The 57,671-nt window shown below is 53.0% G+C and carries 50 protein-coding genes, 1 tRNA gene and 1 riboswitch (1 of these 52 running past the window's edge); of the genes, 18 read left to right on the forward strand and 33 right to left on the reverse strand.

Annotated features, from left to right (window positions below):
* Positions 1-152: 152 nt before the first annotated feature.
* The 11 genes from ACFPPD_RS11700 to ACFPPD_RS11750 all read right to left on the reverse strand — a co-directional run bounded on the left by ACFPPD_RS11700 (position 153) and on the right by ACFPPD_RS11750 (position 15,712).
* Positions 153-881, reverse strand: coding sequence for a hypothetical protein (locus ACFPPD_RS11700; protein WP_209750177.1), 729 nt, complete (start codon positions 879-881; stop codon positions 153-155).
* Positions 882-1,629: 748 nt separating this feature from the next.
* Positions 1,630-4,659, reverse strand: a complete 3,030-nt coding sequence (locus ACFPPD_RS11705; RefSeq protein WP_209750176.1) for an efflux RND transporter permease subunit — start codon at positions 4,657-4,659, stop codon at positions 1,630-1,632.
* A 716-nt stretch (positions 4,660-5,375) separates the two neighbouring features.
* Positions 5,376-6,665: an adenylosuccinate synthase gene (locus ACFPPD_RS11710; protein ID WP_209750175.1), complete on the reverse strand. Its 1,290-nt coding sequence runs from the start codon at positions 6,663-6,665 to the stop codon at positions 5,376-5,378.
* Between the two features lie 178 nt (positions 6,666-6,843).
* Positions 6,844-8,220, reverse strand: coding sequence for a replicative DNA helicase (gene dnaB, locus ACFPPD_RS11715; protein WP_209750174.1), 1,377 nt, complete (start codon positions 8,218-8,220; stop codon positions 6,844-6,846).
* A gap of 4 nt (positions 8,221-8,224) precedes the next feature.
* The gene (gene rplI / locus ACFPPD_RS11720; RefSeq protein WP_209750173.1) at positions 8,225-8,671 is read right to left on the reverse strand and encodes a 50S ribosomal protein L9; all 447 of its coding nucleotides are present in this window, start codon (positions 8,669-8,671) and stop codon (positions 8,225-8,227) included.
* The gene (locus tag ACFPPD_RS11725; RefSeq protein WP_209750172.1) at positions 8,668-10,629 is read right to left on the reverse strand and encodes a DHH family phosphoesterase; all 1,962 of its coding nucleotides are present in this window, start codon (positions 10,627-10,629) and stop codon (positions 8,668-8,670) included. Before ACFPPD_RS11725 ends, rplI begins: the two co-directional genes overlap by 4 nt.
* Positions 10,630-10,695: 66 nt before the next feature.
* Entirely contained in the window at positions 10,696-11,616 is a 921-nt protein-coding gene (locus ACFPPD_RS11730; protein WP_209750171.1) for a DUF2232 domain-containing protein, read from the reverse strand.
* Between the two features lie 5 nt (positions 11,617-11,621).
* The gene (locus ACFPPD_RS11735; protein ID WP_209750170.1) at positions 11,622-11,924 is read right to left on the reverse strand and encodes a MazG-like family protein; all 303 of its coding nucleotides are present in this window, start codon (positions 11,922-11,924) and stop codon (positions 11,622-11,624) included.
* A gap of 171 nt (positions 11,925-12,095) precedes the next feature.
* Positions 12,096-14,072: an amidohydrolase family protein gene (locus tag ACFPPD_RS11740; protein WP_209750169.1), complete on the reverse strand. Its 1,977-nt coding sequence runs from the start codon at positions 14,070-14,072 to the stop codon at positions 12,096-12,098.
* A 27-nt stretch (positions 14,073-14,099) separates the two neighbouring features.
* On the reverse strand, positions 14,100-14,540 hold the full coding sequence (locus ACFPPD_RS11745; RefSeq protein WP_209750168.1) for a CBS domain-containing protein: 441 nt from the start codon (positions 14,538-14,540) through the stop codon (positions 14,100-14,102).
* 122 nt (positions 14,541-14,662) lie between these two features.
* Positions 14,663-15,712 carry an LCP family protein gene (locus ACFPPD_RS11750; protein WP_209750167.1) on the reverse strand — a complete coding sequence of 350 codons (1,050 nt, stop codon included), beginning with the start codon at positions 15,710-15,712 and terminating at the stop codon, positions 14,663-14,665.
* 305 nt (positions 15,713-16,017) lie between these two features.
* Here ACFPPD_RS11750 and ACFPPD_RS11755 point away from each other — a divergent pair, with 305 nt between their 5' ends.
* From ACFPPD_RS11755 to ACFPPD_RS11765, 3 genes are all read left to right on the forward strand, one after another.
* The gene (locus tag ACFPPD_RS11755) at positions 16,018-16,938 is read left to right on the forward strand and encodes an ABC transporter ATP-binding protein (RefSeq protein WP_209750166.1); all 921 of its coding nucleotides are present in this window, start codon (positions 16,018-16,020) and stop codon (positions 16,936-16,938) included.
* Positions 16,931-17,887, forward strand: a complete 957-nt coding sequence (locus ACFPPD_RS11760; RefSeq protein WP_209750165.1) for an ABC transporter permease — start codon at positions 16,931-16,933, stop codon at positions 17,885-17,887. Before ACFPPD_RS11755 ends, ACFPPD_RS11760 begins: the two co-directional genes overlap by 8 nt.
* 133 nt (positions 17,888-18,020) lie before the next feature.
* A complete protein-coding gene (locus ACFPPD_RS11765; RefSeq protein ID WP_209750164.1) occupies positions 18,021-18,380 on the forward strand; it encodes a hypothetical protein in 360 nt (119 codons plus the stop codon).
* 303 nt (positions 18,381-18,683) lie between these two features.
* Here the strand turns inward: ACFPPD_RS11765 and rpsR are convergent, their stop codons facing one another.
* The 3 genes from rpsR to rpsF form a co-directional block, all read right to left on the reverse strand.
* Positions 18,684-19,004 carry a 30S ribosomal protein S18 gene (gene rpsR, locus ACFPPD_RS11770; protein ID WP_209750163.1) on the reverse strand — a complete coding sequence of 107 codons (321 nt, stop codon included), beginning with the start codon at positions 19,002-19,004 and terminating at the stop codon, positions 18,684-18,686.
* A gap of 20 nt (positions 19,005-19,024) precedes the next feature.
* A complete protein-coding gene (gene ssb / locus ACFPPD_RS11775) occupies positions 19,025-19,531 on the reverse strand; it encodes a single-stranded DNA-binding protein (protein WP_209750162.1) in 507 nt (168 codons plus the stop codon).
* 67 nt (positions 19,532-19,598) lie between these two features.
* Entirely contained in the window at positions 19,599-19,886 is a 288-nt protein-coding gene (rpsF, locus tag ACFPPD_RS11780; protein ID WP_209750161.1) for a 30S ribosomal protein S6, read from the reverse strand.
* Between the two features lie 176 nt (positions 19,887-20,062).
* On the opposite strand from rpsF, the gene ACFPPD_RS11785 reads away from it, so the two are divergent.
* Complete coding sequence (locus ACFPPD_RS11785) at positions 20,063-20,251, forward strand: YjzC family protein (protein WP_209750160.1); 189 nt, start codon at positions 20,063-20,065, stop codon at positions 20,249-20,251.
* Between the two features lie 382 nt (positions 20,252-20,633).
* Here the strand turns inward: ACFPPD_RS11785 and ACFPPD_RS11790 are convergent.
* From ACFPPD_RS11790 to ACFPPD_RS11805, 4 genes are all read right to left on the reverse strand, one after another.
* Positions 20,634-20,724: transfer RNA gene (locus tag ACFPPD_RS11790), tRNA-Ser, on the reverse strand.
* 59 nt (positions 20,725-20,783) lie between these two features.
* Complete coding sequence (locus tag ACFPPD_RS11795) at positions 20,784-21,023, reverse strand: DUF951 domain-containing protein (protein WP_209750159.1); 240 nt, start codon at positions 21,021-21,023, stop codon at positions 20,784-20,786.
* A 31-nt stretch (positions 21,024-21,054) separates the two neighbouring features.
* On the reverse strand, positions 21,055-21,942 hold the full coding sequence (locus ACFPPD_RS11800) for a mechanosensitive ion channel family protein (protein WP_209750158.1): 888 nt from the start codon (positions 21,940-21,942) through the stop codon (positions 21,055-21,057).
* 27 nt (positions 21,943-21,969) lie between these two features.
* Complete coding sequence (locus tag ACFPPD_RS11805) at positions 21,970-22,221, reverse strand: putative Se/S carrier protein (RefSeq protein WP_209750157.1); 252 nt, start codon at positions 22,219-22,221, stop codon at positions 21,970-21,972.
* A 130-nt stretch (positions 22,222-22,351) separates the two neighbouring features.
* On the opposite strand from ACFPPD_RS11805, the gene yyaC reads away from it, so the two are divergent.
* A complete protein-coding gene (yyaC, locus tag ACFPPD_RS11810; protein ID WP_209750156.1) occupies positions 22,352-22,975 on the forward strand; it encodes a spore protease YyaC in 624 nt (207 codons plus the stop codon).
* On the opposite strand, the gene ACFPPD_RS11815 is transcribed toward yyaC, so the two are convergent.
* From ACFPPD_RS11815 to ACFPPD_RS11875, 13 genes are all read right to left on the reverse strand, one after another.
* The gene (locus ACFPPD_RS11815) at positions 22,950-23,441 is read right to left on the reverse strand and encodes a DUF4446 family protein (protein WP_209750155.1); all 492 of its coding nucleotides are present in this window, start codon (positions 23,439-23,441) and stop codon (positions 22,950-22,952) included. The two genes, yyaC and ACFPPD_RS11815, sit on opposite strands and share 26 nt — an antisense overlap.
* A gap of 336 nt (positions 23,442-23,777) precedes the next feature.
* The gene (locus ACFPPD_RS11820) at positions 23,778-24,959 is read right to left on the reverse strand and encodes an aminotransferase class V-fold PLP-dependent enzyme (protein WP_209750154.1); all 1,182 of its coding nucleotides are present in this window, start codon (positions 24,957-24,959) and stop codon (positions 23,778-23,780) included.
* A 92-nt stretch (positions 24,960-25,051) separates the two neighbouring features.
* Positions 25,052-25,900: a ParB/RepB/Spo0J family partition protein gene (locus tag ACFPPD_RS11825; protein ID WP_209750153.1), complete on the reverse strand. Its 849-nt coding sequence runs from the start codon at positions 25,898-25,900 to the stop codon at positions 25,052-25,054.
* Positions 25,881-26,654 carry a ParA family protein gene (locus ACFPPD_RS11830; RefSeq protein ID WP_209750152.1) on the reverse strand — a complete coding sequence of 258 codons (774 nt, stop codon included), beginning with the start codon at positions 26,652-26,654 and terminating at the stop codon, positions 25,881-25,883. Before ACFPPD_RS11830 ends, ACFPPD_RS11825 begins: the two co-directional genes overlap by 20 nt.
* Before the next feature lie 69 nt (positions 26,655-26,723).
* A complete protein-coding gene (noc, locus tag ACFPPD_RS11835) occupies positions 26,724-27,539 on the reverse strand; it encodes a nucleoid occlusion protein (RefSeq protein ID WP_209750151.1) in 816 nt (271 codons plus the stop codon).
* Between the two features lie 435 nt (positions 27,540-27,974).
* Positions 27,975-28,730: a 16S rRNA (guanine(527)-N(7))-methyltransferase RsmG gene (rsmG, locus tag ACFPPD_RS11840; RefSeq protein WP_209750150.1), complete on the reverse strand. Its 756-nt coding sequence runs from the start codon at positions 28,728-28,730 to the stop codon at positions 27,975-27,977.
* Positions 28,727-30,628, reverse strand: coding sequence for a tRNA uridine-5-carboxymethylaminomethyl(34) synthesis enzyme MnmG (gene mnmG, locus ACFPPD_RS11845; protein ID WP_209750149.1), 1,902 nt, complete (start codon positions 30,626-30,628; stop codon positions 28,727-28,729). The genes rsmG and mnmG overlap by 4 nt, the downstream gene beginning before the upstream one ends.
* 13 nt (positions 30,629-30,641) lie before the next feature.
* The gene (mnmE, locus tag ACFPPD_RS11850; RefSeq protein ID WP_209750148.1) at positions 30,642-32,030 is read right to left on the reverse strand and encodes a tRNA uridine-5-carboxymethylaminomethyl(34) synthesis GTPase MnmE; all 1,389 of its coding nucleotides are present in this window, start codon (positions 32,028-32,030) and stop codon (positions 30,642-30,644) included.
* 174 nt (positions 32,031-32,204) lie between these two features.
* Positions 32,205-32,822 (reverse strand): RNA-binding cell elongation regulator Jag/EloR, encoded by a 618-nt coding sequence (jag, locus tag ACFPPD_RS11855; protein ID WP_209750147.1) that lies wholly within the window; start codon positions 32,820-32,822, stop codon positions 32,205-32,207.
* Positions 32,822-33,628 carry a YidC/Oxa1 family membrane protein insertase gene (locus ACFPPD_RS11860; protein ID WP_209750178.1) on the reverse strand — a complete coding sequence of 269 codons (807 nt, stop codon included), beginning with the start codon at positions 33,626-33,628 and terminating at the stop codon, positions 32,822-32,824. The genes jag and ACFPPD_RS11860 overlap by 1 nt, the downstream gene beginning before the upstream one ends.
* A 161-nt stretch (positions 33,629-33,789) precedes the next feature.
* On the reverse strand, positions 33,790-34,212 hold the full coding sequence (gene rnpA, locus ACFPPD_RS11865) for a ribonuclease P protein component (protein ID WP_209750146.1): 423 nt from the start codon (positions 34,210-34,212) through the stop codon (positions 33,790-33,792).
* A gap of 73 nt (positions 34,213-34,285) precedes the next feature.
* Positions 34,286-34,420: a 50S ribosomal protein L34 gene (rpmH, locus tag ACFPPD_RS11870; RefSeq protein ID WP_120978004.1), complete on the reverse strand. Its 135-nt coding sequence runs from the start codon at positions 34,418-34,420 to the stop codon at positions 34,286-34,288.
* A 77-nt stretch (positions 34,421-34,497) separates the two neighbouring features.
* Positions 34,498-35,898 (reverse strand): DUF4832 domain-containing protein, encoded by a 1,401-nt coding sequence (locus ACFPPD_RS11875; protein ID WP_209750145.1) that lies wholly within the window; start codon positions 35,896-35,898, stop codon positions 34,498-34,500.
* Between the two features lie 285 nt (positions 35,899-36,183).
* On the opposite strand from ACFPPD_RS11875, the gene ACFPPD_RS11880 reads away from it, so the two are divergent.
* From ACFPPD_RS11880 to ACFPPD_RS11910, 7 genes are read left to right on the forward strand one after another with little or no spacing between them, the layout of a single operon-like run.
* The gene (locus tag ACFPPD_RS11880; RefSeq protein WP_209750144.1) at positions 36,184-38,382 is read left to right on the forward strand and encodes an NAD-dependent epimerase/dehydratase family protein; all 2,199 of its coding nucleotides are present in this window, start codon (positions 36,184-36,186) and stop codon (positions 38,380-38,382) included.
* Entirely contained in the window at positions 38,372-39,298 is a 927-nt protein-coding gene (locus ACFPPD_RS11885) for a tetratricopeptide repeat protein (RefSeq protein ID WP_209750143.1), read from the forward strand. Before ACFPPD_RS11880 ends, ACFPPD_RS11885 begins: the two co-directional genes overlap by 11 nt.
* Complete coding sequence (locus ACFPPD_RS11890; protein WP_209750142.1) at positions 39,270-41,105, forward strand: DUF2194 domain-containing protein; 1,836 nt, start codon at positions 39,270-39,272, stop codon at positions 41,103-41,105. Before ACFPPD_RS11885 ends, ACFPPD_RS11890 begins: the two co-directional genes overlap by 29 nt.
* Before the next feature lie 21 nt (positions 41,106-41,126).
* Positions 41,127-42,554, forward strand: a complete 1,428-nt coding sequence (gene pelF / locus ACFPPD_RS11895; protein ID WP_378082328.1) for a GT4 family glycosyltransferase PelF — start codon at positions 41,127-41,129, stop codon at positions 42,552-42,554.
* A complete protein-coding gene (gene pelG, locus ACFPPD_RS11900) occupies positions 42,530-45,622 on the forward strand; it encodes an exopolysaccharide Pel transporter PelG (RefSeq protein ID WP_209750140.1) in 3,093 nt (1,030 codons plus the stop codon). Before pelF ends, pelG begins: the two co-directional genes overlap by 25 nt.
* A gap of 2 nt (positions 45,623-45,624) precedes the next feature.
* On the forward strand, positions 45,625-46,338 hold the full coding sequence (locus ACFPPD_RS11905; protein ID WP_209750139.1) for a polyphosphate polymerase domain-containing protein: 714 nt from the start codon (positions 45,625-45,627) through the stop codon (positions 46,336-46,338).
* A 17-nt stretch (positions 46,339-46,355) separates the two neighbouring features.
* Positions 46,356-47,036, forward strand: a complete 681-nt coding sequence (locus tag ACFPPD_RS11910; RefSeq protein ID WP_209750138.1) for a DUF4956 domain-containing protein — start codon at positions 46,356-46,358, stop codon at positions 47,034-47,036.
* Positions 47,037-47,099: 63 nt separating this feature from the next.
* Here the strand turns inward: ACFPPD_RS11910 and ACFPPD_RS11915 are convergent, their stop codons facing one another.
* Both ACFPPD_RS11915 and ACFPPD_RS11920 read right to left on the reverse strand, forming a co-directional pair.
* Positions 47,100-49,730 carry a DUF1565 domain-containing protein gene (locus ACFPPD_RS11915; protein WP_209750137.1) on the reverse strand — a complete coding sequence of 877 codons (2,631 nt, stop codon included), beginning with the start codon at positions 49,728-49,730 and terminating at the stop codon, positions 47,100-47,102.
* A gap of 76 nt (positions 49,731-49,806) precedes the next feature.
* Positions 49,807-49,897, reverse strand: a riboswitch (cyclic di-GMP riboswitch).
* Between the two features lie 99 nt (positions 49,898-49,996).
* Positions 49,997-50,332 carry a copper amine oxidase N-terminal domain-containing protein gene (locus ACFPPD_RS11920; RefSeq protein WP_209750136.1) on the reverse strand — a complete coding sequence of 112 codons (336 nt, stop codon included), beginning with the start codon at positions 50,330-50,332 and terminating at the stop codon, positions 49,997-49,999.
* Between the two features lie 1,151 nt (positions 50,333-51,483).
* On the opposite strand from ACFPPD_RS11920, the gene dnaA reads away from it, so the two are divergent.
* The 6 genes from dnaA to gyrB form a co-directional block, all read left to right on the forward strand.
* On the forward strand, positions 51,484-52,836 hold the full coding sequence (dnaA, locus tag ACFPPD_RS11925; protein WP_209750135.1) for a chromosomal replication initiator protein DnaA: 1,353 nt from the start codon (positions 51,484-51,486) through the stop codon (positions 52,834-52,836).
* 190 nt (positions 52,837-53,026) lie between these two features.
* Complete coding sequence (dnaN, locus tag ACFPPD_RS11930; protein ID WP_209750134.1) at positions 53,027-54,166, forward strand: DNA polymerase III subunit beta; 1,140 nt, start codon at positions 53,027-53,029, stop codon at positions 54,164-54,166.
* An 11-nt stretch (positions 54,167-54,177) separates the two neighbouring features.
* A complete protein-coding gene (yaaA, locus tag ACFPPD_RS11935) occupies positions 54,178-54,393 on the forward strand; it encodes a S4 domain-containing protein YaaA (RefSeq protein ID WP_209750133.1) in 216 nt (71 codons plus the stop codon).
* Between the two features lie 116 nt (positions 54,394-54,509).
* On the forward strand, positions 54,510-55,628 hold the full coding sequence (gene recF / locus ACFPPD_RS11940; protein ID WP_209750132.1) for a DNA replication/repair protein RecF: 1,119 nt from the start codon (positions 54,510-54,512) through the stop codon (positions 55,626-55,628).
* Positions 55,629-55,644: 16 nt separating this feature from the next.
* A complete protein-coding gene (gene remB / locus ACFPPD_RS11945) occupies positions 55,645-55,890 on the forward strand; it encodes an extracellular matrix regulator RemB (RefSeq protein WP_209750131.1) in 246 nt (81 codons plus the stop codon).
* Between the two features lie 65 nt (positions 55,891-55,955).
* Positions 55,956-57,671, forward strand: partial view of a DNA topoisomerase (ATP-hydrolyzing) subunit B gene (gyrB, locus tag ACFPPD_RS11950; RefSeq protein ID WP_209750130.1) — the 5' portion only. 195 nt of this gene lie beyond the right edge of the window; 1,716 of the gene's 1,911 nt are visible here — the first part of the coding sequence; the start codon lies at positions 55,956-55,958; its stop codon lies off the right edge, out of view.

Genomic DNA, 57,671 nt, shown 5'->3' on the forward strand with positions numbered 1-57,671 from the left:
TCTCCACCAGCTGCCCGTCAGCTACGAGGCGACTTGGCTCTTACCTCGACCGGACTTTCACCGGCTAGTTGTGCCTAACTTGGCTAGGCGCGCAATCGTTGGAAAGAACCGCCGGACTGGCCGTCCCGCGGCCCTATTGGATGAAAACGTTCTCATTGTTCTTCGTTCCCGCTTGTATCCGGTTTCTCCGGGCCTTGGAGGATGCCCATCATCTGAACGAATTCGTCGTTCGTCAGCGCCGATTTCAGCATCTCCTGAACGGCTTTCATCTGCTCCGGCGTCTGCCCGCCCTTCAGCGCGTCGGACAGCTGCTGCAGCTGGGACGGATTGAGCTTCGAGACGACGAGCGCGTATAACGATTGCCTTTGCTCATCGGTCAATTGCGTTCCCGTGCCGGCCGATTCTCCCGCGCTTCCCATGACGGGAACGGTGCCGTCCTCCCCGGGGACGGCATCCGGATCCGCGGAGGCGTCCGCGGGATTCGACGGTTCGTCCGAAGGCTGATCGGACGCGGGCGTATCGTCGTCTCCGTCTTCTCCTCCGACGCTTTCCGACGGATGCGACGATGGAGATGGAGACGCCTCACTCGACGGCTTAGGGGAGGACGAAGGCGTTGACGATGCCTCGTCCGTCTTCTCGTCTTTGCCATCTTTATCGTCTTTGTCGATTTCCGCCGTCTTGGATGGACTTCCGCCCGCTCCCCATAACGTTCCCCAGATACCCGATAGAGCGATAGGTTTGATTTCTACCGGCAAATTAAGTTGTTTCACAATCGTTTCCATATAGCTGTTCACGATATATCCCGTCGTCCATATGCATAAGAAGCTGAGCAGCAAAGCCGTCGCTCCCATCCGGATCACCCAGCTTACCCACTTGAACATGATCGTACCTCCCGCTGCGCGCGCGTTTTCATAGTTTTTAGTATGGGCAAACCTCCCTTATATCATTCCTATCACGTCGAATTGACTCGATGAGGATGAAGCAATTTTACTGTCTGGGGTAGTTTGACTCACTCGCGGACTTAACGGTCTAGGAGGACGTTATTTCGCATGATTCGGCGATTTCGAGGGACTTAGCGGTCTGGGAGGACGTCATTTCACATGATTCGGTTTGTGCGCATTCGCCTCATTTAGCCGTGCGTGGCACCGTTATTTCACGCAATCAGCACTTTCGCCTCATTTAGCGGTGCATGGCACCGTTATTTCACGCAATCAGCACTTTCGCCTCATTTAGCCGTGCATGGCACCGTTATTTCACGCAATCAGCACTTTCGCCTCATTTAGCGGTGCATGGCACCGTTATTTCACGCAATCAGCACTTTCGCCTCATTTAGCGGTGCGTGGCACCGTTATTTCCCGCAATCAGCACTTTCGCCTCATTTTGCCGTGCGTGGCACCGTTATTTCACGTAATCAGCACTTTCGCCTCATTTAGCTGTGCGTTGCACCGTTATTTCGTGTATTGCGCATATGCAAAAAGCCCCTCCCGCGATCCTGTCGGATGCGATGAGGGACTTTCGGGTCGAAATTCGATGGTGAGCCGTTGCCCCGCCGCTTGCATATCTTCTATCGCTACTACGCCTATGCCGCGATTACACCTTGTTCACGCACTTTGGCTCATACGCCGCCGCTTAAGCCGCCGCTTCCGCGTGCACCGCCTGCTGCGCCTTGCGTTGCTTGCGGGAACGCTTGAAGTAGAGCAATTCGTACATGACCGGCACGACGACGAGCGTCAGCAGCGTGGAGCTCGTTAAGCCGCCGATGACGACGACCGCCAAGCCGCTGGAGATGATGCTACCGCCGCCGAAGCCGATCGAGAGAGGAAGGAGAGCGCAGATCGTCGCGATCGCGGTCATCAGAATCGGACGCAGCCTCGTACCGCCTGCTTCGATAAGCGCTTCCCGGATCGACTGGCCGTGCTCGATCTGCTGCTGGACTCGCTCGATCAAGACGATCGCGTTCGTTACGACGATGCCGATCAGCATAAGAAACCCGATCATGCTCGACACGGACAACGGATCGCCGGATACTATCGTACCGGTCAAGCCGCCGATCAAGGCGAACGGCAGCGAGAACAAGACGGCGAGAGGCGCCCGGCCTTCCCGGAACGCGATGACCATGACGATGTACACCATGCCGACGGCGACGAGCATCGCCATGAGCATATCGCTCATCATTTGGCTGACGTCTTCCTCGCTTCCGCCGAACTTATAGGAGACGCCCGCCGGCAACGTCAGCGCGTCCAACGCTTTCGTCAGCTCTTCGTTTACTTTGCTGGCGTTCTTATCCGTGATTTGTCCCGTTACAGTCGCGAACTCCGCGCCGTTCTTGAACTGAAGCGTGCTCGGAAGCTTCGTCATTCGCACGTCCGCGATGTCTTTCACTTGAATGCTCTCGCCCGAAGGCGCGTTTAGCTTCAATTGACCGATCTGCTCGACGGATGCGAGCGACGCTCCGGTCAAGGACAAGTACAAATCGCTGGCACCCGCGCCGTCGCCGATCCGCCCCGCGTTCGTCTCCGACAAGAAAGGCCGGAGCAGCTGGGCCGCTTGCAACGCGGACAGTCCGACTTGGGAGGCGTCCTTCTGGCGAACGGAGATTTGGATGCCGTTCGTGCCGTCCTCCAAGTTGTTGCTAATATGATCGACGCCCTTCAAACCGGCGATCGTCCCGGTGATCTTCTCCGTAGCCGCCCGAATATCGGCCGCCGAAGAACCGGTAACCGTTACTTCGATAGAGCCGCCGCCGCTCATGTCGTCCTTCTCCAAGCTGAATTCGGACCCTTCCGGCACTTTCGCCTGCGGAGCGATTTCGTCCGTGAACCGATCCAAGTCCGCGGAAGCACGCAAGCCGATGAACCATTCCGCGCCGTTCTCCGCAACTTCGCCGCTAATGCCCCCGCCGACAATGATGCTCGTATTCTCTACGTCCGGGTGTTTGCGAATGATCGCGTCCAGGCGGTCCGATTCCTTCTTCACCGCATCGAGCGACGTCCCTTTCGGCATGGTCAGGCTTGCAAAAATGTACTTATAGTCGGATTGAGGAAGTAACACAACGCCGACTTTGCCGGCGAAGATCGGAACCAAGCTGCCCGCGAACAGCAACAAAGCGACGACGATAACGATCGTCTTATGTCCGAGCGACCAACGCAGCGCTCGCTTGTAGCCCCGGCTCATCGCGGAAGGCTTTGATTCCTTCGGCTTCGCGTTTTTCATCAGCGCCCAAGCCATGAGAGGAACGACCGTCAGCGACACGAGAAGAGAGGAGACGAGCGCGAAACCGACCGTCAAAGCGAAAGGGCGGAAGAAGCCGCCGATGATCCCTTGCAACAATCCGAGAGGCGCGAACACGGCTACCGTCGTTACCGTCGAAGACGTAATCGCCCGCGCCACTTCCATCGTGCCCGAGAGAATGAGTTCCTTGCCGATTTTCTCCCCTCTCATTCTGCGTACGATGTTCTCGATGACGACGATGCTATCGTCGACGACGCGTCCCGTCGCCACCGCCAATCCTCCGAGCGTCATGATGTTAAGCGTGACGTCCGTGAAGGTTTTTAAGCAGATCATCGCGATGAGCATCGACAGCGGAATGGAAACGATCGCGATCAACGTCGCGCGAAGGTTTCGCAAGAAGAAAAGAATCAGAACCGAAGCGAACAGCGCTCCGAGCAAGCCCTCTCGCGCGAGGGAATTCACCGACTCTTTCACGTCCGTCGCCCGATTGTACATGACGAGCGCTTTCGCCACGCCGTCCTTCTCCGCGTCTTCGTACACTTTCAACACTTGGTCCGATACTTCGACCGTATTGGCGTTGCTTGATTTCAAGATGTTCAGCGAAATGCTAGGTTGGCCGTTCGTTAAGCTGATGACGTTAAGCGCCTTGCCCTTCTCGATCTGCGCGATATCCGTCAGCTTGACTCCCGGCGCGACCTCCCAGTCCTTCAATTGTTCCAACGTCGTCAGATCTCCTTGCACGAACACCGGCAGCTTACTTTGACCGATTATCGTTTCGCCGAGCGGCATGCTCAGATTGTTCGATTGCAGAAGGTTTGTCACTTGTTCGAAGGAAATGCCCTTGGCCGTCATCTTCGCGGCGTCAAGCCTGAGATAGACGCCGTCGTCTTTGAGACCGACCGTTTTTACTTCGGTTACGCCTTCGATCGCTTGTAGCTTCGGAACGAGCTTTGCCTTGACGGTCTCGGAGAATTGCTCGCTTGTCGCCCCGCCGAGCGCGCTCACGGACGTGTACATGATCGGCTGATTCGTCGACGAGAAATAGGCCGCCGTCGGCTTCTCCGCTCCGATCGGCAACTGCACGTCGCCGATCGCTTGCTGCACTAGCTCTTGCTTTTTCTTCATATCGTCGCTGAAATTAAATTCCAACTGCACCATCGACATGCTGTTCGCCGATTGAGAGGTTACGCTCTTCACGCCCTCAACGTTACGGAGCGCCTTCTCGAGCGGCAGCGTAATTTGGTTCAGCACCTCGTTCGGTGCCGCGCCCGGATAAACCGTTTGAACGAAAATGCCTGGAATCGCGATCTCCGGATTCTGCTCCTGCTTGAACTTGGTCGCCGAATAGACGCCGCCTACGGCCACCAGCAAGACGAGCAGCACGACGGCCACCGGATTCCTCAGCGAGAATTGGGTAAAAAACTTCATTCGGATCTCTCCACTCCATTGGATTTTCTTTGGTCTCTCCGCCTCATCGCTTACGATTCGAAACGGAGTCTCTGAAGAAGATTGTAAGTTAATCCCTTCGGTGCCAACATGGTCTCTGGTACGTTCTTGCTCCTAGACTTTAGGCGGAGACGGATCAAGCCTTTGGTTCGGTGCCGGAGGAGGCCGGGCACGCAAGGGTGTGGCGAGTGTCGACGGCGAGTTAATGCGTGCGGAGCAGTAACTCTGTACGAAAAGCCGCCCTTTACGGCGAGTTAATGCGTGCGGAGCAGTAATTCCATGCGAAAAGCCCCGCTTCACGGCGAGTTAATGCGTGCGGAGCAGTAATTCCATGCGAAAAGCCCCGCTTCACGGCGAGTTAATGCGTGCGGTGCAGTAACTCCGTGCGAAGAGTCGCCCATGACGGCAAGTTAATGCGTGCGGAGCAGTAACTCTATGCGAATAGCCGCCCTTCACGGCGAGTTAATGCGCGCGGAGCAGTAACTCTATGCGAAAAGCCCACTTCACGGCGAGTATGCGTGCGGAGCAGTAACTCTATGCGAAAAGCTCCACTTCACGGCGAGTTAATCGTGCGAAGCAGTAACTCCGTATGAAGAGTCGCCCATCCGCATAACAATTCCCCTCGACTCCGCCCAAACGCAAAAAAAAGCCGTCCGGCGGGTATCCCCCGCCAAACGGCTTCCGTCACGCTTATGATTTTATGCTTCGTAGATCGGAGCGACTTGGTTCGTCTGCTCGCGGTTGCGGCCGACCGAGAAGATCGCGATCGGAATGCCCGTCAGCTCGGTAATCCGTCTCACGAAGTTCTGCGTCGTCTCCGGCAGATCGCTCAGCTTCTTCGCGCCGGAAATATCCTCGCTCCAGCCCGGGAGCTCCTCGTACACCGCTTCGCAATCTTCCAGCAGCTTCAGGTTCGCCGGATAATGCGACACGATCTCGCCGTTCAGCTTATACGCCGTGCAGATCTTGACCGTTTCCAGTCCGGTCAGCACGTCCAGCGAGTTCAGCGACAGACCCGTAATGCCGCTGACGCGGCGGGCATGGCGCACGACGACCGTATCGAACCAGCCGACGCGGCGCGGACGACCGGTAACCGTGCCGTACTCGTGGCCTTTGTCGCGGATCCATTGGCCAAGCTCGTTGTTGAGCTCCGTCGGGAACGGACCGTCTCCGACGCGGGTCGTATAAGCTTTCGCTACGCCGATGACTTGCTTGATTTTCGAAGGGCCGACGCCGGAGCCGATGCACACGCCGCCCGCGGACGGGTTCGAGCTCGTCACGTACGGATACGTGCCTTGGTCGATGTCCAGCATGACGCCTTGCGCGCCTTCGAACAATACTTTCTTGCCGTCGTCGATCGCGTCGTTCAAGATGACGGACGTATCCGTTACGAAAGGACGCAGCAATTCGGCCAGCGCCAAGTAATCTTTTATGATGCCGTCGGCGTCCAGCGGCTCGCCGCCGTACATTTGGATGATAACTTGGTTCTTATCGGCGATGATGGCGCGGGCTTTCTCTTCGAACGCTTCGGCGACCATCAGGTCGGCGATGCGAATGCCGCTGCGCGCGGCTTTATCCATATAGCATGGGCCGATGCCCTTGCGGGTCGTTCCGATTTTGTTGTCGGCCTTGCGGTCTTCCTCGAGCGCGTCGAGGACGAGATGGTAAGGCATGATGACGTGGGCGCGATCGCTGATCTTCAGGTTGTCCGTCGAAAAACCGTTATCGCGAATATATTGGATTTCTTCCACCAGCGCGCCGGGATTGATGACCATCCCGTTGCCGATGACGCAAAGTTTATCGTGGTTAAAGATACCGGAAGGAACCATCGTCAGCTTGTATTTTTTGTTCTCGATGAGGATCGTATGGCCGGCATTATTCCCGCCTTGATAACGGGCGACGACGTCGGCTTTCTCCGCCAAGTAGTCGGTAATCTTTCCTTTGCCTTCGTCTCCCCATTGCGTACCTACAACAACGACTGTTGACAATGCAATCCCTCCACCCGGGGTGGTTCTCACGCCGGCATGATAATGCCGCCCGAGAATCGCAAGGGGCGATCAGGCAGCATGATTAGTTTAGCAACTGCGTCCGGGGAAGTCAACGTAAAAACGAACAATTGAGCAACCGCCCATATTAATGTTCGGAATTTAACCACACATACTTCATTTATGCGCTGCCTGCATAGGCTTCGCTATGCGAACGGTCCAGGCTGACGAATTTATTGTAGTTCTTCAGGAAGACGAGCTCCACCGTGCCGACGGGACCGTTCCGCTGCTTGGCGATGATGATCTCGATGATGTTCTTCTTCTCCGATTCCTTGTCATAGTAATCGTCCCGGTACAAAAACGCGACGATATCGGCATCTTGCTCGATCGAACCGGATTCCCGAAGGTCGGACATCATCGGACGCTTGTCTTGCCGTTGCTCGACGCCCCGGGACAACTGGGACAGCGCGATGACCGGTACTTCCAGCTCCCGCGCGATCATCTTCAGCGTACGGGATATTTCGGAGACTTCCTGCTGGCGGTTCTCGCCGGCTTTGCCCCGCCCTTGAATGAGCTGCAGGTAATCGATCAGAATCATGCCGAGCCCTTTTTCTTTCTTGAGACGCCGGCACTTGGCGCGAATATCCGATACGGTAATGCCGGGCGTATCGTCGATGAAGATCTGCGCTTCGGAGAGCGCGCCGATGGCCATCGACAGCTTCTCCCAATCGTCGCCTTCGAGATGCCCGGTTCTCATCCGCTGGGCATCGACGTTCGACTCCGCGCAGACGATCCGCTGGACGAGCTGGGCGGCCGACATCTCGAGACTGAAGATGGCGACCGTCTCTGACGCGCGCACGGCGACGTTCTGGGCGACGTTCAGCGCGAACGCCGTTTTCCCTACGGATGGACGCGCGGCGACGATGATCAGGTCGTTTCGCTGGAAGCCCGCCGTCATCTTGTCCAGATCGACGAAGCCGGATGGGATGCCCGTTACGCCGCCTTTCTGGTTGTACAGAAATTCGACGCGTTCGAACACTTCCATTAGAACGTCCCGAATGCTGATGAATCCCGTTGCCGCGCGTCGACTGGAGATTTCCATGATGCGCACTTCGGCGTCGTTCAGGAGCGCTCCCACGTCTTCCTCGGACGCGTACCCGTTGGAGACGATCTGCGTCGCCGTGCGGATCAGCCGTCTGAGAATCGACTTCTCCTCGACGATCTGGGCATAGTATTCCACGTTAGCGGCCGTAGGAACCGCGTTCGCGAGCTTGGTGAGATACATGATCCCGCCAACCTCTTCCATCTGGCCGAGATCTTGCAGATGCGCGGTCAGCGTGATAAGGTCGATCGGCTTATTCTGGTCGTTAAGGACGATCATGCCTTCGAATATCCGTTGGTGGGAGACGCTGTAGAAATCCTCCGCTTTGAGTCGCTCCATGGAAGCGATCAGAGCCTCGGCCTCCAACAGGATGGCGCCGAGGACGGCTTGTTCCGCTTCCAGATTCTGCGGAGGAATTCGGTCGTAGAACATTTGCTGATCCCCGGTTCCGCTCATCGAATCATTCCTCCACGATTTTCACGTTTAGCGTGCCCTTCACGTCCGGATACAATTTCACGGTCACCTTCGTCACGCCGAGCGTGCGGATCGGATCGTCCAGTTCGATCTTGCGTTTGTCGACGGCGATCTTGTGGGAAGCTTCCAAGCCTTCGGCGATCTGCTTGCTCGTGATAGCGCCGAACAGACGGCCGCCTTCGCCGGCTTTCGCTTTGATCGTGACCGTCATCTCGGACAGCTTCGCCGCGAGCGCTTGCGCGTCTTCTTTCTCTTTATCCTTCTTCTTCTGAGCCGAGGCCACTTGCTGCGTCAGCGTTTTCTTCGCGCCCTCGGTCGCGAGCTGCACGACCCCTTTAGGAAGCAAGAAATTGCGCGCGTACCCTTCCGATACTTCCTTGATCTCGCCTTTTTTCCCCTGACCCTTAACATCCTGCAAGAAGATTACTTTCATTCGAATAAACCCTCTTCCTTATCGATTTCGTTCAAGACTTGCTTGAGTTTGAGCGCGACTTCTCCCACGGATCCCTGAAGCTGGGCCGCCGCGTTCGTGAAATGCCCGCCGCCGCCGAGCCGCTCCATGACGATCTGGACGTTGATGTGGCCGAGCGAGCGGGCGCTCACTCCGACGTTGCCGTCGGGGCGCATGCCGATGACGAACGACGCCTTGATGCCCGTCATGTTCAGCAGCGTGTCGGCCGATTGGGCGATGAGCAGCTGCGGCACTTGCTTACCCGCGTCCGCCACCGCGATGGCGATGCAGTCCCGGTACGTCTCCGCGTTGCGAATGATTTCCGCCTTGCGGATGTATTCCTCCAGGTCCTCTTTCAGCATCCGCTGAATGAGTACCGAGTCGGCGCCGTTGCGCCGGAGGAACGATGCCGCCTCGAACGTACGGGAGCCGGTACGGAAAGCGAAGCTCTTCGTGTCGACGGTAATGCCCGCGAGAAGCGCAGTCGCTTCCCGTACGTCCAGCACGACGCGTTCGTGAATGTACTGCAGCAGCTCCGTAACGAGCTCGCAGGTCGACGAAGCGTAAGGCTCCATGTAGACGAGCACCGCGTCGTCGATGAACTCCTCGCTGCGACGGTGATGGTCGACGATGACGATTCTCTCCGTCGCCTGCAGCAAGCGCGGCTCCGCGACCATCGTGGCGCGATGCGTATCGACGACGATCGCGAGCGACCGCTTCGTCATCAGACCGAACGCGTGCTCCGGAGAGATGAATTTCTTCGTCAGCTTCTCGTCTTCCTTGAGCATATCCATCATCCGCTGGATGGCGGGATTGATGCCTTCCAGCACAATGTACGCGTCTTTGCCGTACAGCTGCGCCGCCTTCAGCACGCCGATCGAAGCGCCGATCGCGTCCATGTCCGGCATTTTGTGACCCATAATGATGACGTTGTCGCTTTCCTTGATGAGATCCCTGAGCGCATGGGAGATAACCCTCGCGCGAACCCGCGTGCGCTTCTCGACCGCGTTGCTCTTGCCGCCGTAGAAGCTTTGACGCTGGCCGACCTTCACGACCGCCTGGTCCCCTCCGCGCCCGAGCGCGATGTCGAGGCTGCCTTGCACGAGATGGCCGAGCTCGATGGCGTTATCCGAACCGGACGCGAAACCGATGCTCAGCGTCATCGGAAGCTTCTGCTCGATCGTGATCTCGCGAACGTCGTCGAGCAACTCGAACCGCGACTGCTCCAAGCTCTTCAGCGCGATTTGGTTCGTAATGACCATATACCGGTCGGAGCTAAGCCTGCGCAGGAACAGGCCGTATTTCTGAGACCACTCGTTGATCTCCCCGGTCACCTTGGACAACATCAACGCCCGTTGTTGTTCATCCATTCCTTGGGCGACCTCTTCGAGATTGTCCATCATGACGATGCCGAGCGCGAGCTTTTCTTCGTCGTATTTCTTCTTCAGCGTCCAACGGTCGGTAATATCCCGGATATACAGGAACCGTTCGTTCGGACGAAGCAGCAGCTCGTAGACGCGCCCGCCGATCGACGCCTCCGAGGTCTCCCTGTCTTTGAACGTATGCGAAAGAGCCGGGAAATACGTGCCGAGAGGTTCCCCCACGATCGTCGTCTTGCCGACGACGGTGGCCACGAACGCGTTATGCCACTGGATTTCCTTCTCTTCGTTAAAAAGAATGATACCGAACGGAAGCTGGCCGATCACTTCGTTGCCGACGTTCTTGATCCGATGCGTCAGCGTCAGCACGTATTCATTCAAGTCCTTGCGGAAGGCCTTCTCCGCGAGAATGCCGTAAACGGCCACGACGCCTCCGAGCATCAAGCCTAACAAGCCCAGCAGCCACTGGTAAGAAGCCAAGGCCACGGTCAATATGAAGATGAGCACCAGTGCCCAGACGATATGCATGCCGTGCCAACGCTGCACGAGAAACTTGGGCATATCCGCGATTCGCTCCCGTCTTATGGTGGTGTGCAAGCCGCGTTCCCGCGGCCTGCGGACCGGGCCTTATTGTTTAACGAACACTTTGCGCAGCGGGAACGCCGTATCGAGCAGCCCGATCAACAGATAGGCCTGCGGGAAGAACAAAACCGGTACGCATAGCAAGAATGGCACTGCTTTCGACCATTTTTTCGCATCCGCCAAAAAGTAAAGGAATCCGAACGCGATCAACGTGAAGACGCAACCGAGAATCGGTTCAAGGTTCTTTGCCACGATCGCCCAGTAACCGTTGGCATCATTCGATATCGAGTGTACGGCTATAAAAGCGATTAAGTAATAGAGCACGAAACTCCTCGGCACTCTCCAAGTCATCGCTTTCGGCAGCGCGGGCGCTTCGATTCCCGACGCTTGGAGCGATACGCGCGACAGGGCATGCGTGATGATCGTGAACAGAATCGAGCTGAGAAGCAGAATCATCGGAAGCAGATTCATGATCTCCGAGCTCAAGTCCCGGGCGAGGCTCTCCGCTCCTCCCAGCTTGAATAGGTCTCCCCCGCCGGCTCTTTCCAGCTCCTTCAGGTTATCCGACAGCATGGAGGCGAGCTCCGCCTTCAAGTCGATGTCGAACATGACGGAGAATAAGGCCAGTTCCAGCAGAAGCTGGGCCAGCACGATGACGAAGCCGACGAGAACGGCCGTCTTCGCCGAACTTCCTTTCTTATAGATATGCCCCATCGCGACGGAAGGGACAAGAAAGAAAAATCCGAGCGTCGCGACGATCGGCCCGTTGCCTCCCGCCAGCAGGAACGCCGCCGCCCCGATCGCCAATACGTGCACGGCGAACGATTTGACGCTTAACATGCGGTAAAGAACGACGAAAGGCGTCATCATCAGAAAAATCGTTACGAAGTTCAAAGGCGTCGCCAGCGTGATCAAGAGCAGCCATGCGGCCGCGCTCCACGCGAGCGATTTCCAAGTTGCGTTCAATCCATTCACCTCTTGCGGATATGTTCGGACAGCTCGGACAGATCGCGGTATTGATCTTCCAGTTGATGTCCCTCTTGTTTGAGCTTGGCTAGCTTGTCCGCAACGGCGATGTCCAGGTCCCGGTACGAAATACCGAGCCGACGGCCCAAAATGTAGGCGCTCGCGATTAATCCGGCCAGACCGTCCACGACGCGGGAAGTGCTTCCTTCCCAGATCGCCCGGAACAGCCGCGACGTTTGATCGAGCACTTCGGTTTTCAGCCACTCGATCGTTCTCGTTCTCGTGGCCACGTCCAGATCGCGTTCCATCGCGATTCCTCCTACGCTTCGACTATGCCAAGGTGCAGAAGCCCGGAAAGCTGCAACCTTCATTATAGCATATTATCCGGCGCGGAAGTGAGCAGCTAGAGCCGGGGCCGTCGCTGCGCATGCGCAAAAAGGGCACCCCGCCGCGTACGGCGAGATGCCCTCTTCGTTGTTCTATCGGGTCAGCGTGAGCTGGCTTCCGTCCTTGCCCAGCTTCCAGCCTTGCGCCGCCAACGCGGCTACGGACACGTAGTTGCGCTCTCCGACGGAGAGCAGCTCCGCCGTCCTGCCGTCTTCCCAAGTCAGCTTATAGCCCCGCTCGAGAATCAGTTCGCCGGTCTTGGGTTTCGAAACTTCCATCGGCGTCGCGCCGTCCATGTTGACCGCGGTCGCCGCATGCTTCCGCTTGTCCCAAGAGACGAGATAACCGTGCGCCTTGAGCGCCTCCAGATCGACGTAGTTGCCGTCTCGGTATTCGAGGAGCGCCGTCGACGCGCCATCCCACTTCAACGAAGACGCGCTTTCCTTCACGCGAAGGAATTCGCTCTTGATCGGTTGGCCGACGCGGACGTCCTTGTGAAGCCCCTTGCCGTCCAGCGCCGTCTGCCCGCCCACGAGCACGTACTTGATGCCCGCGGACAACAATTCCGGCTTCGCGACCGTCGACTTGTCGCTGATCGTCTTGTAATCGAACACGACGATGTCCGCGTCCATGCCTTTGGCGATCCGCCCTTTCTTCTTCAAAGCCGGGGCTTGCTTCTCCAGCCGCTGCGCGGGCATCAGGGACATTTTCGCGATCGCGTCCGATAACGAGATGACCTGCTGCTCTCTTGCGTATAGCCCGACCGTCCTCGCGAACGTGCCCGAAGCGCGCGGATGGTTGTTATAGCCCGGCTCCAGAATGGCGTCGCTGCCGATCATGACGTAAGGCGCCTTGAGCGAGTCGATCACGTCCTGCTTCGGAATGGCGTAGGCGACCGCCAGCTTGCCTTCCTTCTGGTACTTGCGGAACGTGTCGGCGGTCAGCCGCTCATCCGTGCCGGCGATCTGCAAGTCCTTGTACGTGATGCGGAAGCGAGACTGCCAGCCCTCGTCGAACCGGGCGGAGTTCAAATACGTTCCCCAGTAATCGTAAGGATAGATGCAAGCGGTAATGTCGAGCCCTTCCGCTCTCGCGTCCTCGACCATCTTCAGAGACTGCCTCATCGAGAACGTGCCGCCCGTGCTGTTGATGTGATCGATATGTACGGCCGCCCCGGATGCCCGGGCGTAGCCGATTAATTCCTTCAACGCGTCGATGTTCGTGCCCGGCTCTTCCATATCCGAATATCTGGCGTGGAAATAAACCGGAACGTTGTACTTGTACGCGAGCTTCATCATCGGAAGAATTTCCTTATCGTTAACGCCCGGCACGTATTCCAAGCTAAAGGAAATGCCGAGAACGCCGTCGTTCAACGCCTTCTCCGCTTGGTCTACGAGCTTCTTCACTTGTTCCGGCTTGGCCGTGTCGTAACGGCTTAGCTTGAATGGATTGCGGGCATGCGTGTAGAAGAACGAAGCTCCGAAATGGACCGGCGTCCGGTTGCGTTCGTAATACGGATACCACTTCTCCGGAGACGTCGTTCCCCCGTGCATGGCGATGTTCGTCGTCACGCCGTCGGCGATCTTGTTCCATACGCCGAGCGGATTCGGATCGTAACTCAGATTGTCGATGAAGCCCGGCGCCACGACGAGCCCCTTGGCGTCGATCGTCCGCTTGCCCTTCAGCGGCTTGTCCGTCACGAGCACGATCGTGCCTCCTTGAATGGCCACGTTCAGCCCTTCCCGGTCGAGCTTCGTCTCGGGATTGATAACCCTGCCGTTCGAGATGACGACGTCGTAAGTCTTGTTCAGCTCGGACGCCGTCGGCTGATCGATCGGCGCCTCTTCGGGCTCGGGCGAGGCACTCGGGGCCGGCGCTGCCGATTTCCCTTCCGTCGGGAGCGCCGTTCCCGGCAATTCGCCCGCGCTCGCGGCCGAACTCGGCGCCGCGTCTTTCTGGTCTCCCCTAAGCGTCGTTGCCGCCCATACCGTTCCCGCGACGACGAGCGCCGCGAGTAGCGCGATGAAAGGGAGAGTGCTGCGTCTCGGTTTGTTCTGGCTGTGGGTCATCTGTCCTCCAAGTTGTCCGGTATCGTCCTACGCTTCCCGCTTGACCGCCCTGTCGTTCGATTGAATCGGAAGAAGCAGCTTCTCGCAATAATCGATAATGTCGCTGCGCCGTACGATGCCGATAAAAATATTCATGTCGTCCACGACCGGAACGAAATTCTGCGTCTTGGCCAGCGAGATTAGATCTTCCATGTTGGCGTCGATGCGTACGGCCAGGTTATTCATTCTTAACGGAACTTCGTCGAGGGATACCCGGTGCAGCTGATCGAATCCGTGCTCCGGATTGTTCTTCAGGAACCAGAGCAGATCCCCTTCGGTGACCGTCGCCTTGTATTCGCCCGCTTCGCCGATGACCGGCACCGCGGTGTACCGGTGACGTTCCATTTTCTCCAGCGTCTGGCGTAACGTCGCGCCTACGCTGACGGTGACGACCTCTTGCTTAGGCAATAAAAAGAAAGCGATATTCATACGTTCCTCCTTCGCAGACTTTGTCTTTACGTCTTGTCGAAAGACCCGAAGCCATCTGCCGCGGCTTCCTTATTATAGCATTAAGGACGGATGTTCTCCATCCGCCCCGTCTATTTCCATCGTTATGCCGGTTGCTTGCTCGCGGACGCGCCGCTCTCGCCCGTCGGCTGTCCCGCTTGTTCGTCCTTCTCGCCGGGCACGATCAGCTGGTCTTCCGGAGTATTCGGATTCGTCCATAACGCGATCGTCGCGCGAACCGCATCGAGATCTTGCTCGTCCGCGGCGAAATACCACAGATTGTCCGTGCCCATCCGTTTGCCTTCGCCTTTCAACGTATAGCTCTTGATTTCATGGCCCGTCTGCAGGAACTGCTTCGCCAGCGAATTCATCGCCGACGGAGGCAGGTCGGTGCTGAAATTATCGCCGACGATATCGAGCACCTCGGGGATTTTATCCCACTGCTGCAGCGAAGACGCCTTATGCATGAGCGCCTCGATGAACGCGCGGTTGCGTTCCGTCCGCGCCATGTCGCCGCCCGCGTCTTCGCGGTATCTGACGTAATTGAGCGCTTCTACGCCCGTGTAGCTCGGTTTGTTCGCTTCGACCGTGAATTTCTCGTGATCCGCGCCCTTGTTGACGATGTCTTTGCCGATCGGGAGCGAGATGCCTCCGAGCGTGTCGACGACTTTCACGAAGCCTTGGAAGTTGATCGTCGCGTAATGGTCGACTTTCGCGTCGAGCAGCTTCTCCACGCTGTTCACGGCCATTTCCGCGCCGCCGAAGGCGTACGCGTGCGTGATTTTGTCCTGTGTGTCCTTGCCGACGATCTCCGCGTACGTGTCGCGCGGAATCGAGACCATCAATACTTTGCCGTCGTTCGGACGAACGACCGTATAGATGATCGTATCCGAACGTCCGCGTTCCTTCGCGCGGGCGTCCACCCCGAGCAGCAGCATGCTGAACGGCTCGCTGACTTGCGGTTCTTCGACGACCGGACGGCCCTCCAGCGGCTGATAGGAATCTTGGAAGCTCGCCTCCACTTTATCCGACAGAAACAGATCGTACCCTAGCGCCGATAGCGCGCCTCTGTTTGCATAAATAAGACCTGCGGCAACGACAAGCGTCATGAACGACGCGATCAACGTGATTTTAAAACGACGATAATTACGCATGATATCTTCTCCTTCTCCATTTCCCTTATATTATTTTCTCTCTCTATTTTGCGTTTGGGCACTCTCGGTAAGAGCTCACAGACCCCTATTATACGATTGACGGAACGAAGAAGTTACAGTTTTCGAGATGGCAAATAGAATACATTCCTTCCGATCCAACATCCGGCACCGCTCCCTGCCCCGACTTTTCGCGGACCGAACTAGACCAAAGTCCGGGTACCAAACTCATCCTTAGGCCGTGATTTCATACGTCTTCCATCCGGTATACTTCAATCATTCGATCCGTTCAGGAGGTATTCAGCACCATGTCACAACCCGTATTGCAGCTTCGCAACGTCACGAAGACGATCGGCAAGCGCAACATCGTCAACGACCTTTCTTTCGAAATACCCGCAGGCGAAGTATTCGGCTTCTTAGGCCCGAACGGCGCCGGCAAAACGACGACGATCCGCATGATCGTCGGCCTCATCTCCATGACGAAAGGCGAGGCCATCATCAAGGGCGTCTCCGTCCGGCAGAACTTCGAGCTGGCGATGACCCATATCGGAGCCATCGTCGAGAATCCGGAAATGTACAAGTTCCTTACCGGCTATCAGAACCTCGTTCATTTCGCGCGCCGGCATTCCGGCGTCACGAAAGAGCGCATCGACGAAGTCGTAACCCTGCTAGGCCTTCAGAACCGGATTCACGAGAAGGTCAAGCGCTATTCCCTCGGCATGCGGCAACGGCTCGGCGTCGCCCAAGCCATTCTTCACCGGCCTTCGTTGCTCATTCTGGACGAACCGACCAACGGTCTCGATCCGGCGGGCATTCGCGAACTCCGCGATTACCTCCGCAAGCTGACGAAGGAAGAAGGCATCTCCGTCATCGTCTCCTCGCACTTGCTGTCGGAGATGGAGCTGATGTGCGACCGCGTCGCCATCATTCAAGGCGGCAAGCTCGTCGACATTCGCTCGCTTCAAGAACACAAGGATACCGCGCAGACGAAAATCATGATCGAAGTCGGAGACCTGCACGCCGCCCACCGGCTGCTCTCGGACTCTTTCGACGAATCGCTGCTGTCCATTGACGGCAACCAACTCGAGGTCCTTTCGGACAAGACGGCCATCCCGGATATCGCGAGGCTGCTCGTCAAGTCCGGTCTCGACGTCTACGGCATCCATGCCGCGCAGAAATCGCTCGAAGAGCAGTTCCTCGAAATTACCGGAGGTGAGATGGTTGTCTAGCTTAACGCAACTCATTCGCAATGAAAACATGAAAATCTACCGCCGTCCAAGAACGTGGATCATGGTCGGCATCCTCGTTCTCGCCATCGGTCTGCTCAGCTGGATCATGAAATGGGACTCCAGCAAAGATGACCAAAGCAATTGGCAGAACAGTCTCACTCAGCAGAACGCGCAAATGCAGATGGACCTGACCCAATTGAAGGATACGAACGACAATCAGCGGGAATGGCTAACCGAACAGATAAAGCTCAACCAGTACTATCTTGATCACGATATCAATCCGAACGATCTTTCTTTATGGAATTACGTCAACAACTCGGCTGAACTGATCATCCTGATCACGATCTTGACGGTCATCATCGCCGCCGACATGATCGCAGCCGAATTCTCGTGGGGAACGATCAAGTTATTGCTAGTCGGTCCCTCCTCGCGAACGAAGATCATGCTCGCCAAGTACGTGTCGACCATGATCTTCGCTATTCTGCTTCTGGTTCTGTCATTCGCGGTGGCGTTCCTCTTCGGATCGATACTCGAAGGCTTTAGCGGACTTTCCCTTCCGCACTTGACGATCGGAGATAACGGGCTCGTTCATGAAGGCTCCATGATCGTGAATTCCTTGCAGCAGTATGGTTACAACATCGTCTCGCTGCTCCTGTACGTAACGATGGCGTTCATGATCTCCGCCGCGTTCCGGAGCTCGTCGATGGCAATCGCCTTCTCGCTTCTCTTCATGCTCGTCGGCAACACGTTGTCGGAGATTCTGCGCGAATACAGCTGGGTCAAATACTTGCTGTTCTCCAATATCGACCTGCGGCAGTATTTGGAAGGCGGCCAGCCGCTTCACCCCGATATGACGCTCGGCTTCTCGATCGGTATGCTCGCCATCTACTACATCGTGTTCAAGTTCGTCGCTTGGGCCTTGTTCACGAAGCGCGACGTGGCGGCTTAACTGTTAAGCATTTATAGAAGGGACTATTCCTCGTCATGTAATTGACGTCGGGATAGTCCTTTTCCTTTTATTTGGCATTTTCGTTGTTTTTCCTATATATTCTAGTCATAACGAGAATGATTGGAGAGATTCGATGCGCGCGCTCCGAATGCTTGGCTTGGCGGCACCGATCGCGACGGTTGCGATATCGCTACTGTTTCTTTATGCGAACCCCTATGATTCCGATCCCGATCTGCTATCCCACACTACGCAACTATCCGTCTATCTTTTGCTGATTGCGCCAGCCCTTGCCGCCGTACTCGCCTATGCGATCCGCAACCGCGCACTCAAGCTGACTGCGTTCTACTGGTCGCTTCCTGCGGGACTTTATCTCGGGTTGGCCGGCATCCCCAGCTATTGGACCTTGTTGATCCTGTCGATCTTCCTCTATTTATTCATCCCGACTGCCCCGATCCCCCGACAGCAGCATGCAAACTGCAAAAGTGCAGGTTGATGCACCCTTTTCCCGGAACGAACGTCAACAACCTACATACGCTACAGGTTGTTTTGGCATTTTCGAGAGAAATAACCCTTTTCCGCCAAACAAAATGCATATTTGCAGGTAATCGCGCCGTATCAGCCTTTTCGCACCCAACAAACTGTACTACGTGCAGGTTGTTCCCATTAAAGCACCCAAAAATAAACAAACATACCTTTCCGGCCGCCCCCCAAGCGAGACCGACCAAAGCAAAGCACAAAAAACGCCGCCGGTTGCCCGGCGACGTCGTTCGCGTTGTGTGAAGCTATACCTTCGATACTACTCGGTCGTGTATGGCAGCAAAGCCATTTGACGCGCGCGTTTGATCGCTACGGTCAACATGCGTTGGTATTTCGCTTTCGTGCCCGTCACGCGACGTGGCAAGATTTTGCCGCGCTCGCTGATGAACTTACGAAGCAAGTCCAACTCCTTGTAGTCCACGTGAGTAATTTTATTTACCGTGAAGTAGCAGACCTTCTTGCGTTTGTTACGGCCGCCACGGCGGAATTTACGAGGCTCGCGTTGCTCGCCGCCTTCGCGTGGACCGCGTGGTCCGCGCTCTTCGCGCGCTGCAGGAGCAGTTGTTTGTTGTTCGCTCATTTGTTATCCGTCCTTTCCAGTTAAAATGGCAAATCATCGTCCGATATGTCGATCGGTCGCCCGTCGTCCGCGAAGGGATCGTTGCTGTTACCGCTATTGCGAGAGGAGCCAGAGCTGCGGTTGCCGCCTCCGGACCCGCCTCCGCTATTGTTCGAGCCGCCAAAGCCGCCTTCTTCCCTTGCTTGTCCGCCGCCCTCGCGGTTTGCGGATTCCAAGAAACGAACGTTATCGGCAATGACTTCCGTCACGTATACGCGTCGGCCTTCGTTGTTCTCGTAGTTGCGCACTTGCATGCGGCCTTCCACGGCGGCCAAACGGCCTTTACGAAGATAATTAGCGCACGTCTCCGCGAGCTGTCTCCAAGTGACGACCGGAATGAAATCCGCTTCGCGATCTTCGCGGTTAGTACCGGAAGAGAACGGGCGATCCACGGCGAGCGTAAATTGGGTAACGGCTACGCCGGCAGGCGTGTAGCGCAATTCGGGATCCTTGGTCAGGCGCCCTATGAGAATGACTCGATTCAACATCGCGGGTTCCCTCCACTAAAAACTGACATTAAGGCTTGCGGCGGATTTCCGCCTGGCAATGTGCGGTTTACGCGGTTTGTTCTCTGACGACCATGTGACGAATCACTTCGTCCGTAATCTTCAGAACGCGTTCCAGCTCCGTGACAACAGCAGGCGTAGCTGTGAAATGAACCAACACATACGTCCCATCGCGGTGTTTGTTGATCTCGTAAGCGAGACGACGTTTACCTTGCACGTCATGCTTCACGATCTCTCCGCCGTTCACGATGATGCCCTGGAATTTTTCCACGACAGCTTGAACGGTTTCTTGTTCCACGTCCGGACGGATGATGTACATCAACTCGTAGTTGCGCATCTTCCGTTCACCTCCTTTAGGTCTTTGGCCTCTCCCTTTGTATACCGAAATCATCGATCTCGGCGGAGAAGCAAGGAGTATGCTTTCAATAGCATACCTGAATACTTTAGCACAACGGCCCGCATATCGCAAGGAATTTCGCGCTACACTATCCCCATGACAGGGGGTGAACGCAAATGGGCGAATACACGCAATTCGAGCCGGGCCAACGGGCTCCGAACGACGGCGAGTACATGGAAGTGGGAGAAGATGCCTTTCACATGGGGATCAACAACCCGCAGCACGTGACGCTTCGCAAAGGGGAGCGTTTTCCGGAGACGTCGAACCATAATCGCAAGTGGAAAAAGATGAAGCAGTTCCGTTAGAAAAAAATCGGCGACCATGTATATCGATCGCGGTTTTGTGCCATTCTATATTTCGGCGACGCAAAACGAGAGGTGTGGTTCCCTTGAACGACAAGGCGCAACATCAGCAGGAGGAACACGTTCCATTCGGAGTAGGTTAACGGAAGCGAGGCGTTGTGCTAAAGACTCCGTTCTGTAACACGCGGATCCTTTGATCCGGTCACCGAAGCGCTGAACTGCAATCAGCAACGTTGGTTACGTCTCATTGCAACTCATTACACGTCGCCCGAAGAGCCCCGCGAGGGGCTCTTCGTTATTTTCTATACGATGTCCCCGGACTTGATCGCCCCTTCGATGAAACAAAAAAACGACCCCGTCTTGGGATCGATCGCGGTTTGATTTATGGCGGAGAGGGTGGGATTCGAACCCACGCACGGCGCGAGCCGCCTAGATGATTTCGAGTCAACCCCCTTGGGCCTCTTGGGTACCTCTCCGCAGCAAGGAAAATCATATCACATCTCGGACAGCCGCGCAACTGGTTTCGCCATCCAGTTCAATTGCCCGATTCGGCGCTTTCTTCCGCCCCGGGATCGGCTTCTCCGGCCGCCGATTTCAGTACCTTCTTTAAGCTTTTCTCGAACTTCGCGCGCGGCAGCAGGATGCTGTGTTTGCATTTTACGCACTTGATGCGGATGTCCATCCCCATGCGGATAATCTCCATCTCGTTCGCTCCGCACGGATGCTGCTTCTTCATCATGACGACATCGCCAAGGTCGAACGTTTTCCGCTCCATCCCGATTCCCCCGTTTCGTTTGCGCGGCTTTCTAGGTTGTCGCGTCCGTCGCAGCTTCCGTCGCAGCTTCCGCCCTTGCCGTATCGAATGATTTCTTCAATTCGGTGTTGATTAGCCGCGTGATTTCGCCCGTCGTATTCGGCTTGCATCTGGCGGTCACGCGAATCGTCATTTGGTTCATTTCGAGCGTCTGAATGCCGAGCACTTCGGGCTTCGCCGTCAGGTTCGGACTCTCGATGCGATCCAGCACCTCGCGAATGGCCGTCATTTGCTCTTCGACCGTCTTGTCCGACGAGATCGTCAGATCGACGACCGCCAGCAGCGGATTGATGGAGAAGTTGGTCACTTGGACGATCGCGCCGTTCGGAATAATATGAATCTCGCCCGTCCAGCTTCTCAGCGTCGTCGCCCTTAGACCGATCATCTCTACCGTTCCTTTGAACGTTCCGAGCTGGACGACGTCGCCTACGGCGAATTGATCTTCCAAGATGATGAAGAACCCGGTGATCACGTCTTTCACGAGACTTTGCGCCCCGAAGCCGATCGCGAGACCGAGGACGCCCGCGCCGGCAAGCAGCGGAGCCAGCTGAATATGGAATTCTCCCAGAACGAGAAGGATCGTAATAAAATTAATCATATACGATGCGGCGTTCTTCAGCAATTTTCCCATCGTCTGCACGCGCCGCGCGCGCAGCTTCAGCCGGTTCGACTTCTCGTCGTTCGTGACGTGGTCGATGAACCGGTTCAGCACGATAAGCGCGAGCCGGCTGACCAGCACGATCAGTACGATTCGCAACAGGACGAGCAACGCCGCCGTCCACATTTCCGTATCTTGTACCGTCTCCCAGAATCGATCGATGAACTTAGTCCATAGATTGCTCTGCAAAACATCGATCTGTAACGCCGTATAGATTCTCATGGTACGCCTTACTCCTTTAACCGCGTCTTACTCGATTTCCTCGTAGCCCGCGGGAGTTCTTTCGAACATCCCTCTGATCTCTACGTTCTCCGACGCGATGATGCTCTTGACTTGGGGAAGCTCTTCGACCGGAAAAGCGATCGACAACGCGCAGCCCGCCGTGATTTCCTTGGGCGTCGGACAAATATCGATCTCGATATCCGCGTATTCCAGCAACATTTCCGCCCTGAGCGCCTGCTGCGTAGAATCGAACGCGATCAATAGCGTGTCCGTGGCCATTGGCTTAGCCTCCCCGTAAGATTACTATAATACTTTTGCGCGATTATACGCCCTTTCCGATGCGCAAGTATAAATGAGCCCTTCCGTCCATATACTAGTAACATACTAGGGTAGGAGGCGAATCGGGCGAATGAACGGCGCGTGGGAGAAACGTCCGGGCTCCGCACCGGAATCGGCGGCGCTCTCTTTGAAGATTCCTTTTAACGATCCAACAGTCTTGCATCGGTTATCCCAAAATCTCGAATACCATCTCGAATCGCTGCCGCAGGATCGCCCCATCGTTATCGTCTGCGTCGGCACGGACCGTTCGACCGGAGATTCGCTGGGACCTCTCGTCGGCACCGCGCTCGCGAGGGAGTACAGCGACTTATTCGATTTGTACGGCACGCTGGAGGAACCCGTTCACGCGATGAATTTGGGCGACACGTTGCTCAAGATCATGAGAACGTCTCGCCAACCTTTCGTCATCGCCGTCGACGCTTGTCTCGGACAAGTGTCCAGCGTCGGCTGCATCCAAGTCGGCGACGGCCCGGTTCGACCCGGAGCCGGCGTGAACAAAGAGCTTCCTCCCGTCGGAGACATCCATATGACGGGCATCGTGAACGTCGGCGGCTTCATGGAATATTTCGTTCTTCAGAACACTCGGCTGAACCTTGTCGTCAAGATGTCCGAGATTATCGCCAAAAGCATTTACTCGGCGGTACATAAAGTCCGTAGCAATCGTTCGGTCATTCCTTTTGCATTGCCTGACTGATTGCCAGCTTCTCTTCGGGAGTGAGCAAGTACGCCGACTGCCCCTTATCGATCGGCTTCGCGTACAGGAACGTCTGCTCCCTGCCGTGAATGCCAGTAATAACGACGCCGTCTTGGCCGTCGTTGACGATCGCGATCGAGAAGCTCAGGTCGCTTCCGGAATCCGAGAACGCGTTGAACCGATGAACGCCTACCCGTCCCTTCTGGATGGCCTGGCGTTTGCCGTGTTTGTCGAGCAACTCCGCCTGCTCGTTCTGTTTGGCGTTGAGCTCGCCCAATCTGTCGTGTACGACGTCCATGACGTCTTCCATGTTGCTCATGCCCGTTTCTCCCATGAGCTTGGCATGCGCTTTGTCCAGCTTCTTGAGCTTGCTTCCGATGACTCCGACCCATACCAACGCCACGACCAGAAGCAAGCCTTCCCCGGCCGCCACCGCCATCGCGATATCGTCATTCCAACCTTCCATGATTCCCTTTTCCCCCAGTGTTTCTTTCTATGGTGATTCGGAATTTATAAGAGGTTGTTCAAAAAGTCCGATTATAATCACGAATTGAATCAGGAAGCATATTCGGCATCGAATCTTGAATTCAGCCGGGACTTCCGGTTCTCACGTAGGTTTGCCTACGCTCCGATCCTCATTCCCTAGCTTCTTTCAACCTTCTCGGTGCTGATCACCGAACTTTTTGAACTCGCACTATAAGTTTCACGCCTATCCATTTCGAATACACCTACGCAAAGCTTCCTCGTCGTTCAAGGACGCCGAGGTCGTGTTTGCTTGAAAACCGCTCTATTTGTACCTCTCTCAGATCGATTTTCGGAGTGCGTTAGCGATATCGCGAACCGCGTCTACCATGGTTACGATTTCCGAATCGGCCGTAAAATATCCGGGACTCGCCCGTACCGCTCCCGTCTCGTATGTTCCCGCCGTTTCATGGCCGAGAGGCGTGCAATGAAAGCCGGCCCGAACGGCGATGCCGTACCGTTGGTCAAGCAGGAAGGCCAGTTCCGACGGATCGACTCCGTCCATGACGAACGAGACGATCGCCGTCCGTTCTTTCCCAAGCTCCGGCCCCAATATCGAGATGCCTGGAATGCGTAGCAACCCTTCCATCAATTCGAACGTTTGCCGCAGCTCCTTGGCATGAATCGCTTCCGTCGTTTCTTTCAGTACGAATTGTACGCCTTCCGCGAGTCCCGCGATGCCGACCGTATTCGGCGTCCCCGCCTCGTAGCGGTCCGGCCGGACGGTCGGTTGCTCCGGCGCCTCCGACTTGCTGCCCGTTCCGCCCTGCATAAGCGGCTCCAGTTCTAGCTCCGGATGAATGTACAATCCACCGGTCCCCTGAGGCCCTTGTAACCCTTTGTGCCCCGGAAAAGCAAGCAGGTCGATATTCATCGCCGCCACGTCGATCGGCACCGTTCCTGCGCTCTGAGCGGCGTCCACGAGGAACCTCGCCCCTTTGCTTCTGGCGATCGCTCCGAGCTCTCCGACCGGAGCGATCGTCCCGAGCAGATTCGAGCTGTGCGTGACCGCGAGCAGCTTCGTGTTCGCCGCCATCGCCTCTTCGACTTTCTCCGGATCAATGACACCCTGCTTGTCAGTCGCGACGTAAGTCACTTCGATGCCGAGCTTTCTCTTCAGCGCCTCAAGCGGTCGCCTCACCGAATTATGTTCCAATGAAGTCGCCACGACATGATCGCCGGGCTGAAGCAACCCTTGTATCGCCATATTCAACGCATGCGTCGTATTCATCGTAAATGCAATATCGTTAGGATTCGCGATACGGAACAGCCGCGCCAATCGCTTACGTCCCTCGAACAGCACCCTGCTAGCCCTTACGGCCATCGCATGGCTTCCCCTGCCCGGATTCGCCGCGCTTTCCCTCATCGCACGTTCCATCGCCTCGACGACCGACAGCGGCTTCGGCCAACTCGTCGCCGCATTGTCCAAGTAAATCGGACGCTTCTCTTCCCGCTCTCGCAAGCCGTTTCACCGCCTTAACGCATCAATAGCATACCTTAGTTTAATCCTTCCATCGGAAGATTACAACTTAGGCATGCTATCGTTTTCGACGCTTACGCGAGCGCTTTAAGCAATTCCAACAGGCGCTCCAGGTCGCTCTTGCCGAAGTAGCTGAGCTCGATGCGTCCCTTGTCCTTGTTCGGTTTGATCCGGACCGTCGTCTGGAATTTATCTCTGAGCGCGTTCTCGATTTCTTCGATGAACGGATCGCGCTTCTTCGCTTTCGTCTTCGACTTGGCGTTCGGTTTCGTTTCCGGTTTCTGAAGAACTTCTTCCAGTTCCCGCACGCTCCACTCGCCGGACACCGCTTGTTTGGCCAATTGACGCTTGGCCGCATCGTCCTTCACGCCGGCTAGCGCCCTTGCGTGACCCATGGACAATGTTCCACGTGAAACATAATCTTTGATTTCGTCCGGCAACGCTAGCAACCGAAGGAAGTTAGCAATGTGCGAACGCGACTTACCGACCTTCAAGCTCAGTTCCTCTTGCGTCATGCTGAACTGGTTCATGATTGCTTGGTAGGCGATCGCGACTTCGATGGAATTCAGATCTTCGCGCTGAACGTTCTCGATCAGGGCGATCTCCATGACCTGCTGATCGTTGTACGTCCTTACGACCGCCGGAATCGTCGCATTGCCGAGCAATTGGGACGCCCGGAACCGTCTTTCCCCGGCGATGATCTCATATCCTTTTAACGCTTGGCGTACGACGATCGGCTGAATGACGCCGTGTTCGCGGATCGACTCCGCCAATTCCTTAATCGCGTCTTCCTCGAACGTTTTACGAGGTTGGTACGGGTTCGCGCGTAATTGCGGGAGCGGTATTTCGACGATCTTATCGTCCTCTTTAATGGATAAAGAGGTGATCAGCGCGTCTAATCCTTTACCTAGCCGCTTGCTCATACGAGATCACTTCCTTCGCCAGCTCGAGATACACTTCTGCGCCTTTGGATTTCGGATCGTACGTGATGATGGACTGACCGTGGGACGGCGCTTCGCTTAACCGGACGTTACGCGGAATGACCGTCTGGTACACCTTCTGTTGGAAGTACTTCTTCACTTCTTCGATGACTTGGATGCCCAAGTTCGTGCGCGCGTCGAACATCGTCAGCAATACGCCTTCGATTTGCAGCGTCGTGTTCAAGTGCTTCTGCACGAGGCGAATGGAGTTCAGCAGTTGGCTGAGTCCTTCAAGCGCGTAATATTCGCACTGAATCGGGATCAATACCGAGTCCGCCGCCGTTAACGAGTTGATCGTCAGAATGCCGAGAGACGGCGGGCAGTCGATCAACACGTAATCGAAATCCTTGCGAACGAGCGCCAACGCCTTCTTCAGCCGAACTTCCCGGGACATCGTCGGCACAAGCTCGATTTCCGCTCCCGCGAGCTGTATCGTCGCCGGAATGATTTTAAGATTCGGCACTGCCGTATCTGCAATCGCTTGTCTCGGATGCACTTCGTTGATCAACACGTCATAAATGCAGTAATTCACGTCCGCCTTATTAATTCCGATCCCGCTTGTCGTATTGCCCTGAGGATCGATGTCGACGATGAGCACCCGTTTGCCTAGCGACGCGAGGCACGCGCCAAGGTTCACCGATGTCGTCGTTTTGCCGACTCCGCCCTTCTGGTTGGCAATCGCTATTATTTTAGACAACCTATTCACCTCAATGTTAGTCAAGCAAGTAACAACGACGCTTACACTCACGAGAATGCGAGACGTTGCTTATCGTTTCGGTATACGAATGATAATCTCGTAATGATCTTCGCAATCTTTCTCGCTGGCATTGATCGGAATGCCCGAACCGGTCACCATATCTACCGTCTGGCGAATCGTGTTCACCGCAAGCCGAACGTCTTTGGAGAAGGAAATTCGTTTCGATTTCTTCGTCCGCGAAGATTCCAGGTAAAGCGCGATACGCGCCTCGGTCTGTTTGACGTTCAATTCTTTGTCGATGATCTCAACAAGTACTTTATTCTGCAATTCTTCGTCGCTTATCGCGAGCAACGCGCGACCGTGGCGTTCGGTGATTTTCCGTTCCAGCAACGCTTGTTTCGCGGATTCGCCCAATTGCAGCAATCGAATCTTGTTCGCGATCGTCGACTGGCTCTTGCCAAGCCGCTGTGCAAGGCTTTCCTGCGTCAATTGATGCAGATCGATCAGCTTCTGGTATGCGATCGCTTCTTCCAGCGAGGTCAAGCCTTCGCGTTGCAAATTCTCGATGAGCGCCATCGATGCAGCCTGAGAATCGTTGATTTCGCGAACAATGCCCGGAATATGATCCATGCCGAGCTTCGTAACCGCACGCCAACGCCGTTCTCCCGCGATAATTTCGTATTTGCCGTCGCGCACCCGAACGACGATTGGCTGAATGATACCGTGGGTTCTGATCGTTTGACACAATTCGTCAATCCGTTCGTCGTCGAAGATCGAACGCGGTTGGTAAGGGCTGGGGACGATCTCATGAATCGGAATTTGTTTAACTTCCTCTTGATTGCCGCGATCGGACAAGCCGAGCAGCCTGGAGAATGATTCTTTCATAGGTTCCGGATCACCACATTAAGTAAGATAGACCACGTAAACATGCATTCGGCGTCCTCTGAACGCTGTCTACCGGCCTGTGTTCCAAGCATAAAGGGTTGTTGCCGCGCGTCTCGCGTGTAACCGCAATTGCCACCGGCATCGAATTCGATAAAGACGATCCGAACCTTCCAAATAAGTACCCCTAGCGACGAAAAAGCGCCGCTATAATGCGCCTGTCGGCACAGATGCGGCACGCTTGTCTGTTATCTGATTAGATTCGCTATGCAAACCCGATTTTCCTGCCTTCGAACAAAAATTTCAACGATGGCTACCTCCTAAAGATACCACTTCTAACGACTCTAGTAAACGCAAAAAATGTTCCACGTGAAACATTGCGAGAGTCGCAATGATGTTTCACGTGGAACATTCGAAGAGCCGTTTCGTTTGTCGGTACTACTTTGTGTTTCTGAACGAGAGCGACGGCTTCAACAACGGAGTTTTCAACGGAATGCCCGCCTTCCGCGGATACTCGTTCGGCGTCGCTTGTTGTTTGACGCAGATGACGAGATGACGATCCGCCCCCTCCGTCGGTAACGTTAATTTCTTGACTTCTACCAACTTGCCGCCGAGCTTCGTTAAGCTGAACTTCGCTTCGTCGAGTTCCGCGGAGAGGTCCGTCCCCTTCATCGCAATGAACACGCCGCCCGTCCTTACGAACGGCAGGCAGAATTCGTTCAACACGGCAAGCCTTGCGACCGCCCTCGCCGTCACGATATCGTACTTATCGCGGTGCTCCTTCAGTCTCGCCACCTCCTCCGCACGACCGTGCAAGCTGACGACCTTCTCGAGTCCCAGCTTGGACGCCACTTCTTCCAAAAAGCGAATTCTCTTCGCCAAAGCGTCGATGATCGTCACCCGGAGGTGCGGAAAAACGATTGCGAGAGGAATGGAGGGGAATCCGGCACCGGAACCGATGTCCGCCAAACAATGATGATCGGCGAACCTGCCGATGCCGGCCAACGTCAACGAATCGTAGAAGTGTTTCTCGTACACGGCGCTCCTCTCGGTTATGCCGGTCAAGTTCATCTTCTCGTTCCACTCGACGAGCAACTCGTAATACGTCTCGAATTGCATCAATTGACGCTCCGACAGTTCAATGCCAAGCGACCGTGCCTGCTCGACGAATTGTATCTGAATCGCGTCCGTCATGAGCCGTGCGCCGCCGCGGTCACCCGGTTATAGTGTTCCAAGTGGACGAGCAAAATCGACAAGTCCGCCGGCGTTACCCCGGAGATCCGCGAAGCTTGCCCGATCGACAACGGACGGACTTTACCAAGCTTCTGCTTCGCCTCCATCGCCAATCCGTGAATAATGTCGTAATCGATATTGTCTGGAATGCGCTTCTTCTCCATTTTTTCCATGCGTTCGACTTGAATCTGCTGTTTCTCGATATAACCGGTGTATTTGACTTGAATCTCGACCTGTTCCTTCACCTCTTCGGACAATTCCGCTTCCGACGGGGCGATCCCTTCGAGATGACGATAAGAAATTTCGGGACGACGCAGCAACGTCAGGCCATCTACCGTATTGTTGAGCGGAGCGGACCCGGCTTCCGCCAGCATCGCTTGAACAGCCTCGTCCGGACGGAATTTCGTATCCTTCAGCCTCGCGATCTCGGCTTCGACCAATGCTTTCTTCGCCAAGAACCGCTCGTAACGTTCTTCCTTGATCAATCCGATCTCGAAGCCGGTCGGCGTCAAGCGAAGATCCGCATTGTCGTGCCTTAGGAGCAACCGGTATTCGGCGCGCGATGTCAGCAAACGATAAGGTTCGTTCGTCCCTTTCGTTACGAGGTCATCGATCATAACGCCGATATAGCCTTTAGAACGGTCAATGATAACCGGTTCGCGGCCTTGCGCTTTGCGAGCGGCGTTAATGCCCGCCATAATGCCTTGCCCGGCCGCTTCCTCATACCCGGACGTTCCGTTGATCTGACCCGCGGTGAACAAGTTGCTTACGATCTTCGTCTCCAGCGAAGGCCATAGCTGCGTCGGAACGACCGCATCGTATTCGATGGCGTAACCGGTGCGCATCATTTCGACTTTCTCGAGACCCGGAATCGAACGCAGAATGCTCAGTTGCACCTCTTCGGGCATGCTTGTCGACAAGCCTTGAACGTAATATTCCTTTGTGTTCCGCCCTTCGGGCTCGAGGAAGATCTGATGCTTCGGTTTATCCGCGAAACGAACGATCTTATCCTCGATGGATGGACAATAACGCGGACCCGTACCTTCGATGACTCCCGTGAACATCGGCGCCCGGTACAAGTTGTCGTTAATGATTTGATGCGTCTCCTCGGACGTATAAGTGAGCCAGCAAGGAATTTGCTGTTCGGCATGCGCCATGTACTCCGTCTCGTAAGAGAAGTACTTCGGATTCGCGTCTCCCGGTTGGATCTCCGTTTTGCTGAAATCGATCGTATCTTCGTGCACGCGAGGCGGCGTCCCCGTCTTGAACCGCGCCAATTGGAAGCCTTCGCGTTTCAATGCTTCGGACAGCTTCAAAGAAGGCTGCTGATTGTTCGGTCCGCTTTCGTACATCAGTTCGCCCATGATCACTTTGCCGCGCAAATACGTACCCGTCGTCAAGACGACCGTCTTGGCGCCGTACTCGGCCCCCGTCTTCGTCACGACGCCGACGACCGTTCCGTTCTCGACGATCAAATCGTCGACCATGCCCTGGCGAAGCGTCAGCTTCTCTTCCTTCTCGATCGTTTCCTTCATCGTGTGCTGGTACAGGAACTTATCCGCTTGCGCGCGAAGCGCGTGCACGGCCGGACCTTTGCCCGTATTGAGCATCCGCATTTGAATGAAAGTCTTATCGATATTGCGTCCCATCTCGCCCCCGAGCGCATCGATCTCGCGAACGACGTGCCCTTTCGCCGGACCTCCGACGGAAGGGTTGCAAGGCATGAACGCGACCATGTCCAAATTGATCGTCAACAACAACGTTTCGCAGCCCATTCGCGCCGATGCCAACGCCGCTTCGCAGCCCGCGTGGCCGGCTCCGATGACGATAACGTCGTATTCGCCCGCTCTGTAACCCATTTTACTCACTCCTTTATTTGCCTAAGCAGAATTGAGAGAAAATCTGATCGAGCAACGAATCGCCCGCCGCATCCCCGAGTATTTGTCCGAGCGACTCCCATGAAGCCGCGATGTCAATCTGAATTAAATCGATCGGAATACCTTCGTATGTCGCCTGGATCGCATCCTTAAGCGATCTCTTCGTCTCATATAATAACGCGATATGCCTCGCATTGCTAACGTATGTCATATCTCCGGCTTCGACCTTGCCGCTGAAGAACAACGACGACACCGCAAGCTCGAGCGCCTCGATTCCTTCGCCTTCCTTCGCCGACAAGGATACGATACGCTCCTTCGGGTAATCCCGTTCGACTTCGGACACGTCCAGTTCGCCCGGCAGATCGATCTTGTTCACGACGACGATCGTCGGCCGGTCCTTCAGTTGCGCAAGAAGCTTCCGCTCGTCCTCATGCAGCGGTTCATGGTGATTCAACACGAGCAGAATCAATTCCGCTTCGACAAGCGCGGTATGCGATCGTTCGACGCCGATCTGTTCGACCTTGTCGCTCGTCTCCCGAATGCCTGCCGTATCGAGCAAGCGAAGCGGAATGCCCGCCAAGGCGACGGACTCCTCGACGATGTCGCGCGTCGTGCCGGGAATATCGGTGACGATCGCCTTGTTCTCCCTGGCGAGCGCATTCAGAAGCGAAGACTTACCGGCATTCGGACGTCCGACGATGACCGTCATAATGCCTTCTCTCAATATTTTGCCTTCGTTCGCCTGATTTAACAACTTCTCCACCTGCGCGAGCGTCTCCGTGCATTGCTCCCGGATCAGATCCGCGGACACGTTATCGACGTCGTGCTCCGGGTAATCGATGTTAACCTCCACATGTGCCAGCAACTCGATCAGCTTCTGCCTCATCGGGAAGATCATCTTCGACAGCGCGCCTTCGGCTTGTTTCCTTGCCATCTGGAACGCGCGGTCCGACTTCGAACGGATCAGATCGATGACCGCTTCCGCTTGCGCCAGATCGATCCTTCCGTTCAGGAAGGCCCGTTTCGTGAATTCGCCCGGTTCCGCCATTCTCGCGCCGCTGCGCAGAATGAGCTCCAGCACCGACTTCACGGCCACGATGCCGCCGTGCGTGCTCACTTCGACGACGTCTTCCGCCGTAAACGATCTCGGCCCCTTCATCACCGTCACGAGCACTTCGTCGAGCACCAGCTCCTGATCCTGTCCCTGCTCCCGATCGACGATCCAACCGTATTGCACCGTATGGGACGGCGCTTCCCTTAAATCCGTCTTCGACTTCAACACTTTCGCGACCGTATCGACCGCATCCGGCCCGCTCACCCTAACGACGGCAATGCTGCCTTCTCCAAGCGCAGTCGCGATCGCGGCAATCGTATCTTCGTTCATTGGCTCTATCCCTCGCTCTATCAAGCAAAAACGCCTTCAGCATCTGAACGCTGAAGTAGCTTTGCGGAGGTGTCGGATGGGAACAAGTTGTTGTAACGCTTATTCTTTCCGATATTCGAAAAAACGCAATGACTCCCAACGAAGCGGAAGCCATTGCGCATTCTGTGGCTGACGTTACTTCAGCGCGATCACGATACGGCGGTTCGGCTCGTCCCCTTGACTGTACGTCCTGACGTTCGGGTTGGCCTGCAGCCTCGCGTGAATGATCTTTCTCTCGTGGGAGGTCATCGGTTCGAGCACGATCTCCTTGCGAGTTCTAACGACTCGGCTAGCCATTCTTTCGGACAGCGCCTCCAGCGTCTGACGACGCCTTTCTCGAAATTGCTCTGCATCGAGAACGATACGTAGATGATGGTCCGAGTGGCGATTCGCCACGATGTTCGCCAAGTATTGCAGAGAATCCAACGTCTGTCCGCGTCGACCGATCAGGATGCCGAGGTCGGATCCGGATACGTTAATCCGAACCGAGTCGCTCTCGTCCGTACGTTCGACGGAAACGGTAAGTTCCATCGCTTCCGATACGTCGCGAAGAAAATTCATCGCTTCTTCCACGCCGTCCGGCAACAATTCCAACTGTACTCTTGCTTCTCTGGCTCCGATGAGCCCGAACAACCCTTTGCTCGGCTGTTCCAATACCGTGATGTTCACCCGGTCTTCTTTCGCGCCCATTCGGGCTAGACCGCTTCGTACCGCCTCTTCGATCGTTTTACCTGATGCCACGAGCATTTTCATTAGGCACGGGCCCCCTTACCTTTGCCGCTTTTACCGCTCGGCTTAGGTTTTTGTTTCGATGGAGGATTATCTTCCGGCTTATCGTTCGGCTTAGGCGAATTCCGATACATGAAGTAATTTTGCGTGATCGTGTAAATGTTGCTGTAAATCCAGTATAGCGGCAACGCGACCGGGAAGTTGATCGCCATGACGAAGATCATGATCGGGAAGATGTACATAAGCCCCTTCATCGGACCGACCATCGTCTGTTGTTGCGCCATCATCAGCGATTGTATCAATGTCGTTAACGCCGCCACGATCGGAATCAAGTAATAATACCAGTGTCCCGAGTTGTTCGGCGTCAGTCCCAATTGGAACCCGATAAAAGTATGCTCGCGAATCTCGACGTTCTTGTAGATCGAGTTGTACAACGCGATGAAAATCGGCATCTGCACGATCAGCGGCAAGCACCCCGCGAGCGGATTTACTTGATGCGTCTGGTACAGCTTCATCATTTCTTCTTGCTGCTTCTTCGGATCGTCCTTGAACTTCTCGCGGACTTTCTTCATCTCCGGCTGCAAAGCCTGCATCGCTTTCGTGTTCTTGTACTGCTTGATCATTAAAGGAAGAATCAGCGTCCTCACGATAATCGTCAGCAACAAGATCGACAAGCCGTACGAACCGCCGAACCATTCCGCGAACTCGTCCAGCATGAGCGAGAACCAGTACACCACGTTGCGGGTCCACCAGGAACCGCTATTGGCCATATCGCTCGTATGCATTGCCGCCGTGTTCGGAGAGCACCCCGACAACAGCGCCATTAACATAAGCGCGCCAACAATTACCCACCATTTGCGATTTCGCAACAAAACGTAAAACTCCCCTCTTCACAACCCGGCATCCCTAGATAGGTGCATGCGTCTATTCATGTTCACTATACCATAAGAAGAAAGGCAAAGAAAAGCTAAGGCATCCAAGCGCCCAAGCTCTATTTGCCCCTCATCCCGTTGCGTCCGTTCGGCTTCTTTCCTCTTCCTCCGGAGCCTTGAGGTTGCGATGCTCCCGGCGTCATTCCCTGAAGCAATCCCGCTTTGCGGAAAACATGAAGAACGCTTCCCTCCATCTCTTTATATGGAAGAGACAGCGCCGGCTTCCTCACGATCAGCACCAGATCGAGCTCGTCCTGCAGCTTCGGCGCGTTGAGCCGGACGATCTCCTTCACCATCCGCCGCAACCGGTTGCGCACGACCGCGTTTCCCAATTTGCTGCTCGCGGACACGCCGAGCCTGAAATTCGCGCGATCCGACCTCTTCCGCCAATACACCACGAATTGCGAATTCGCGAACGACTTACCGAAACGGTAAACCTTATTGAAATCTTCCCTCTTCCGAAGACGCAGCTTCCTATGCATCTCTCACCGCTCCATCTATCTGGACCCTGTTGCCCAATAAGAAAAAAAAGACCACGCAAAGTGGTCTCTTGTTCTATGCTGTCAATACTTTGCGACCTTTTTGACGACGAGCAGCGAGAACTTTACGACCGTTCTTCGAGCTCATGCGGCTACGGAAACCGTGAACCTTCTTGCGTTTGCTCACATTCGGCTTAAATGTTGGACCCATGATTCAACCTCCTTACGAAAAACTCAGGTTTTATCATTAAACCATGAACCGCCCAAAAAGTCAATTCCTCCCCCCGATTACTCCGCGATTTGAACAGTACTGATGTCGTAACCGTCATCCGGGTATAGCGATTCATTGGCAAATCGAATACCTGACTTCCCGGTTTCCGGATCGAGAATGGCCATTCTCATGGTATAATCGCCTGAAGGAAGTCCTACGGGAATTGCGAGAACCGCTTTTTCTTTGCTCGCTCCGGACAACCATTTTCTAATGTCCCAGTTCACGGGCCAAACGGCGACTCGTAGATTGTCCGTACTCCACAAAGATAATTCTACGGGCCATTGAAAATAAAATGGAGCGACGCCTCGGTTCGTGACACCCAATTCGACATGCAATTGACCGCCGGCCTTTATTTGTTTTTCATGGGATACTTTGGCGATAATGAATCGATAACCGATGGTTTTCAAAAGAAGATCTATCGACTCCTGCAGACTGCCGCCTAACTGCTCATATACCGGCGCGCTCGGTCCGAGCCAGCTGACATGAGTCAGCTTTGCTTGGCGCAGCGTCTCGCCGATACGGCTTGCGGACACATATTTCACGGGATCGGAAAATTCCCCGCCGCTTGGCGCTTTGGCCCAGAAATCAGGCATCGCCGGTTCCTTCTCTCCTGTCAGCCACGAAACGTAACCGGACGTAAACCATGATAAAAATCCATCAACCGTTGCATTCGTTTTGCCGAACGCATCGTTGAACAAGCCCATTCCGTATTTCCTGGCAATTTCGGTCGGTCTACGCATAAGCAAAAGCTTGTCCGGGAAATTGCGAACGTAGGCGGCAGCATATCGATCGCTTACCGCATGTTTAGGAAAAGGGATTCGATTCGGATCCGAATCCCACGTGTGCCACTCTCCCCAATGACCGATACTCCCCAACTCGACAAAAGCGATTAAGGGATCGTCGGTATAACGATCTCCAAATGCTTGCAGAAGTTTGTCATGGTAAGAAATCAAAGCCGCATTCGTATAGTCCGGACTGAATCCCACTCCGTAATCGTTATTATACCAACTGCCGCGGCCTCCGATTTCATTGTACAACCAGTCCGGAATATCCATATGCTTCACCGGGCCGGGATAGTCAAGAATGATTCGCAGCACGATTTTCACGTTATCCTGACGCCATTTATCGAAGTGATTGGTCTGTTCGAAACGTTCAAAATCAAATTGGCCTTTGTTCGGTTCGATGTCCCGCCAAAAAGCATTGGCATGCGCTAACCGTACCGGTTGTTCAATATCGGTGTCCCTCGCGTCGGCGACAAGACCCATATAAGGATTATTCAGTACTTCCGAGGTTTCGGCGGGAGAGAAGGAAATTCTTTCCGGTGCAGAATTTCCGAATAAGACCGATATAAAAAATAGGCATGAAAAAATCAACGCCGAAATGACAATAAGAGTTTTACGCATAATTAATCGACGCATATGATGTTCCACCTCTATTTACTCGGAATATATCAAATAATCAAATACGAAACAATTCATTGTGACATATCGGTGACGAAAAATAGTAAAAAAGTCATGGTATTAAATAGATAAAAAGTACCAAGTCATGGTATAATAGTACTAATTAATAGGTATTTGTTCAGAATTTGTTTAGTCTTTTGCTTTATCATCATAAGTTGTCACATGAAGTCATATGACTACACCAACGTCATATTCTAGGGCTTGATCGGGAACTTGGCATGAAAAGATTGGAGAGAATGCCGAATGAGAGTTTTGATAACCGGGGGATACGGATTCATCGGGTCGTTCGTCGCGGAACGATTTTACCAGGAAGGCTGCGAAATAACCATCATTGACAACCTTTCGACGGGAAACCGCTCGAACGTAGAATTTAAACATCATAGCTATGCACTGTCAATCGAGGATAAGAAATGCGAAGAAGTGTTCAAAAGCAACCGCTTCGACGTCGTTGTCCATTTGGCGGCTCAAGTCAGCGTGGCGACATCGGTGGAGAATCCGAGGGCGGACACGAAGTCGAACGTCCTAGGGTTAACGAATATGTTGTCCTTGTCCGAAAAATACGGAGTAAAGAAATTCATCATGGCTTCTTCCGCAGCCGTCTATGGTTCAAATGACCGCATTCCGCTCGGAGAAGACGAGATCTGCGATCCGTTATCTCCTTACGGCATGAGCAAGTGGGTAGGAGAGCTTTATTGCGACAAATGGCAGAAAATGTACGGATTAGAGACGTTGTGTTTCCGATTCTCGAACGTTTACGGTCCTCGGCAAAGAGACGATGGCGAAGGCGGCGTCGTTTCCATCTTCCTGGGTCGGATTCTGTCTAACAAGGAATTGACTTTATTCGGGGATGGCAATCAAACCCGCGATTTTATTTACGTCGGCGACGTCGCGGACGCAATTTATCGTGCTTCTTACAGCGCGTTGACGGGAGTATACAATTTATCTTCCTCCACGGAGTCCAGCATCAACGAGTTGGTCGGACACCTTCAAAATCTCGCGGGGTCGGTAAAAACAACGTATAAAGACCCGAGACCCGGAGATATTTATCGTTCCAAGTTGGACAATTCGAAGATTCGCCATGACTTGGATTGGGCCCCTCGCTATTCCTTGCAAGACGGGCTTGTCAAAACTATTGAATGGATGCGGAACGAGCGCACGGAAACGTCTCATTCGGTCGAAAAGAAAAAGAAAGAGACCTCCTTGTTCGTAAAAGGATTAAAAGCTGCTCTTCCCTATGTGGAAAACTTTATCCTGTTCGCGATCGTGGCCTGGCTATCGTCGGCCGTCGTTTTAACCCAGAACGAGTTCGTAGACTTCAAGCTCTTTTATATTATCGTGATGGGAATCATCTACGGTAACCGTCAAGCCATACTTTCAGTCGCGTTATCCATCGGTTTATATACTTACGAACTTCTAGGGAACGGAAGAGAATTGATATCCCTTCTTTACGACACCGATTTCTTTTTCCGTATTGCCATTTATTTATTTGTCGGTTTGGTCGTCGGCTATACGGTCGAGAGAAAGAGCTCCCGTCTTCTGGCAAAGCAAAGGCAACTGGAAGCGATGGAAGAGAAACACGCCTTTTTAAGCGAGGTTTACAATGAGACAAGACAAGTCAAAGAAGAGCTTCAGCAACAGATCTTGAACAGCGGCGACAGCTTCGGAAAAATATATTCCGTGACCAAGCGATTGGAAAGTCTTGAGCCGGAACAAATTTTCACATCTACCGTCAGCGTCGTAGAGTCGATCATGCGGACCGAAGCGGTCTCGATTTATACGGTAAATCGATATGGAAGTTATTTAAGGCTCGTCGCCAAATCGGGCGGCGACCAACTCGATGCACCGAAATCGATGAAGGTGGAGGATTATCCTTATATTCAAAACTTGCTTGAAAATAAAGAAATGTTCATCAACAAGAAACTGGAAGGCGGCTTGCCGCTTCTGGTAGCTCCCGTGATGAGCAATGGCAATGTGCTTGCGGTAATCGCGCTTCATCAGATCCAATTCGAGAATTTCAACCTTTACCATCACAATCTGTTCAAAGTAACGGTAGAGCTCATTTCTACCGCGTTATCTAGGGCGTTGATGTTCGTCGAAGCTACGATGAATCAGCGCTATATTGAAGGAACGTCGGCTCTAAAACCCGAGGTGTTCAAAGAGATCTTGAACAGCAAGGCAAAGGCCAGTCAAAAACACGGCGTCAAATACGTTCTGTTGACTCCATCCGTCTCCGATAGAGAGCAGCGGGAATTGTCGGAGATCACCCAAATCATATCCCGATCATTGCGGGAAACCGACTACATCGGATTAGGGGACAATGGAGAAATTCTTGTGCTTCTGGCGAATTCCAGCCGGGAAGATGCAAACTTTGTACTTCAACGATTTAACCAGAACGGAATCAAGATGAACTTTGTCGATGAGGGATTGCAACATGTGGGTTGATGCCTATATCATTTATTCATTGGTCTGCGCGGTCGGATTTGGGCTAAAGTACCGCAGAGACAAGCCGGAATGGATTGTTCGATGGATAACGGCGGCCTTTTTCCCGGTCGTGGGCCTACTTCTGCCGCCGATTTGGACGAGCAAGCGTAACGTTCAGCCGAATTCGGATGACGATCTGAAATTCCGTTTTGAACAGATCGAGAGAGACGAGAACCTGAAAACCGAATGGTACGACAAGGAAACGGCGGAAAAAGAGAAAAACTTGATTCCGTTGGAGGAAGCGTTGGCGATTAACGATTTAACGACGAGGCGGAAGGTCATGATCGATCTGCTGAAGCAGGATTCCCTGCAATATATGGACGTTCTGCAGATCGCCGTCGGCAACGAAGATACCGAAACGTCGCATTACGCTGTCAGCGCTATCGTGGAGGTCAAAAGGAAACTGACCTTAACCATGCAGGAAATGTCGGTTCAATACGAGGAAAACAAGAATGACCCTCATCTTCTCCGATCGTATGCCGATGTATTGAAAGCGTATATGGGCAGCGGTTTTCTGGATGAAAGAACGATGCTTCAGCTCCGCCACACCTACTCGGAAGTATTGCACAATCTCATTCATGCAGCCCCCGATCATCTCGCGGCATATGAGGAAAAAATCGAAGTCGATCTGATCTTGCAACGTCATGATGCCGCCGAAGAAACCGGACGCTTATTTCTGGAAAAGTACCCGCGCAATGAGGATCCCTATTTATTGTTAATAAAAGTATATTACTCCCGGCGTTCTTATGAACAAATTCAAGCGATCCTGATGCAGTTAAAGGAGTCACCGATCCGACTGTCCAATCATGCGTTGAATGCCGTCAGGTATTGGTCGGAGGGTGGAGGCAATGAGAAGAAAGCCCAAAATTCGGCTTAAACGTGAAGTCTATTTAATTCTGTTGGGCATTCTCGTCCTGGGTCTGGCCGTTCAGATTACCCAGTCCCAATTCGTGCTGGAATTCAGCGAAAACGAAAAGCTGTCCGTGCAGACCTCGTCCTGGAAGCGGATGGCGGAGGAAGCCTCTTTGAAGCAACCTTCCGGCAAGCCTTTTTGCTTGGCATTCGACGGAGCGGACGAAGGATCCATCCTGATTGAAAAGCAAACCGAGCAGATGCTTCGCTACATGAAAAAACCGACTAGGATTGTGGATGTAACGCAAGGAACTATCGATCCAACCGGTTGCGAAGCCGTTATCGCCGCCGTTCAAGGGTTGGACAAGCTTGGAGATCCGGATCGGCTGGCTAATTACGTGGAAGAGGGAGGATACGCCTTTTTCACGCAGACGCTGGAGCCGAACGACGTCTTTTACCGGCTGTATCGTAAGCTTGGCATCCTGAATGTCGGCGATTACATCGAAGGGCAAGGGATAAAGCTCACGTCGAACGTGCTGATTGGCGAGAAGGGATTAGTCATGGACGACCCTTTCATGCAAAACAGCCTCCTGACGCTCGAACTGGACGATGACAGCCGTATAATGGCGACAACGGCCAAGGGAGTTCCTATGTTATGGGATCGCTCTTACGGTAAGGGTAAATTTATGGTATTCAACGGAACGATGCTTGAAGGAAAGCTCAGCCGGGGATTACTCGCAGGCGCTATCAGCATGCTCATTCCGGACTTTATCTACCCGATATTTAATTCCAAGGTCGTGTACATTGACGACTTTCCCGCTCCAATCCGCAAAGGTATCGATCCCGAGATTTATCGGGAATACAAACGGGATATTCCGGCGTTCTTCCGCGATATTTGGTGGCCGGGGATGTTAAAAGCCGCCAAGCAGAACAACGTATTGTATACGGCCGTTGTGATCGAGTCCTATAACGACCGGGTCGAGCCTCCGTTTGACAATCCGTCCGACGCCGAGAAGAAAGGGCTCGTATCTTACGGCCGGGAAGTAATCAAGAGCGAAGGGGAAATCGGCATCCACGGCTACAACCACCAGTCCCTGCAGACGAACCGGGAGTTGGCGGACGAGTACGGCTATAATCCATGGAACGGCGTCGAGCCCATGGCGGAGTCGCTTAAAGAGGCGGTCAGATTTATCAAATCCGCATTTCCAAGCTACAAAATAACGACCTATGTTCCTCCTTCCAATGTTTTCTCGCAGGAAGGCAGAGAAGCTTTGAAGAAATCCATCCCCAATCTGGCCGTCATCGCTTCGATCTATAACGAGGATGCCAGCGGCAAAGGGTACGTGCAGGAATATAAAATCGCCGATGACGGCATTCTGGAAATGCCGAGGATCTCTTCCGGTTATCTCATGGAGCCGTCCGATCGATGGGCGTCCGCCGGGGCGCTTACATCGTTGGGCCATTTCTCGCACTTCCTCCATCCTGATGATATGTTCGATCCCGAGCGTAGTCGTGATCTGGACTGGAAAAAGCTATACGAAAGCTATGATGAAATGTTATCGCGCTTGGATAAGACTTACCCTTGGCTGCGGGCGATGACGTCAACGGAAGCGGCGAATGACATGGCCTATGAGTTGGCGAGCAGCGTCGAATGGACACGTAATGACGACACCATACGAGGAGTAATCGAGCCGTTTAAGAAACAAGCTTATTTCTTCATAAGAACGGACAAACACTTTAAATCGCTGGAAGGCTGCGATGTTCAGAAAATCGATGATGGAACATACTTGATTACGGCCCGCAAAGCCGATTTCACATTGAAATTGGGGTGATTAAGATCCATGAGAATTTGTATGATTGCCGAAGGATCCTATCCCTATATTACAGGCGGAGTATCGAGCTGGATTCATACTTTGATCCGTCAGATGCCGGAGCACGAGTTCGTCATTTTCACGATCGGCGCGCAAGAGAAACAGCGCGGCAAATTTCGATACGAACTGCCGTCCAACGTCGTGGAAGTGAAAGAAACCTTTCTTGATGCCTATTTACGGGAGAACGGCACGTGGGGCCGCCGGTTTCGTCTCTCTTCAGATCAAAACCATGCATTCCAGTCTTTACTCGGAGGCGGAGGCGAACCGGATTGGAGAAGCATATTCGATCTGCTGCGCACGGACAAATTCCGATATGCCGCAGATTTTCTCATGAGCAAGGATTATTTCGATATATTGGCTCAGTTGTGCAAAGAACGTTATGATCAAGTCCCCTTCACGGAGATGTTCTGGACGGTCCGATCGATGATATTGCCTCTGTTTCTTACGATCCGCCATGAGTTGCCTAAAGCCGATTTGTATCATAGCGCATCCACGGGATATGCCGGAATCGTAGGAAGCTTGGCCAAGCATCTTTACGGAAAACCGTTCATCCTGACTGAGCACGGTATCTATTCCCGGGAACGGGAAGAAGAAATCATCAAGGCCGATTGGGTTAAAGGTTATTTCAAAGATCTATGGATCGAATATTTTTACCGGCTGACCGGCTGCGCCTACGAATATTCTGACCAAGTTATCACGCTGTTCAATCGAAACCGTGAGATCGAAATCGAACTGGGCTGTTCTGAGGACAAAATCGATATTATCCCGAACGGAGTCGACGTAAATGAATACGCAGGTTTAATGGGTTCAGAGAGCGATGGAAAGTTCCGGATCGGAGCTATCGTCCGCGTCGTTCCGATCAAGGACATCAAGACAATGATCCAATGCTTCTCCATCGTTAAGCGAGAGCTGCCGGAAGCCGAGCTCTATATCATGGGTCCGACTAGCGAAGACGAGGAATACTACCGCGAATGCCGGTTGTTGGTAGAGACGCTTCAATTGGACGATGTAATCTTCACCGGGGAAGTGAAGATCAAAGACTTTTTGGGACGAATGGATGTCATGCTGCTTACCAGCATCAGCGAGGGACAGCCTCTTGCCCTCCTGGAAGCCATGGCTGCGGGTTTGCCATGCGTGACGACAGATGTCGGAGGCTGTCGTGAGCTGATTCAGGGAAGAGACGACGGTTTCGGGCCGGCCGGGTTTGTCGTCCCAGTCATGCACTACGAGCAGCTTGCGGACGCAATAGTGAGGCTTAGCCGGAATGAAGAGGTTCTTGCCGAAATGGGTCGCAACGGTTTGGAGCGGGTTAGCAGGCACTATACAAGAGAAGGCTTTATTAACGATTACAAGCGTCTATATTCTAATTATGAGGAGGCGGGCACATGGCGGGCGTCGGCTTCGAACTGAAAAAGCTATTCCGTGAACATGGCCTGCTCCAAAGCGCCAAAGCTTACGTCTATTCTTCGATTACGACGGTAGGTCCGATGGTTCTTTGCGTGCTTCTCGTATCGGTCATGCAAGGAATTATGCTTTCGAATCATGTTTCCTATAGTGAGAGAGAGCTGTTTCTCACGACGATCGTGTACGGCTTCATCTTCTCCGTTCTTCTTACCGGCGGGCTGTCCATGCTGCTCACGCGTTTTATCGCCGACCGAATATACGAAAAGAAATATGAGCATTTGCTTTCCTCCTATTACGGAGCCGTCGCCGTCTTGCTACCTGCAGGCGCATTGACTGCATGGCTTTTCCTAAGGCATGTAACGGCGGGAACCGGATACAAATGGGCGGCTTACTTCTTCTTTATAGAATTGGTTGTCGTCTGGATTCAATCCGTCCATCTTTCGGCTCTGAAAGATTACGGGAGAATCGTACGCAACTTCGCAGTCAGCGTTCTGATAGCTGTCGCGGGAGCATGGCTCGTATTGAGATATACCGATTACGATTCCACAACCGCGGCGCTTGTGATGATCGATGTCGGCTTTTTTCTCGTCATCGTTCTGACGACTCGCCATTTCGAACAATTTTTCCGTTACAAGGATAGTCGGCTGTACTTTCTATTCTTTTCTTACATCAGGAAATACCCTTCTCTGTTGCTGATCGGCACTTTTTTCTATGCTGGTGTCTACATTCATAGCTTCGTCTATTGGTTCGGTTCGAAAGGCATGGCCGTGGCCGGCGCTTACCGGATCTCGCCCTTTTTCGACTTGCCGGTATTTTACGCTTACTTGACGGTCGTGCCTACGCTTGTCACATTCGTAGTGTCCGTGGAGACCGCTTTTTACGCCAAATTCCGCGACTACTATACCCGTATCCTGAACGGAGGAACATATCAGGATATTTCCAGAGCCAGGAAAGAGATGCAGCGAGTCTTGATGCAGGAAGTCGGCTTTATTATGGAAGTGCAGCTGTTGTTCACCATCGTTTCGCTGGCACTCGGCATCAAGCTTCTTCCTCTGATCGGATTCACGATGGAGCAATTGGATACGTTCCGAATATTGGTCCTTGGCTACTTCCTATTTATCGTCGCTTTTGTGGTCATGTTACTGCTTCTATATTACGATGATCGCAAGGGAGTTCTTACACTCAGTGCGGCTATGGTCGTGTTGAACACCGCGTTCTCGTGGTGGACGATGGATAAAGACTATGACGGATTCGGTCTGTTCATGGCGTCGTTCATCATCTTGATGGTATCACTGGGCAGACTGCTTTTCTATGTACGCAGCATCGATTATTATACCTTCTGTTCACAACCGATGATTCCACCTGTCGAAAAACAGAGATTCTGGAGACAACTAAGGAAGAAGTCTTCCGCTCTCGCGGCATTGCTCGTCATGGTGATGCTGCTCGGGGCATGCGCGACGGAAACCGCGGAAAAAGACTCGACAGCGGAAGTTGTAGCGCCGGCTGTAACAGCGACCGACCAATTTGTCGAAGATAAGCGGATCTATGAAAGAGACGACGATTTGTCCGTTCGGACGCTGTATGTGACCGTATTGCCGGACGACTCGGACGGAGAGACGCCCGAAACCTGGTACAATATGAACCGGCTTCGAGAGCGGACGGAAGAGAAGGAATTGCCGGTCATCTTCCAAGAGGGAACGGCGGAAGGCAAAGGGCCCGCATCGGGAATGTTCGGGTTTGATGAGACAACGTATAATGGAAAAATTGGATTGCGCGGCAATTCAACGCGATTTCTTGATCAACGATCTTATAGCATTAAGCTGACAGACAGAGCCGGCTTGTGGCGTGATCAGAGATCAATTAATCTAATCAAAAGCGCAACCGATCCTACCCGTATTCGTCACAAACTAAGCTACGATATATTCGAAACACTTCCCGATATCGGCAGCTTGCGTACTCAATTCGTCCATTTGTATGTTAAGGATTTGTCTGAGGGATCTCAGAAGGAGTATGAAGACTATGGGCTGTTCACACAAGTAGAGCAACCGAATAAAAACTATTTGAAAAACCATTGGATGGATTCGAATGGACAATTATACAAAGCGATCTCATTCGAATTTTATCGATATCCGGATGAATTGAAACCGGAAACAGATCCGTTCTACGACAAAACTACTTTTGAATCCCGACTGGAAATCAAGGGACGGGAAGAACACGATAAATTGCTGAAGATGCTTGACGATGTAAATGATCTTTCAATGACGATAGATGAAGTGATCGAAAAACATTTTGATCTCGATAACTATTTAACCTGGTTAGCCGCAAATATTTTGATGGACAATATGGACACGATTTCGCAAAATTATTTCTTGTACTCTCCTCTGAACTCCGAGAAGTTCTATTTTCTACCATGGGATTATGATGGGGGCTGGGAGATTGAACGTGAGGAAGGAGTTAGCAGATTCAATAGTGGAATAAGCAACTATTGGAGTGTCATACTGCATAATCGTTTTTTGCGAAGCGAGAAAAACGTCGAGTTGCTGAAAGACAAAATAGACCAAATGTATAGTAAATATATTAACGGAAGCATTGCAGCCAAAGTCGATGCTTATCGGGTAGTTGTCGAACCTTTTATGCGCCGGGCTCCTGACCGCAACTTCTTGCCAGTCTCGATAAGTCAGTTGGATAATCAATTCAAGTTGCTCTCCGAAGTGCCAAAGCGTAGCATCGAACGATTTATGGAAGATCTGCAAAAGCCAAAACCGATCTTTCTAGGTGATGTAAAGCAAAACGGGAATACTCTAACTTTTAATTGGGATGCTTCTTTCGACATACAAGGTGACGATCTGAGCTACGATTGGATATTATCTAAAAATCCGGACTTTACTCAGGTCATTAAAGAGCTTAAAGGGTTAAAGGTCACTTCAATAGAAGTGAAGGATATACCAAAAGGCAGTTACTATTGGAGAGTAATAACAAGAGATTCCCAAGGCCATAGCCAGCTTCCTTTCGATCAGGAATACGACGACGACGGCAAGAGTCACTACGGAATGCGCAAAATAAAGGTGGAATAGCTTTGGAATTTCTGGGACAACGCCTCCGGCACGAGCTGAAATATTATATACACCCGCACGAATATTTGACGCTTCGGGGACGTGTCTCATCTTTCTTGCCTTTGGACGGATTCTCCGTCGGATCGGAAGGTTACGTCATTCGCAGCCTCTATTTCGACGGAATCCATGATCAGGCGCTGTACGACAAGTCGCACGGCATATTCAGCCGCGAGAAGTACCGGATACGCACATATAACGGTAGCGATAAGACCATCAAGCTAGAACGCAAGAGCAAGTACGGAGAGTATGTGAGCAAGGAAGCCGCGAGCCTCACGCGTGACGAATACGATCGTATCTTGTCAGGGGATGTTTCGTTCCTGGCAACGTCCGACAAACCGCTGCTCGTCGACTTTCACTCCGCCGTCGCGCATCGCGGATTCCGGCCGGCGGTTATCGTGGAGTACACGCGGGAAGCTTACGTGTACGGTCCTGGCGATGTTCGGATTACGTTCGATAAACGGATGGCCGCAGGAATCAATTCCGTCGATTTGTTCGATCACACCCGTCGGGCGGCTCTGGAAGTTATACAGGATTCGCGAACGATTATGGAAGTTAAGTACAACGAGTTTTTCCCGGAAACGGTGAGACAGCTTGTTCAGCCCGACTCCCATCAGCGATCAGCCATTTCCAAGTACCTGTTGTGCAGGGAAACTTCCTTGCAGCATTATAAACTTTAACCGGAGGAGCCCGCCAAATGGGAGATATAATGAATTTTGAGGATTTGTTCAAGAAAAGCGCCTTGCATCTCGATGCTTTCCGAAGCGTCTCTTACATTGACATTTTGCTCGGACTGCTCTGCGCCTTTGCAGTCGGGATGTTTATCTATTACATCTATAAAATAACTTTCCGAGGCGTCGTATACAGCTATAATTATAATGTGACTTTCGTGCTGATGGCGATGATTACAAGCGTGATCATCATGACGATCAGCACCAATATCGTATTGTCTCTAGGCATGGTCGGCGCCCTCAGCATCGTCCGGTTTCGTACGGCGGTGAAGGACCCTCTCGACATCGTTTATATGTTCTGGGCGATTGCGGTCGGTATCGCTTCGGGTGCGAGATTGTACCCTCTGGCTTTGATCGGATCCGCCGTAATCGGACTCGTGCTCGTACTGCTTTCCCGCAAAAAAATAAGATCAAGCCCTTATTTGCTCATTATCCGCCATGCCGATACTGCGGCGGATGAACTGAGGAGTAAGCTTGTCCGTATGTCGTATCAGTTGAAGTCCAAGACGGTGCGCAAAGACTTCACGGAATTAACGCTTGAGCTTCGCCTTCGGGACGATAATACGGCATTCGTTAACGAAATTTCCGCAATTGAAGGCGTAAGCGACGTCAGTCTTATCAATTACCGCGGTGATTACGCGCAGTAACTCCGTAAGATTCAAAAAAAACCTTCTTGAAATCAAGAAGGTTTTTTTAGGTTTTCTTTCTCGTTACTTCAGCGTATAAACAGGTACCTTCCCATTATCCAGAACCTGATCGGCAGTATTGTCATTCAAAATAAATCGAATTTTGATCGTACTGCCTGAACTTACTCCCAACGTTACAATTGGAATAGCTGTTTCAATTACGTTCGACCCGACAAAGTAATTCGGTGTTCCTTTCAAGACCGTCACTTTAGTCCAGGACCAACTCGCGCCTGTTCCGCCATAACGGTATAACGTTCCGTTTTCAATCAGATAATCGGTTCCGCTCAAGTCGGAATTGCTCGATTGAAAACCTGTGGCTGGATTGTTATCGGAATTAATATAAAACTGGCTTTTCAATGTAAGATTACTGCCTTGAACAAGGAGATATAATTGCGTTTCGTTGTTGTAAGCTTTCAATAGCTTAGCATTTGATTCGCCGCTGCCCAGAATGGCAACTTCGCTCCAATCTGCCGTATCCCCGTCTACAGTGATTGTAGCCGCTACGGGACTCGGGCTTGGTTCTGGCGTAGGGTCAGGTGTTGGCACAGGTTCCGGCACAGGTTCATGCGTTGGCTCTTCTACAACAGGAGGAGCCTGATCGATCAGAATCTCTGTTACGGCGGCCAAACCTCCGCTTGCCGGCAACTTGTTCTTGTTGGAGTCATTCCAGATATATCCGATCTTAAGAGTTGAACTTTGGTTTGTCCCCAAATCCGCATAGGGGATCGAAGTCACTAATAAAGTATCCGAAAATGAAAAGTTAGGCGTACCACTATATGATTTTACTTTAGTCCAAATCCACTTCGAACCGTTAGCCGCTCCATAATGATACAAAGTTCCGTTTTCTAATAAATAATCCGCACCGGCCGTTCCCCAATAAGGAGTCTTAAAGCCCGTATTTTGATTATCGTCACTATTGATAAAAATTTGGCTCTTCGTCGTTAAGTTGATTCCTTCGACATAAATATTCAAGTTACTATCGCTTTTTACGGCTTTCAATATTTTGGCGTTGCTAGTTCCTGAGCTAAGTACCGCAATCCCGCTCCAGTCAATATTCCCGCCTATGGATCCCTCAGGAGACGGTTGCGGATTGTCCATGATGACGGGGGCGTGTTCCAATGCTCCGATATCAACGGAAAGACCCTGTACTCTCGCAGACCCGCCGAGATCGTAGGATCCGCTCGTTATAAATTGCGAAGATCCTTTATCGATCCCCATAGAGCTTGACATCAATTGGATATCGTTATTCGATTTATCGACAAACTGCGGATCGCCGAATAAAGAGTGGCTGTCATTTCCCGTTCCGAGCTTATAAGCGCTCCAAGAAGCATATAAGACACCGTCCCATTTCCACTGCGTCCCGTTTGCTCCGTTCGGGTTATAGGTCAGATTGTAATCGAATGTATTCCCCGAACCGCTTGTATTTATTTTATTGATTGATATCTTTTGGGATCCGTTATAGATAATATTGTTAGCAAATTGATTATTGAGATTGTTGTTCTGAAGGGTGATATCTCCATAGCCCTTATTAAGAGTGTCGTTCTCCACAAACGTGTTATTAATGATCCGATTCAGAGAAGCGCCTCCGTTAGAAGAACTGGCCCCGCCCATGATAAGTCCCGCGCCGTAATTATGGTGAATGTAATTATTTTGTACGGTCATGTTGCTGGTGGATTTCCCTTGTTTTTCACTGGCTAACTCGATGCCGAAATCATTATTGTACAGAACATTCCTCTCAATAACGATATTGGCAGCACCATCCGCGTAAATGCCTCCCGCAGCATGGATACCTGTTCCATAAGCCGAATTCGTGGAAGAATCGATACGGTATACGGTGTTCTCCGCGACGATGCCATTACGCGTCTGATCGATGCAAGGACTGGAACACGCATTGTAATAACCGGCCAATTCGATGCCGATATTGTTATTTTCATAAACCTGATTGCGCGTAACGGAGAATCCGTCAATATTTCCGCTTAACGTTATCGATTCACTGTAACCTGTTTTCAAATGGTGAACTTGGTTGTCGCTGATGAAAAGATTGTTCAACGCGTTTAATGAATTTCCCAATACATGAATTCCATGCGCATTCCCCGATGTTGCCGTATTCTCGATATGATGAACGTTATTATTCAGAATCTGAATATTGCTCCCGCCGTTTTTCACTCTTATGCCGGCCGGATCGACAGAACTGCTGGATGAGGTTAGATTGCCGATTTCAAAACCTTGAATTTTGACATAATTGACATTCGATAAAAGGACCAACGCCTGATTTACGCCTTCTACGGTTTTTCCGGTTCCATCGATAACAGGCGTTTCATTCATGTAGTTTTGAAAAGTAATAAATCCGCCGTCGAGAGTGCCAGAATTTTTTACCGACACGAGTTCCGAATAGATGCCGCCTCTTACATATACCGTCTCACCCGGTTTAAGCGTATCCGCTGCTTTTTGAATCGTTCGCCATGGGGAGTCTAAGGTCCCCGGGTTGATGTCGTCTCCTGAAGCGGAAACAAAAAAAATGCCTGCTTCTGCTGCATATGCCGATTTTGGATAACCGAAATTTAAGAAGATCGAAGATAAAAGGAGGGTTATTGCGATGAATAGGGGATGAAAATTGGTTTTTCGCCCATTTTCTCTAGCATAATTGACCGACATGACATCGCGCACCCTTTCGAATACCGAAAAAAGATATCCCAAGTCCGGTATGCGCAATGTGCACGATATCGAAAACTTCGGTAACTGGCTGGCATCTTTGCTATTTCGCAAAGGAAGCCCCTATAGTTTTGCGTCGCTTGGTTTCCCAAGGTATGCCTTTTCGGTTTTTTGTTTAATACTTTACTGCCACTTTTAATATTTGTATATAGGTTGAAGGTCTGAAATTAAAAGGTCTAAATTATCGATGCCGATCATTCGTTTCCATACTATGACGACACGATCTGGATCGTCCGGGTTGCGTTCTCCCAAACCACGACGTAACCCAGCGCTTCGCCCGCAAGACGAAGCGGTATAAAGGTCGCTCCGTTCTTAACAAACGGCGTCTGCGCGATTTTAACGGCCTTCCCGTTCACTTCGGCGGTTGATTTACCAATCGTCAGCCGCACCTTTCGTTTGCCTTTAAGGGCTTCGACGGTGCGGCTTTTTCCATCCCACCGCACGGTAGCGCCTAATGCTTCGAACAAGTTCCGGAAAGGAATGAACACCGACCCGTTCACGAGCTGCGGAGGGTATGGAAAGAACTTTTCCCTGCCATCTATCATTAGCCGGGGCGCGTCGATTTCCTGACGTATTCCGATGACTCCGAACGAGTTCGACAAACATATTGAATCACCGTTTAAAGCTACCGCGCATTCCGCTATGCCCGGAAGAGATTCGAAGCTTAGCAAGAACCTTACTTTCCCGTTCGAATCTAATGAATAATAGCGAGATTGATCATCCTGAAAATAAATCCTGTTCAGTCCGTCAACTTGAATCGTCTGAGGAAGGGGAACTTGTCCTTCCGGCAAACGGTATGTCCAATCAGGGTCTCTGGAATCGGAAGAACGGTAATGCAATGAATGGCTCTCGACGGTTAATCCGGCGGATATAGGATTAAATTCCTTTGTAGGATCGGCTCCTGCAGGGGAAACGGAATCACCGGAGGGAAGAATAGCCTTAACGCCTTCTTGCGATTGAAAAACAAAAGCGTCGATTTTAGAATCGAACCGAAGCTGCGAAGGTTCGGAAACGGAAAGTCTCCAAGCGACGGCGTAGGGCTCCGAACCGTTTAAGACGGCATTTACATCTACGGAATTCTCCGAAGCCATTGCGGGAAGGAGCAAATCTTCCGAGTATCTAGGGAAGGTCGCGTCTGAACGGGTTGCCGAAGTTGTGACGAGCAGGCAGACGGCCGCGAAGGACAATAGTCGATACAACTTCAAGTGATTTCTTCCTTTTATATCGATTCTGGATGTAATCAGTATAGCAGGATAGATACGTGGGGAGCGATCATTTTAAGCAGGTATTTCGAAAAGATCATGACTGTTTCACTTATGCACATGTGAATAAACTGACCGCAAAAAGAAGTTATTCACGATAGAAGTCGAACCGCCTCACATCTTATCAACAATATCTTGTGCTGTGCACAGTTTTCATCCACAAGTTCTTGAAATTGTGGATAACACGGTGAAATCCGTTGAATTAAGAGGGTTTGTCTGCTATGATTAGTCCAGAGTTTAGCGGTGGATGACGATGAATTCCCCTCGTTTTATTAACACCCTGTGTATAACTTTGTGAACAAATCCCCCGATTCGTGGATATCCCTAATAATAATAAAGGGGAAACTGTGGACAACTGCTCCGCGATTCATTCGCGGTAACAAGTTTTCCGCTTATTTTTTGTCCTCACGATGGGTTAAAGGAGAGAAATTGTCGTGGACAACCGCAACAACGAGGTTTGGCAACAAGTGTTGTCGGTCATCCAGACGAAGCTGAGCAAGCCGAGCTTCGATACCTGGTTCAAAGCGACGAAGGCTTCCTTCATAAGCGATAACGCGGTGATCGTGACCGCGCCAACGACGTTCGCCGTCGAATGGCTCGAAACCCGTTATACGAAGCTGGTCTCCTCGACGCTTTCCGACTATATCGGCAGACCCGTGGACGTGAAATTCTCCATAGAAGAAATTCACCAGGCGGAACCCGTGGAACAAGCCGTGCCCGCGGCGGCGAACCGCGTTCAAATCGCGGAAGAGCCGATGATGCACATGCTGAATCCGAAATACACGTTCGACACGTTCGTCATCGGAGCGGCCAATCGCTTCGCGCACGCCGCGTCGCTGGCGGTCGCCGAGCTTCCCGCGAAGTCGTACAATCCTTTTTTCATGTACGGCGGCGTCGGATTGGGCAAGACTCACCTTATGCACGCGATCGGGCACTATATACTCGAACACAATCCTCATATGAAGGTTTTGTATTTGTCTTCCGAGAAATTCACGAACGAATTCATCAACGCGATTCGCGATAACCGGGGCGAAAGCTTCCGCAACAAGTATCGCAACATCGACGTTCTGCTGATCGACGATATTCAATTCCTGGCCGGCAAAGAAGGCACGCAAGAGGAATTTTTCCATACTTTTAACGCGCTGCACGAGGAACATAAGCAGATCGTCATCTCGAGCGACCGCCCGCCCAAGGAGATTCCGACGCTCGAGGAAAGGCTGAGATCCCGCTTCGAATGGGGATTGATCACAGATATTCAGCCGCCCGACCTGGAGACGAGGATCGCCATCCTTCGCAAGAAAGCGAAGGCCGAGAACCTCGATATTCCGAACGAAGCGATGATGTATATCGCGAACATGATCGATTCCAACATCCGCGAGCTCGAAGGTGCGCTCATCCGGATCGTCGCCTACTCCTCGCTGACGAATCAGGACATCTCGGCGCATCTGGCCGCCGAAGCGCTGAAGGACATCCTTCCGACCGGCCGCAACCGGCTCATCACGATGCAGGATATTCAGCAACGGGTCGGCGACTTCTACGGGCTCAAGCTCGAGGATTTCAAGGCGCGCAAACGAACGAAGGCCGTTGCGTTCCCGAGGCAGATCGCCATGTACCTCTCCCGGGAGCTCACCGACTATTCCCTGCCGAAGATCGGCGACGCGTTCGGCGGCAGAGACCATACGACCGTCATTCACGCTCACGAGAAGATTTCGCAGCTGCTGAAAGTCGATCAGGACTTGTACAAAATTATCAACAGCCTCACCGAGAAAATCAAAAATTTAACCTAAAAATACACCAACGCCTATGCACAATGAATCCACATGTGGATAGGCGTTGTTTTCGAGCTTTTTCACGGTTATCCACATATTCACGCCGCCTACTACGACTTTAATATTTAAAACATGCTACAATAAGCGTTAAATGGGCGTGGAAGCCGCTTTTGGCGCAGCAACCGACAAATTCGACGAGGTGCTCTATATGAAATTGACCATATTGCGCGGAGAGTTGAACGAAGCGATTCAACACGTATCGAAAGCCGTCGCTTCCCGCACGACGATCCCGATCCTTAGCGGCATCAAAATCGACGCCAGTTATTCCGGGGTGACGCTGACCGCCAGCGATACTGATATTTCGATTCAAAGCTTCATTCCGCTCGAAACGCCGAACAAGACGGTCGCCACCGTCTCGAGAACCGGCAGCGTCGTTCTCGCGGCGAAGTTTTTCGTCGAAATCGTCAAAAAGCTGCCGCACGAGGAAGTCCATCTCGAAGTCGGAGATCGTTTCCAGACGTTGATCACTTCCGGAGCGACGGAAATTCAGCTCGTAGGGCTCGATCCCGAAGAATTCCCGGTTCTCCCTTCCGTTCAGGAAGACCAAGTCGTGTCGATCGCCGGCGACTTGCTGAGAGACATGATCCGTCAAACCGTATTCGCGGTGACGACGAACGAATCGACGCCGATTCTGACGGGCGTACTTTGGAATCTGCAAGAAGGCACGTACAAATTCGTGGCGACGGACCGTCACCGGCTCGCCAGCCGTTCCGCGAGCGTAGCCGCGACGGACGTCCGGTTTTCCAATATCGTCATCTCCGGGAAGACATTGAACGAGCTCGCCAAGATCGTTCCCGATCAGAACGTCATGGTCGATATCGTCGTGGCGGACAATCAAGTGCTCTTCAAGCTCGGCAACGTGCTGTTCTTCTCGCGGATGCTGGACGGGACTTATCCCGATACTTCAAAGATTATTCCGCAGCAATTCAAAACAGAACTCGTCATTAACACGAAAGCGCTCAGCGACGCGATCGACCGCGCCTACTTGCTCTCGCGCGAAGAGAAGACGAACATCGTCCGCCTCGTCACGATGGAAGACGGCGGCATCGAGATTTCGTCCAGCTCCTCCGAGCTCGGCAAGGTCACGGAGCAGCTCGGCGTGACGGAGATGAAGGGCGAACCGCTGCGCATCGCGTTCAACTCCAAATACATGCTCGACGTGCTGAAGGTCATCGACAGCGAAGAGCTTCTCATCGGCTTCAACGGCGCGATGAGCCCGATTATTATCCGGCCGAACGATCACGATCGCAGCCTGCATCTGATTCTTCCCTACCGGACGACGAATTGAGGCGATAACGAATGAAGAACATCGGCATATCGACCGAATACATTACGCTAGGACAGTTTCTGAAGCTGGCCGACTGCATCGGCACGGGCGGGGAAGTAAAGCACTTTCTCGCGGAAAAAACGGTTACGGTCAACGGTGAAACGGATGAGCGCAGAGGACGCAAGCTCAGGGTCGGGGACGTCATCGACGTCGAAGGCTGCGGGCAGTTTGTTATTCAGACTAAATGAATTGAGCGCCCATTCGTTTCTGAATAACCGATGCAAAGCTACTTCCGCGTCAGATAGACGCGGAAGACGTGTTTGCTTGACGGTGACGAACCGCTAGGCGGAGAGGAATACGCGCGATGCAATTGAACACATTGGAGCTTCACGGATACCGGAATTACGATTCGTTGAAGCTGTCTACCGAGGGCGGGGTCAATATTTTCATCGGACCTAACGCCCAAGGCAAGACGAATCTGGTCGAAGCGATCCACGTTCTGTCGCTAACGAAGTCTCACCGGACTTCGAAGGACAAGGAACTGATCGGATGGAATCAGAACGCGGCGTTGATCCGGGCGCAGATGCGCAGAAAACACGGAAACGTGAGCTTGGAGCTGCAGCTGTCGGCGCAAGGGAAAAAGGCGAAGGTGAACGGGCTGGAGCAACGGAAGCTGAGCAGCTTCGTCGGCACGCTGAACGTCGTTCTGTTCGCGCCGGAAGATCTCGATATCGTCAAGGGAGCACCGGGTGTGCGCCGCCGGTTCATGGACATGGAAATCGGCCAGGTGCACCCCGGTTATTTGTACGACATGCAGCAGTACCAGAAGATTCTTCAGCAGCGGAACAATTACCTGAAGATGACGGACGCCCGCAAAGCGTCTCCCGAGATGCTCGAAGTATGGAACGAACAGCTTGCGACGACCGGTGTTAAAATGATGCAAAAAAGGAAAAACTTTATCGTACAGCTGCAGAAATGGGCGGAGAAAATCCATGCCGGAATCACGGGCGGCAACGAGCTTCTGACCGTGGATTACAAGCCCTCGTTCGGCCATGCATATGGTATAGATAACCAAGATCAAGCTTCTTTATTCGAACAATTTATGATAAAGTTAACAGAGGGCAAGGATCAGGAATTCAGGCGGGGAACGACGCTGACCGGTCCGCACCGGGACGATCTCACTTTCGCCATCAACGGCAAGGACGTGCAAGCGTTCGGATCCCAAGGGCAGCAAAGAACGGCGGCGTTGTCGCTGAAGCTGGCCGAATTGGAACTGATGCACGAAGAAATCGGGGAATACCCGTTATTATTGCTGGATGACGTGCTATCGGAATTGGATCAGACCCGTCAAACCCAGCTGATAGAGACGTTCCAAAGCCGGGTCCAGACGTTCATCACGACGACGGGACTCGAGAGCGTGAACATGAGCCGCTTGAAAGACGCTTCTCTTTTTCACGTGAGAGACGGTCAAGTGCTGCGCTAAAGCGAGGAGGAACTCCGTGTATTTACATTTAGGCGGGGAAAAGATCATACGAACTTCGCAGCTCGTAGCCATCTTCGACATTTCCATCGAGCAGTCTTCCAAGCTGTCGAGGCAATTCATCGTGCATGCGCAGAAGAACAAGGAAGTGGAAACGATCGGTGAGGAAGATCCGAAGTCGATTGTCGTAACGGAGCACAAAGTGTATTATTCGCCGATTTCCACGTCTACCCTCAAGAAGAGGGCGCATTACCTGGAAGGCTAGGCGACGCACTCCCCGAATCGTTAATCAGCAGCGGTTACGCAAAAAAGGCGGTGGAAGGTTTGTCCGTGAATTCACAGCAAAACACGTACGACGAGAGTCAGATTCAGGTATTGGAAGGGTTGGAAGCGGTCCGCAAGCGCCCCGGGATGTACATCGGGTCCACGAGCGGCAAGGGCTTGCATCACCTGGTATGGGAAGTCGTCGATAATAGCATAGACGAAGCGTTGGCCGGCTATTGCACGCGGATCGACGTCATCATAGAAGAAGACAATAGCATCACGGTCATCGACAACGGCCGCGGCATTCCGGTCGGCTTAAACGCGAAGCTGCAGAAGTCGACGCTGGAAGTCGTCATGACCGTGCTTCACGCCGGCGGCAAGTTCGGCGGCGAAGGGTACAAAGTATCGGGCGGTTTGCACGGGGTCGGTATTTCCGTCGTGAACGCGTTGTCCGAGAAGGTCGTCGTCACGGTTAAGCGCGACGGTCATATTCATCAGCAGGAATACCAGCGCGGAACGCCGCAGTACGAGCTTAAAGTCGTCGGCGATTCCGACGAAACCGGAACGACGGTCCAGTTCAAGCCGGATCCGGAGATCTTCACGGAGACGACCGTCTACGAATACGACATTCTGGTCGGACGGATTCGCGAGCTTGCGTTCCTGAACAAGGGCATCCGGATCAACCTCGAGGACAAGCGCACGGGAATGAACGATTCGTTCCACTACGAGGGCGGCATCGTCGAGTTCGTTCAGTACTTGAACCGGACGCGCGAAGCGCTTCACGAGACGCCGATCTACGTCGAGGGCGCCAGAGATCACATTCATTGCGAGATCGCGATGCAGTACAACGACGGCTATTCCGAGAACTTGTACTCGTTCGCGAACAATATCAATACGCACGAAGGCGGCACGCACGAATCCGGCTTCAAGAGCGCCCTCACGCGGATCATTAACGATTACGCGCGGAAGATGGGCTTCGTGAAGGAAAGCGAATCGAATTTGTCCGGCGACGACGTGCGCGAAGGCTTGACCGCGATCATCTCGGTCAAGATTCCCGAGCCGCAATTCGAAGGCCAGACGAAGACGAAGCTCGGCAACAGCGAAGTTCGCGGCATCGTCGAATCGTTGTTCAGCGAGAAGCTGCTGCAGTTCCTTGACGAGAACCCGGGCGTCGCCCGCAAGGTGATGGAGAAGGGACTGCAAGCGGCACGCGCGAGGGAAGCGGCACGGAAGGCGCGGGAATTAACTCGACGGAAGAGCGCGCTTGAAGTCAGCTCCCTGCCGGGCAAGCTGGCGGACTGCTCGTCCAAAGACGCGTCGATCAGCGAATTGTACATCGTCGAGGGCGACTCCGCGGGCGGGTCCGCGAAGCAAGGCCGCGACCGTCATTTCCAAGCGATTTTGCCGCTTCGGGGCAAAATCCTGAACGTCGAGAAAGCGCGTTTGGACAAGATCTTGTCCAACTTGGAGATCCGGGCGATGATTACGGCGCTCGGCACCGGGATTAGCGACGACTTCGACATTACGAAAGCCCGTTACCACAAGATCATCATCATGACCGATGCCGACGTCGACGGCGCGCACATCCGCACGCTCATCCTGACGTTTTTCTACCGGTACATGCGCAAGCTGATCGAGGAAGGCTACGTCTACATCGCGCAGCCGCCTTTGTTCAAGATCGAACGCAACAAGACGGTACGTTACGCGATGAACGAGCGCGAACGCGATGCGATCTTCGCCGAGTTCGGCGAAGGAACGAAGCTGAACGTGCAACGTTACAAA

This window comes from Cohnella suwonensis, assembly GCF_042655365.1.
GTDB classification, from domain to species: Bacteria; Bacillota; Bacilli; order Paenibacillales; family Paenibacillaceae; genus Cohnella; species Cohnella suwonensis.

Excerpts from the sequence above, each read along its gene's own strand:
- ACFPPD_RS11880 (WP_209750144.1), top strand. The coding sequence starts at position 36,184 with ATGAGAGTTTTGATAACCGGGGGATACGGATTCATCGGGTCGTTCGTC.
- mnmE (WP_209750148.1), bottom strand. The coding sequence starts at position 32,030 with ATGAACGAAGATACGATTGCCGCGATCGCGACTGCGCTTGGAGAAGGC.
- rplI (WP_209750173.1), bottom strand. The coding sequence starts at position 8,671 with ATGAAAGTAATCTTCTTGCAGGATGTTAAGGGTCAGGGGAAAAAAGGC.
- ACFPPD_RS11785 (WP_209750160.1), top strand. The coding sequence starts at position 20,063 with ATGGGCGAATACACGCAATTCGAGCCGGGCCAACGGGCTCCGAACGAC.
- ACFPPD_RS11815 (WP_209750155.1), bottom strand. The coding sequence starts at position 23,441 with ATGGAAGGTTGGAATGACGATATCGCGATGGCGGTGGCGGCCGGGGAA.
- pelF (WP_378082328.1), top strand. The coding sequence starts at position 41,127 with ATGATTGCCGAAGGATCCTATCCCTATATTACAGGCGGAGTATCGAGC.
- ACFPPD_RS11705 (WP_209750176.1), bottom strand. The coding sequence starts at position 4,659 with ATGAAGTTTTTTACCCAATTCTCGCTGAGGAATCCGGTGGCCGTCGTG.
- ACFPPD_RS11765 (WP_209750164.1), top strand. The coding sequence starts at position 18,021 with ATGCGCGCGCTCCGAATGCTTGGCTTGGCGGCACCGATCGCGACGGTT.
- ACFPPD_RS11735 (WP_209750170.1), bottom strand. The coding sequence starts at position 11,924 with ATGGAACGCGATCTGGACGTGGCCACGAGAACGAGAACGATCGAGTGG.
- dnaB (WP_209750174.1), bottom strand. The coding sequence starts at position 8,220 with ATGAGCGGAACCGGGGATCAGCAAATGTTCTACGACCGAATTCCTCCG.
- yaaA (WP_209750133.1), top strand. The coding sequence starts at position 54,178 with ATGAAGAACATCGGCATATCGACCGAATACATTACGCTAGGACAGTTT.
- mnmG (WP_209750149.1), bottom strand. The coding sequence starts at position 30,628 with ATGGGTTACAGAGCGGGCGAATACGACGTTATCGTCATCGGAGCCGGC.
- ACFPPD_RS11740 (WP_209750169.1), bottom strand. The coding sequence starts at position 14,072 with ATGACCCACAGCCAGAACAAACCGAGACGCAGCACTCTCCCTTTCATC.
- ACFPPD_RS11725 (WP_209750172.1), bottom strand. The coding sequence starts at position 10,629 with ATGCCCAAGTTTCTCGTGCAGCGTTGGCACGGCATGCATATCGTCTGG.
- ACFPPD_RS11795 (WP_209750159.1), bottom strand. The coding sequence starts at position 21,023 with ATGGAGCGGAAAACGTTCGACCTTGGCGATGTCGTCATGATGAAGAAG.
- ACFPPD_RS11755 (WP_209750166.1), top strand. The coding sequence starts at position 16,018 with ATGTCACAACCCGTATTGCAGCTTCGCAACGTCACGAAGACGATCGGC.
- rsmG (WP_209750150.1), bottom strand. The coding sequence starts at position 28,730 with ATGACGGACGCGATTCAGATACAATTCGTCGAGCAGGCACGGTCGCTT.
- ACFPPD_RS11885 (WP_209750143.1), top strand. The coding sequence starts at position 38,372 with ATGTGGGTTGATGCCTATATCATTTATTCATTGGTCTGCGCGGTCGGA.
- ACFPPD_RS11920 (WP_209750136.1), bottom strand. The coding sequence starts at position 50,332 with ATGATAGATGGCAGGGAAAAGTTCTTTCCATACCCTCCGCAGCTCGTG.
- ACFPPD_RS11750 (WP_209750167.1), bottom strand. The coding sequence starts at position 15,712 with ATGCGTAATTATCGTCGTTTTAAAATCACGTTGATCGCGTCGTTCATG.
- yyaC (WP_209750156.1), top strand. The coding sequence starts at position 22,352 with ATGAACGGCGCGTGGGAGAAACGTCCGGGCTCCGCACCGGAATCGGCG.
- ACFPPD_RS11915 (WP_209750137.1), bottom strand. The coding sequence starts at position 49,730 with ATGTCGGTCAATTATGCTAGAGAAAATGGGCGAAAAACCAATTTTCAT.
- rpmH (WP_120978004.1), bottom strand. The coding sequence starts at position 34,420 with ATGGGTCCAACATTTAAGCCGAATGTGAGCAAACGCAAGAAGGTTCAC.
- ACFPPD_RS11860 (WP_209750178.1), bottom strand. The coding sequence starts at position 33,628 with ATGTTAATGGCGCTGTTGTCGGGGTGCTCTCCGAACACGGCGGCAATG.
- ACFPPD_RS11745 (WP_209750168.1), bottom strand. The coding sequence starts at position 14,540 with ATGAATATCGCTTTCTTTTTATTGCCTAAGCAAGAGGTCGTCACCGTC.
- noc (WP_209750151.1), bottom strand. The coding sequence starts at position 27,539 with ATGAAAGAATCATTCTCCAGGCTGCTCGGCTTGTCCGATCGCGGCAAT.
- dnaN (WP_209750134.1), top strand. The coding sequence starts at position 53,027 with ATGAAATTGACCATATTGCGCGGAGAGTTGAACGAAGCGATTCAACAC.
- pelG (WP_209750140.1), top strand. The coding sequence starts at position 42,530 with ATGGCGGGCGTCGGCTTCGAACTGAAAAAGCTATTCCGTGAACATGGC.
- ACFPPD_RS11700 (WP_209750177.1), bottom strand. The coding sequence starts at position 881 with ATGTTCAAGTGGGTAAGCTGGGTGATCCGGATGGGAGCGACGGCTTTG.
- ACFPPD_RS11800 (WP_209750158.1), bottom strand. The coding sequence starts at position 21,942 with ATGAGAATCTATACGGCGTTACAGATCGATGTTTTGCAGAGCAATCTA.
- recF (WP_209750132.1), top strand. The coding sequence starts at position 54,510 with ATGCAATTGAACACATTGGAGCTTCACGGATACCGGAATTACGATTCG.
- ACFPPD_RS11805 (WP_209750157.1), bottom strand. The coding sequence starts at position 22,221 with ATGGCCACGGACACGCTATTGATCGCGTTCGATTCTACGCAGCAGGCG.
- ACFPPD_RS11875 (WP_209750145.1), bottom strand. The coding sequence starts at position 35,898 with ATGCGTCGATTAATTATGCGTAAAACTCTTATTGTCATTTCGGCGTTG.
- rpsF (WP_209750161.1), bottom strand. The coding sequence starts at position 19,886 with ATGCGCAACTACGAGTTGATGTACATCATCCGTCCGGACGTGGAACAA.
- rnpA (WP_209750146.1), bottom strand. The coding sequence starts at position 34,212 with ATGCATAGGAAGCTGCGTCTTCGGAAGAGGGAAGATTTCAATAAGGTT.
- ACFPPD_RS11910 (WP_209750138.1), top strand. The coding sequence starts at position 46,356 with ATGGGAGATATAATGAATTTTGAGGATTTGTTCAAGAAAAGCGCCTTG.
- jag (WP_209750147.1), bottom strand. The coding sequence starts at position 32,822 with ATGAAAATGCTCGTGGCATCAGGTAAAACGATCGAAGAGGCGGTACGA.
- ACFPPD_RS11825 (WP_209750153.1), bottom strand. The coding sequence starts at position 25,900 with ATGAGCAAGCGGCTAGGTAAAGGATTAGACGCGCTGATCACCTCTTTA.
- ssb (WP_209750162.1), bottom strand. The coding sequence starts at position 19,531 with ATGTTGAATCGAGTCATTCTCATAGGGCGCCTGACCAAGGATCCCGAA.
- rpsR (WP_209750163.1), bottom strand. The coding sequence starts at position 19,004 with ATGAGCGAACAACAAACAACTGCTCCTGCAGCGCGCGAAGAGCGCGGA.
- ACFPPD_RS11890 (WP_209750142.1), top strand. The coding sequence starts at position 39,270 with ATGAGAAGAAAGCCCAAAATTCGGCTTAAACGTGAAGTCTATTTAATT.